Annotated in this window: 67 protein-coding genes (2 of these 67 running past the window's edge); 8 read left to right on the top strand and 59 right to left on the bottom strand. The window is 48.1% G+C overall.

Features of this window, described 5'->3' with window-relative positions:
• Positions 1–773, top strand: partial view of an NAD(P)H-dependent flavin oxidoreductase gene (locus tag ACJJI4_RS04485; protein ID WP_444927227.1) — the 3' portion only. 280 nt of this gene lie to the left of the window's left edge; 773 of the gene's 1,053 nt are visible here — the last part of the coding sequence; its start codon lies beyond the left edge, outside the window; the stop codon is at positions 771–773.
• A gap of 38 nt (positions 774–811) precedes the next feature.
• Here the strand turns inward: ACJJI4_RS04485 and ACJJI4_RS04480 are convergent, their stop codons facing one another.
• Entirely contained in the window at positions 812–1,552 is a 741-nt protein-coding gene (locus ACJJI4_RS04480; RefSeq protein WP_444927226.1) for a carbon-nitrogen hydrolase family protein, read from the bottom strand.
• Positions 1,553–1,874: 322 nt separating this feature from the next.
• On the bottom strand, positions 1,875–3,224 hold the full coding sequence (pcaB, locus tag ACJJI4_RS04475) for a 3-carboxy-cis,cis-muconate cycloisomerase (RefSeq protein WP_444927225.1): 1,350 nt from the start codon (positions 3,222–3,224) through the stop codon (positions 1,875–1,877).
• Between the two features lie 671 nt (positions 3,225–3,895).
• On the opposite strand from pcaB, the gene ACJJI4_RS04470 reads away from it, so the two are divergent.
• Both ACJJI4_RS04470 and ACJJI4_RS04465 read left to right on the top strand, forming a co-directional pair.
• Complete coding sequence (locus tag ACJJI4_RS04470) at positions 3,896–4,666, top strand: class I SAM-dependent methyltransferase (RefSeq protein WP_444927224.1); 771 nt, start codon at positions 3,896–3,898, stop codon at positions 4,664–4,666.
• On the top strand, positions 4,659–5,594 hold the full coding sequence (locus tag ACJJI4_RS04465; protein WP_444927223.1) for a TauD/TfdA family dioxygenase: 936 nt from the start codon (positions 4,659–4,661) through the stop codon (positions 5,592–5,594). The genes ACJJI4_RS04470 and ACJJI4_RS04465 overlap by 8 nt, the downstream gene beginning before the upstream one ends.
• 389 nt (positions 5,595–5,983) lie before the next feature.
• Here ACJJI4_RS04465 and ACJJI4_RS04460 read toward each other — a convergent pair whose 3' ends face one another.
• From ACJJI4_RS04460 to ACJJI4_RS04375, 18 genes are all read right to left on the bottom strand, one after another.
• Positions 5,984–6,331 carry a hypothetical protein gene (locus ACJJI4_RS04460; RefSeq protein WP_444898083.1) on the bottom strand — a complete coding sequence of 116 codons (348 nt, stop codon included), beginning with the start codon at positions 6,329–6,331 and terminating at the stop codon, positions 5,984–5,986.
• Between the two features lie 266 nt (positions 6,332–6,597).
• Complete coding sequence (locus ACJJI4_RS04455) at positions 6,598–7,092, bottom strand: DoxX family protein (protein ID WP_444927222.1); 495 nt, start codon at positions 7,090–7,092, stop codon at positions 6,598–6,600.
• Positions 7,093–7,129: 37 nt separating this feature from the next.
• Complete coding sequence (locus ACJJI4_RS04450; protein ID WP_444895875.1) at positions 7,130–8,494, bottom strand: IS4 family transposase; 1,365 nt, start codon at positions 8,492–8,494, stop codon at positions 7,130–7,132.
• 675 nt (positions 8,495–9,169) lie between these two features.
• Positions 9,170–9,535, bottom strand: a complete 366-nt coding sequence (locus ACJJI4_RS04445) for a hypothetical protein (protein ID WP_444927221.1) — start codon at positions 9,533–9,535, stop codon at positions 9,170–9,172.
• A 204-nt stretch (positions 9,536–9,739) separates the two neighbouring features.
• Positions 9,740–10,024: a hypothetical protein gene (locus tag ACJJI4_RS04440; RefSeq protein ID WP_444927220.1), complete on the bottom strand. Its 285-nt coding sequence runs from the start codon at positions 10,022–10,024 to the stop codon at positions 9,740–9,742.
• A 71-nt stretch (positions 10,025–10,095) separates the two neighbouring features.
• Positions 10,096–10,611, bottom strand: a complete 516-nt coding sequence (locus tag ACJJI4_RS04435; RefSeq protein WP_444927219.1) for a ClbS/DfsB family four-helix bundle protein — start codon at positions 10,609–10,611, stop codon at positions 10,096–10,098.
• 120 nt (positions 10,612–10,731) lie between these two features.
• The gene (locus ACJJI4_RS04430) at positions 10,732–10,980 is read right to left on the bottom strand and encodes a hypothetical protein (protein ID WP_444927218.1); all 249 of its coding nucleotides are present in this window, start codon (positions 10,978–10,980) and stop codon (positions 10,732–10,734) included.
• Positions 10,981–11,048: 68 nt separating this feature from the next.
• On the bottom strand, positions 11,049–11,387 hold the full coding sequence (locus ACJJI4_RS04425) for an energy transducer TonB (RefSeq protein ID WP_444927217.1): 339 nt from the start codon (positions 11,385–11,387) through the stop codon (positions 11,049–11,051).
• A gap of 121 nt (positions 11,388–11,508) precedes the next feature.
• Positions 11,509–11,853, bottom strand: a complete 345-nt coding sequence (locus ACJJI4_RS04420; RefSeq protein WP_444927216.1) for a lipocalin-like domain-containing protein — start codon at positions 11,851–11,853, stop codon at positions 11,509–11,511.
• Between the two features lie 61 nt (positions 11,854–11,914).
• Positions 11,915–12,265 (bottom strand): hypothetical protein, encoded by a 351-nt coding sequence (locus tag ACJJI4_RS04415; RefSeq protein WP_444927215.1) that lies wholly within the window; start codon positions 12,263–12,265, stop codon positions 11,915–11,917.
• Between the two features lie 35 nt (positions 12,266–12,300).
• Positions 12,301–12,435 (bottom strand): hypothetical protein, encoded by a 135-nt coding sequence (locus ACJJI4_RS04410; protein ID WP_444898087.1) that lies wholly within the window; start codon positions 12,433–12,435, stop codon positions 12,301–12,303.
• A gap of 94 nt (positions 12,436–12,529) precedes the next feature.
• On the bottom strand, positions 12,530–12,952 hold the full coding sequence (locus ACJJI4_RS04405) for a hypothetical protein (RefSeq protein ID WP_444927214.1): 423 nt from the start codon (positions 12,950–12,952) through the stop codon (positions 12,530–12,532).
• Between the two features lie 104 nt (positions 12,953–13,056).
• Positions 13,057–13,449: a hypothetical protein gene (locus ACJJI4_RS04400; protein WP_444927213.1), complete on the bottom strand. Its 393-nt coding sequence runs from the start codon at positions 13,447–13,449 to the stop codon at positions 13,057–13,059.
• 99 nt (positions 13,450–13,548) lie between these two features.
• Entirely contained in the window at positions 13,549–13,815 is a 267-nt protein-coding gene (locus ACJJI4_RS04395; protein WP_444927212.1) for a hypothetical protein, read from the bottom strand.
• 97 nt (positions 13,816–13,912) lie between these two features.
• Positions 13,913–14,161 (bottom strand): hypothetical protein, encoded by a 249-nt coding sequence (locus tag ACJJI4_RS04390; protein ID WP_444927211.1) that lies wholly within the window; start codon positions 14,159–14,161, stop codon positions 13,913–13,915.
• An 82-nt stretch (positions 14,162–14,243) separates the two neighbouring features.
• Positions 14,244–14,876, bottom strand: coding sequence for a hypothetical protein (locus ACJJI4_RS04385; RefSeq protein WP_444927210.1), 633 nt, complete (start codon positions 14,874–14,876; stop codon positions 14,244–14,246).
• Positions 14,864–15,247, bottom strand: a complete 384-nt coding sequence (locus tag ACJJI4_RS04380) for a hypothetical protein (RefSeq protein ID WP_444927209.1) — start codon at positions 15,245–15,247, stop codon at positions 14,864–14,866. Before ACJJI4_RS04380 ends, ACJJI4_RS04385 begins: the two co-directional genes overlap by 13 nt.
• Positions 15,248–15,409: 162 nt before the next feature.
• Positions 15,410–15,841, bottom strand: coding sequence for a hypothetical protein (locus ACJJI4_RS04375; RefSeq protein WP_444927208.1), 432 nt, complete (start codon positions 15,839–15,841; stop codon positions 15,410–15,412).
• 332 nt (positions 15,842–16,173) lie between these two features.
• Between ACJJI4_RS04375 and ACJJI4_RS04370 the strand changes: the two genes are divergently transcribed.
• Complete coding sequence (locus ACJJI4_RS04370) at positions 16,174–17,115, top strand: IS110 family RNA-guided transposase (protein WP_444927207.1); 942 nt, start codon at positions 16,174–16,176, stop codon at positions 17,113–17,115.
• A 28-nt stretch (positions 17,116–17,143) separates the two neighbouring features.
• Here the strand turns inward: ACJJI4_RS04370 and ACJJI4_RS04365 are convergent, their stop codons facing one another.
• The 6 genes from ACJJI4_RS04365 to ACJJI4_RS04340 all read right to left on the bottom strand — a co-directional run bounded on the left by ACJJI4_RS04365 (position 17,144) and on the right by ACJJI4_RS04340 (position 21,704).
• Positions 17,144–17,638, bottom strand: coding sequence for a hypothetical protein (locus tag ACJJI4_RS04365; RefSeq protein WP_444927206.1), 495 nt, complete (start codon positions 17,636–17,638; stop codon positions 17,144–17,146).
• Between the two features lie 38 nt (positions 17,639–17,676).
• The gene (locus tag ACJJI4_RS04360) at positions 17,677–18,075 is read right to left on the bottom strand and encodes a hypothetical protein (RefSeq protein WP_444927205.1); all 399 of its coding nucleotides are present in this window, start codon (positions 18,073–18,075) and stop codon (positions 17,677–17,679) included.
• Between the two features lie 98 nt (positions 18,076–18,173).
• Entirely contained in the window at positions 18,174–18,644 is a 471-nt protein-coding gene (locus ACJJI4_RS04355; RefSeq protein WP_444927204.1) for a GFA family protein, read from the bottom strand.
• Positions 18,645–18,729: 85 nt separating this feature from the next.
• Entirely contained in the window at positions 18,730–19,095 is a 366-nt protein-coding gene (locus ACJJI4_RS04350; protein WP_444927203.1) for a hypothetical protein, read from the bottom strand.
• 136 nt (positions 19,096–19,231) lie between these two features.
• Complete coding sequence (ltrA, locus tag ACJJI4_RS04345; protein ID WP_444925282.1) at positions 19,232–20,521, bottom strand: group II intron reverse transcriptase/maturase; 1,290 nt, start codon at positions 20,519–20,521, stop codon at positions 19,232–19,234.
• A gap of 634 nt (positions 20,522–21,155) precedes the next feature.
• Positions 21,156–21,704 carry a hypothetical protein gene (locus ACJJI4_RS04340; protein ID WP_444927202.1) on the bottom strand — a complete coding sequence of 183 codons (549 nt, stop codon included), beginning with the start codon at positions 21,702–21,704 and terminating at the stop codon, positions 21,156–21,158.
• A 579-nt stretch (positions 21,705–22,283) separates the two neighbouring features.
• Here ACJJI4_RS04340 and ACJJI4_RS04335 point away from each other — a divergent pair.
• Positions 22,284–22,469, top strand: coding sequence for a hypothetical protein (locus ACJJI4_RS04335; protein ID WP_444908039.1), 186 nt, complete (start codon positions 22,284–22,286; stop codon positions 22,467–22,469).
• Positions 22,470–22,519: 50 nt separating this feature from the next.
• On the opposite strand, the gene ACJJI4_RS04330 is transcribed toward ACJJI4_RS04335, so the two are convergent.
• From ACJJI4_RS04330 to ACJJI4_RS04290, 9 genes are all read right to left on the bottom strand, one after another.
• On the bottom strand, positions 22,520–23,884 hold the full coding sequence (locus ACJJI4_RS04330) for an IS4 family transposase (protein ID WP_444895875.1): 1,365 nt from the start codon (positions 23,882–23,884) through the stop codon (positions 22,520–22,522).
• 192 nt (positions 23,885–24,076) lie between these two features.
• On the bottom strand, positions 24,077–24,466 hold the full coding sequence (locus tag ACJJI4_RS04325) for a DUF6678 family protein (protein ID WP_444927201.1): 390 nt from the start codon (positions 24,464–24,466) through the stop codon (positions 24,077–24,079).
• A 105-nt stretch (positions 24,467–24,571) separates the two neighbouring features.
• Entirely contained in the window at positions 24,572–24,805 is a 234-nt protein-coding gene (locus ACJJI4_RS04320; RefSeq protein ID WP_444926767.1) for a hypothetical protein, read from the bottom strand.
• Positions 24,806–24,909: 104 nt separating this feature from the next.
• Positions 24,910–25,164 (bottom strand): hypothetical protein, encoded by a 255-nt coding sequence (locus tag ACJJI4_RS04315; protein ID WP_444927200.1) that lies wholly within the window; start codon positions 25,162–25,164, stop codon positions 24,910–24,912.
• Between the two features lie 178 nt (positions 25,165–25,342).
• A complete protein-coding gene (ltrA, locus tag ACJJI4_RS04310; RefSeq protein WP_444925282.1) occupies positions 25,343–26,632 on the bottom strand; it encodes a group II intron reverse transcriptase/maturase in 1,290 nt (429 codons plus the stop codon).
• Entirely contained in the window at positions 26,629–26,766 is a 138-nt protein-coding gene (locus ACJJI4_RS04305) for a hypothetical protein (RefSeq protein ID WP_444927199.1), read from the bottom strand. The genes ltrA (ACJJI4_RS04310) and ACJJI4_RS04305 overlap by 4 nt, the downstream gene beginning before the upstream one ends.
• 551 nt (positions 26,767–27,317) lie before the next feature.
• Positions 27,318–27,806 (bottom strand): hypothetical protein, encoded by a 489-nt coding sequence (locus ACJJI4_RS04300; RefSeq protein ID WP_444927198.1) that lies wholly within the window; start codon positions 27,804–27,806, stop codon positions 27,318–27,320.
• 1,055 nt (positions 27,807–28,861) lie between these two features.
• A complete protein-coding gene (locus ACJJI4_RS04295; protein ID WP_444927197.1) occupies positions 28,862–30,115 on the bottom strand; it encodes a Y-family DNA polymerase in 1,254 nt (417 codons plus the stop codon).
• Complete coding sequence (locus ACJJI4_RS04290; RefSeq protein ID WP_444927196.1) at positions 30,115–30,504, bottom strand: LexA family protein; 390 nt, start codon at positions 30,502–30,504, stop codon at positions 30,115–30,117. The genes ACJJI4_RS04295 and ACJJI4_RS04290 overlap by 1 nt, the downstream gene beginning before the upstream one ends.
• A gap of 288 nt (positions 30,505–30,792) precedes the next feature.
• On the opposite strand from ACJJI4_RS04290, the gene ACJJI4_RS04285 reads away from it, so the two are divergent.
• Positions 30,793–31,407: an AHH domain-containing protein gene (locus ACJJI4_RS04285; protein ID WP_444927195.1), complete on the top strand. Its 615-nt coding sequence runs from the start codon at positions 30,793–30,795 to the stop codon at positions 31,405–31,407.
• A complete protein-coding gene (locus tag ACJJI4_RS04280; RefSeq protein WP_444927194.1) occupies positions 31,404–31,946 on the top strand; it encodes a hypothetical protein in 543 nt (180 codons plus the stop codon). The genes ACJJI4_RS04285 and ACJJI4_RS04280 overlap by 4 nt, the downstream gene beginning before the upstream one ends.
• Before the next feature lie 110 nt (positions 31,947–32,056).
• On the opposite strand, the gene ACJJI4_RS04275 is transcribed toward ACJJI4_RS04280, so the two are convergent.
• Positions 32,057–32,353 carry a hypothetical protein gene (locus ACJJI4_RS04275; RefSeq protein ID WP_444927193.1) on the bottom strand — a complete coding sequence of 99 codons (297 nt, stop codon included), beginning with the start codon at positions 32,351–32,353 and terminating at the stop codon, positions 32,057–32,059.
• Positions 32,354–32,414: 61 nt separating this feature from the next.
• On the opposite strand from ACJJI4_RS04275, the gene ACJJI4_RS04270 reads away from it, so the two are divergent.
• Positions 32,415–32,732, top strand: coding sequence for a helix-turn-helix domain-containing protein (locus ACJJI4_RS04270; protein ID WP_444927192.1), 318 nt, complete (start codon positions 32,415–32,417; stop codon positions 32,730–32,732).
• A 43-nt stretch (positions 32,733–32,775) separates the two neighbouring features.
• Here the strand turns inward: ACJJI4_RS04270 and ACJJI4_RS04265 are convergent, their stop codons facing one another.
• The 23 genes from ACJJI4_RS04265 to ACJJI4_RS04155 form a co-directional block, all read right to left on the bottom strand.
• Positions 32,776–33,165: a hypothetical protein gene (locus tag ACJJI4_RS04265; RefSeq protein ID WP_444927191.1), complete on the bottom strand. Its 390-nt coding sequence runs from the start codon at positions 33,163–33,165 to the stop codon at positions 32,776–32,778.
• A gap of 302 nt (positions 33,166–33,467) precedes the next feature.
• Entirely contained in the window at positions 33,468–33,674 is a 207-nt protein-coding gene (locus ACJJI4_RS04260; RefSeq protein WP_444927190.1) for a hypothetical protein, read from the bottom strand.
• Between the two features lie 2 nt (positions 33,675–33,676).
• Positions 33,677–36,130, bottom strand: a complete 2,454-nt coding sequence (locus tag ACJJI4_RS04255; RefSeq protein ID WP_444927189.1) for a host specificity factor TipJ family phage tail protein — start codon at positions 36,128–36,130, stop codon at positions 33,677–33,679.
• Positions 36,084–36,515, bottom strand: coding sequence for an NlpC/P60 family protein (locus ACJJI4_RS04250; protein WP_444927188.1), 432 nt, complete (start codon positions 36,513–36,515; stop codon positions 36,084–36,086). Before ACJJI4_RS04250 ends, ACJJI4_RS04255 begins: the two co-directional genes overlap by 47 nt.
• Positions 36,516–36,519: 4 nt before the next feature.
• Complete coding sequence (locus tag ACJJI4_RS04245) at positions 36,520–37,017, bottom strand: DUF1833 family protein (RefSeq protein ID WP_444927187.1); 498 nt, start codon at positions 37,015–37,017, stop codon at positions 36,520–36,522.
• Positions 37,014–40,571, bottom strand: coding sequence for an SGNH/GDSL hydrolase family protein (locus ACJJI4_RS04240; protein WP_444927186.1), 3,558 nt, complete (start codon positions 40,569–40,571; stop codon positions 37,014–37,016). The genes ACJJI4_RS04245 and ACJJI4_RS04240 overlap by 4 nt, the downstream gene beginning before the upstream one ends.
• A 2-nt stretch (positions 40,572–40,573) precedes the next feature.
• Positions 40,574–41,044: a hypothetical protein gene (locus ACJJI4_RS04235; protein WP_444927185.1), complete on the bottom strand. Its 471-nt coding sequence runs from the start codon at positions 41,042–41,044 to the stop codon at positions 40,574–40,576.
• A gap of 2 nt (positions 41,045–41,046) precedes the next feature.
• Positions 41,047–43,692, bottom strand: a complete 2,646-nt coding sequence (locus ACJJI4_RS04230; protein WP_444927184.1) for a hypothetical protein — start codon at positions 43,690–43,692, stop codon at positions 41,047–41,049.
• A gap of 3 nt (positions 43,693–43,695) precedes the next feature.
• The gene (locus ACJJI4_RS04225; protein WP_444907878.1) at positions 43,696–43,962 is read right to left on the bottom strand and encodes a hypothetical protein; all 267 of its coding nucleotides are present in this window, start codon (positions 43,960–43,962) and stop codon (positions 43,696–43,698) included.
• Entirely contained in the window at positions 43,962–44,387 is a 426-nt protein-coding gene (locus ACJJI4_RS04220) for a phage minor tail protein domain-containing protein (protein ID WP_444927183.1), read from the bottom strand. Before ACJJI4_RS04220 ends, ACJJI4_RS04225 begins: the two co-directional genes overlap by 1 nt.
• A gap of 2 nt (positions 44,388–44,389) precedes the next feature.
• Positions 44,390–44,803, bottom strand: a complete 414-nt coding sequence (locus ACJJI4_RS04215) for a phage tail tube protein (RefSeq protein ID WP_444927182.1) — start codon at positions 44,801–44,803, stop codon at positions 44,390–44,392.
• Positions 44,804–44,829: 26 nt separating this feature from the next.
• The gene (gene gpU, locus ACJJI4_RS04210; protein WP_444927181.1) at positions 44,830–45,237 is read right to left on the bottom strand and encodes a phage tail terminator protein; all 408 of its coding nucleotides are present in this window, start codon (positions 45,235–45,237) and stop codon (positions 44,830–44,832) included.
• Between the two features lie 127 nt (positions 45,238–45,364).
• The gene (locus ACJJI4_RS04205; RefSeq protein WP_444927180.1) at positions 45,365–45,787 is read right to left on the bottom strand and encodes a hypothetical protein; all 423 of its coding nucleotides are present in this window, start codon (positions 45,785–45,787) and stop codon (positions 45,365–45,367) included.
• Between the two features lie 238 nt (positions 45,788–46,025).
• A complete protein-coding gene (locus ACJJI4_RS04200) occupies positions 46,026–46,817 on the bottom strand; it encodes a KilA-N domain-containing protein (RefSeq protein ID WP_444927179.1) in 792 nt (263 codons plus the stop codon).
• Between the two features lie 16 nt (positions 46,818–46,833).
• Entirely contained in the window at positions 46,834–47,076 is a 243-nt protein-coding gene (locus ACJJI4_RS04195) for a hypothetical protein (RefSeq protein ID WP_444927178.1), read from the bottom strand.
• A 470-nt stretch (positions 47,077–47,546) separates the two neighbouring features.
• A complete protein-coding gene (locus ACJJI4_RS04190; RefSeq protein WP_444927177.1) occupies positions 47,547–48,086 on the bottom strand; it encodes an SLATT domain-containing protein in 540 nt (179 codons plus the stop codon).
• 114 nt (positions 48,087–48,200) lie between these two features.
• Complete coding sequence (locus ACJJI4_RS04185; RefSeq protein WP_444927176.1) at positions 48,201–49,376, bottom strand: ComEA family DNA-binding protein; 1,176 nt, start codon at positions 49,374–49,376, stop codon at positions 48,201–48,203.
• Between the two features lie 181 nt (positions 49,377–49,557).
• Entirely contained in the window at positions 49,558–49,854 is a 297-nt protein-coding gene (locus ACJJI4_RS04180; protein ID WP_444927175.1) for a head-tail joining protein, read from the bottom strand.
• Positions 49,855–49,861: 7 nt separating this feature from the next.
• Complete coding sequence (locus ACJJI4_RS04175; protein ID WP_444927174.1) at positions 49,862–50,233, bottom strand: capsid cement protein; 372 nt, start codon at positions 50,231–50,233, stop codon at positions 49,862–49,864.
• Positions 50,234–50,320: 87 nt separating this feature from the next.
• Positions 50,321–52,369, bottom strand: coding sequence for a ClpP-like prohead protease/major capsid protein fusion protein (locus tag ACJJI4_RS04170; protein ID WP_444927173.1), 2,049 nt, complete (start codon positions 52,367–52,369; stop codon positions 50,321–50,323).
• 9 nt (positions 52,370–52,378) lie between these two features.
• Positions 52,379–53,863 carry a phage portal protein gene (locus ACJJI4_RS04165; protein ID WP_444927172.1) on the bottom strand — a complete coding sequence of 495 codons (1,485 nt, stop codon included), beginning with the start codon at positions 53,861–53,863 and terminating at the stop codon, positions 52,379–52,381.
• Positions 53,863–54,078 carry a DUF6148 family protein gene (locus ACJJI4_RS04160; protein WP_444927171.1) on the bottom strand — a complete coding sequence of 72 codons (216 nt, stop codon included), beginning with the start codon at positions 54,076–54,078 and terminating at the stop codon, positions 53,863–53,865. The genes ACJJI4_RS04165 and ACJJI4_RS04160 overlap by 1 nt, the downstream gene beginning before the upstream one ends.
• A protein-coding gene (locus ACJJI4_RS04155) for a terminase gpA endonuclease subunit (protein WP_444927170.1) crosses the window boundary here: on the bottom strand, positions 54,079–55,541 show its 3' portion. Its footprint extends 550 nt past the window's final position; 1,463 of the gene's 2,013 nt are visible here — the last part of the coding sequence; its start codon lies beyond the right edge, outside the window — the gene reads right to left on this strand; it ends in the stop codon at positions 54,079–54,081.

Below are 55,541 nucleotides of genomic sequence, written 5' to 3'. Positions count from 1 at the left end.
CCGCCTTCGATGCACCGGTTCCCAAGTTGATCAATGAACCCTACTCAACATTTATCGACAATAAGGCCATGCTGGAAGTTTTGCTCGAGCAAAAGCCACCGGTTGTCAGCTTCCACTTTGGCCTACCGTCAGAGGAGTTTATCGCCGCACTAAAAGGTGCAGGGATTATCTTGATGGCCACGGCAACCTCTCCTCAAGAAGCCAAACTGGCTGAGGATGCTGGTATCGATGTTTTAATTGCCCAAGGTATTGAGGCTGGTGGGCATAGGGGGGTCTTCCACCCAGAGGGCGACCAGGAAATTGGAACTCTGGCGCTGGTGCGATTGCTGTGTTGCCACAGCAGCCTACCAATCGTTGCTGCGGGTGGCATTATGGATGGCGCAGGCATTCGCGCTGCACTCTCTCTCGGAGCCAGTGCCGTGCAAATGGGAACTGCATTTGTCCTTTGTCCGGAGTCTGCGGCCTCCGACAGCTACCGCAACGCCTTACAAAGTGAGCGCGCACAGCACACAGAGATCACCGCCAATATTTCCGGGCGCCCCGCTCGCGGTATCAGCAACCAATTCTATAAAGCACTAAGTAAGGGCGCTCCCCCTCTGCCGGATTACCCGATCGCTTACTCCGCGGGCAAAGCCCTGGCTCAAGCAGCTGCAAAAGCAGGCAATGACGAATATGCCGTTCAATGGGCCGGACAAGGAGCCCCTCTCGCACGAGCCCTGCCCGCAGCCGGATTGGTGACAGCTTTAGTAGCAGAGCTGGAAGCGAGTCAATGAAGGGAGCTATTGGCCACGACATTTATAGAGCTGCACAATTAAAGAGACACAATCTCCGAACACCACCCTTCATCGTCACGCTCAACGCAAACTAGTTGGCTGGCTGTATCACTCGCGCTGACAATCTCACCTTCGGGACCCCAAGCTGCACTACAGCCGGCTGTGGAATAACCACCTGTCGGCTGATTAAAGTTCGCAATAGCCACCAGTAAATTGTGCTCCAAAGCATAATTTGCTAACTGTTGACTATCCTCCGGGTATCCCATCGGAGTAATCAATACCCCTGCCACATAAACTGAAGCCCCCTGCTTTTCATAGGTGGCAACATGACCTGGATTACACACATCTGCACAAATAGCTAGAGCTACGGTCTCACCTTCAATGTTCAGTGATAGATATTCAGTTCCGGGAACAAACCAATTTTCCTCTCCTGTGTGCAAATGTATTTTCAAATAAACAGAAATCTCACCCTGAGGAGAAAATACGAGCGAACCGATCGCAATACCATTCTTCTGCCGAATAGGCGCACCCACAACTAGCCAAACACCACAGTTAGCTGCCAAGTCAGCTAGAGGGCTTAACTGTGGATCGTCGATCTTAAGCGCTAATTGTTCAGCCAGATCCGGCTCATAACCAGTTAATGAAAGCTCGGGAAACACCACAATAGAGGCCTTTTTCCTTACTGCGACTTTTACAGTGTGGATATGTGACTCAATATTGCGTTCAATATTTCCTTTCACTGACGGCAACTGTGCCAATGCCAATTTAAACCTGCCCATCACCCCACCCTTCAGATCACCACTTAAATACAACATGAATCGACTAAATTACTGTATATGTTACACCACAAGTAATAAGCACCGATTCTTGATTGTGTTAATTTTTAAGTTACGTCCGCCTCTAGAATCCTTACCCTTAAATAAATATCCTACATTTTCTTCAGGTATCTATTTAAAAATAAAATAGTTGACTGAAAAAATAAAAACCAGCCAAGATAAAGAATTAGACTCTAAACTTAGAGAGTTTGCATTAAGAGCAGCGGGCACAAGAATCGAACCACAGCACCTAGCAGTGACAATTGGGAAACGGCAGGTTACTGAGTCAGCGCTCTTTTCCAGCAAGCGTTGCATCAACCATCTCCCCGCATGATCCAAGATAGTTATGAGGGTCAAGAAGTTGATCTAACTCCGCATCAGAGAGAGCTCCCGACACCTGTTTATTTTCCTTTAACAAGTCAGAAAAAGGACGACCCGTCTCCATTGCCTGGCAGCAAATTTGGTAAACCAAATCGTGGGCATTTTCACGCCCCAGTTTCGGTCCCAGCCCCATCATTACAGCCTCAGAGAGTACTAAACCTCCAGTCATTTCCAAATTTCGCATCATTTTTTCTGGAAATACCTGAAGTCCTTCTAGCGCAAAACGTGCCTGGGATAATACCGATGCGGTAAGACAGAATATTTCCGGCAAAACAATCCACTCTATCTCCCACGGGCCCGTAGCCCGCTCATGGTCTTCAACCATCGCTTCCAACAAAGAGGCAACCTGCTGTCTAACCACTGGGACAGTACCGCTGATAAGAACTGCTGATAGAGGATTGTGCTTTTGGGGCATTGTACTAGACGCTCCCCGGCCAGATATAAGAGGCTCCGCCACCTCCCCGACTTCTGTCTGCGCCATTAGTTTTATATCGAGGGCTATTTTTCCCAAGGTGCCAGTAATCAGCCCCAATAGACAAGCCACTTCGGTAACGCGATCTCTCATCGTATGCCAGGCGATACAAGGGACTCCGAGATCGAGTTCCTGCATAATTCCTCTTTGAACTTCTAGCCCCTGATGCCCCAGGGAAGAAAGATTACCCGCCGCACCACCAAATTCCCCTACAAACGCCCGAGACTTTATCTCTTTTAAGCGCGCTTGATGGCGATGAATACCAGCCAACCAAACAGCCGCCTTGTAGCCGAACGTTATAGGTACCGCCTGTTGAAGATTACTGCGCCCAACCATAGGCGTATCCCTGAAACGCTTGGCCAGGCTCGCTAAAGCATCTGCTATCCCATTGACCTCCGTCTCAACAATTTCAAGCGCCGCCCTAATCTGTAAGACGGTTGCCGTATCCGTAATATCTTGAGTAGTAGCCCCCCAATGACACCACTGACCTAAATCTCGACTACACAGTGACACTAGCTGCTCTACAACACCCAGCACCGGATAACCAATCAGCTCCGTTTGCTCCTTAAGCTTTACAAAATCTATCTGTTTGGCATCACAGTGCTGAGTGATGTCCTCTGCAGCCTCTGCAGGGATTATTTTTAACCGGGCCTGTACTTTGGCCAGTGCCGCCTCAACATCGAGATAGTACTGAACGCGTTGTTCATCCGAGAAAATCTCACGCATTGCTGAAGTACTAAAAATATCGCAAAAAACGACCGAATCAATCGCGGTTGCTCTCATATCAAATCACGCTCAACAAGATGCCTAGACGCCAGCAGGATCAAAATCACAATAACATCAGATTAGCCAAGGAAGAGATATTCCAAAAAATTAACCTAAGCATCGAGGCGCCAAGAATATGGGGAACTAGAGGCGCCGCTAATCAAGCACTGCAATCCAACCTAAGAGAATTGAATACAACAAGCTAAAACATATCCCTGATTACATTACCCCCTACCCAAACAGCATCTTAAAGCGAATTTAATCCATTAAATTCAACCCCAAAAAATTAGTTTTATTTGACATATATCAATCCCAAAAACAAAAGTACTGCTAGCCTGAGCGGCATGAATAATATAAATAAAATGTGAGCTATGAATATTCTATCTGAACAAAAAGACTTTGAGGCTCCTCCTCCAGCTTTGCACACTTAACCAAGCAACAAAATCAAACAATAAAAAACTGCCAGCATGCCCACGCAAAACAAGCTGCAGAATACAAAAAAACACCAAGTGGATTTCCTGGTAACGACTAACTTTATATATTTAAAATGCTAGCCTTATCAAAACAGCAGTTAAACTTAAATAATTAAAGCCGCAAATACCTAAAATTTCACCAGCCATGTAGTAAACACCAATACACACATCACTGCATAGCATACTTTATCCCAAAAATTGAAGGAGCAGTTCGGGATGAACTTACCACTATCAACTGAAACCATCTATAACAAACAAGCTCACAGCTGGAACCGCTCTGAGAAAATCCTACTCAGTGATTTCACCGCTCGCCCCAAGGTTTTGGAAGCAATCGGAGATATCTCCGGGAAAAACATATTGGATATGGGCTGCGGTGAAGGCTATGTATCCAGGATGCTGCTCGACAAGGGAGCAGGTTCAATCTTTGGTGTTGACTCTTCCTCAGAGATGATTTCCCAGGCAAAGGAAACAGCTTCTGCCGGAAATTTGACGAAAGCAGAATATGCAGTTGGAAATGCCGTTACATTTACAGAATTTCCTAGAGATAAGTTTGACCATGCTATTGCTGTATTTCTTTTCAACTATCTAACCATAGAAGAAATGAAAAAGGTCATTAGTAAAGTCAAGAGTCTATTAAATAAAGGGGGCACCTTTATTTTTACAGTGCCTCACCCTTGCCTTCCATTCATGAGGGAAGAAATTCCTCCATTCTACTTTCAACACGGCAACTTGACTTATTTAGATGGCATAGATCAAACATTTGAAGGAAAAATATGGCGCAGAGATGGAAAACCAGTTTCAGTGCGATGTGTGCATAAAAATTTTTCACACTATTTTGATGCTCTGGCACAAGCTGGTTTTAAATCCCTACCAACTGTTCAAGAACTCTCAGTGACTCAAGAGCACCTCGACCTAGATCCAGATTTTTTCTCACCGCTAGCCGGCTATCCACTACACGTATTATTTAAGGTGCAAGTAAATGACTAACTTAGCCCCAAGTGAAGTAGTTCAAGCTCAAGCCTGGACTGCTAATGATATGACCGCAACTTCCAACTGGAAGTTTCTGTGGCCTTCAAACTGGAAATCTGAAGTCGAGGCTCTGGAGAGCTGGGCCAAACAACAAAACAATCCGATTGATAATCTGACCCAAGAATCAGTTGCCACACCTGAGTTCGACCAACTTGCCAACCAGATAAAATATGAAATAAAACATGGTAGCGGGGTGGCATGGATACAGGGCGAGGAATCATTAAGCAAGCCAACGCTTAACCTACTATTTCTAAAGCTTAGCCTGGCAATGGGCAATACTATAGATACTTATGGCCGGCTTTATGGGATTCTCGACACAGGAAAAGACTATACTAGCGAAGCTATTCCTGTGTCTCAGACAAATGCACCCACTGGCGTCCATACTGATAGCTCACAACGTACCGTACAACCAAAGATACTTGGATTATGCTGCCTTACTCCGGCAGTTGAAGGTGGAAAATCGAAAATCGTCTCTGCGGCTCAAGTTCATGAAAACTTACGAAAAACTGCCCCACAAAAACTAGAGATCCTGTACAACAACTATATTAGGGATTTAGTTACTCCAGGCAGTGACAAAAACATAAAAAGCATACTTGAGAACTGTTTTCCTATTTTCGAATATTCAAACGAAAAGCTCAGTATTCGTTATATGCGGTACTGGATTGAGAAAGGCCATCAGCGTGTAAACCAGCCTTTATCAAAAGAAGTACTTAAGGCTCTGGATATGCTAGATAAGGAATTAAATAGTGTGGAGAATACATTAAGCTTCTACATGAATTCTGGAGATATGGTCTTCGTTGACAACACCAAAGTCCTACATGATCGGGATGGATTTATTGATACTCCGGATCAGAAGCGGGTTTATACCAGGGTATGGATTGATTAGTCTCCATCTAATCAACCCATAAACCATATATTCTTTAGCAGAACACCATCACTTTGTGAGCTAATAATTTGCGAAATGCTGATTGGCAGCCTAAGAAAAACTGGAGAAGTACTTTAAACACTTCTCCAGCTTTAACGGGTGAAAGACTTCCCCGCAGAAATTTCTATTAACTCCCAATTAAACCTAATGATACCGGATACCTACTAAAAGCAAGCTAGTCTTTTTATTAACACCTCAAACACAGGACTTATGAAGTTGGAGGCTTTTTTGTGGGCAAAACGAGACCAGCTTTTCAAAGCTTCATGCTTTAACTTACATGGTTTCACTTGCCTGATCTTGACCCATGCATGCAGCGAAAGATAGGTTGCATGACATGGGATTATAAGGTATCACAGACGCTGTATTTGAACGTGCTGAATTTTACCACCATATACAACCACATCTTCCAAACCGGAATACTCTACTTTCTCTCCAGCATGTGTTTCACCTGTAAAGTTAAAGTTGAAATGAACTATCCCGGGTTTGGTTTCTGTAACACTGCATACTTCCCACTCAAGCTTTGAAAACATACCATGATGAAGTCTCTGCATAGACATGATGTCATTCACACCTAAGAATAGATCTCCTTTTCCTGACCTGAATGTGGAGCTTTCACAAAATAGTTTTGTGATTTCATCAAAATTACTTTCGTTTGAGAGTTTGAAATAATACTCTGCTACTTCCAAAGAACTCATCATCTTTTATTCCTCTCGATTACACATATCTGAGTTGTAGCATAGACCTACTCATATGCGCAACGCTTTACTCAGGCCATCACCGGGATAAAGCTGCTTTGGTCTACAGCACAAAGCGAGCAGAACATAGAATTCAGCAATTTGTTATGCTTTACTCCAAATAATTGAAAAAAAACCCACATGAATATAGGAGTATTGATTCCTAGTGATAAAACACCAAAATATTGAATACGTTTAAGCTTGGGCAGGCCTTACACACAACACCTCAATCAGCCGACTGCATTAGTGGTCGACAGCTTTAAAATGTTATGACCTTTCACACACAGAAAATATGCCCATGCAATTAGTATGATTTGCAGTGGCGCACGTAATAACAAATAAGCGGGCCCCCATTGATGCCCGCCAAGACCAATACCGTTTAATGCCGCATATATATTTGCAGGAAAGAAAATAACGAAAACTACAATAGCAAGCCATACAGCATGGAGCTGATATCTTGGCACAAAAAGAGCAATACCTATCAATAGCTCAATCAATCCAGTGAGATAGATTATTGCTAGGCGAAAAGGGATCCAAGACGGTAACATTTCCACCATGCCCTCCGTTTTAACAAAGTGCCCAACGCAGAAGAATATGAAGGTTATTCCCAATCCCCAATAGGCGTACTTTTTAACATTCAGAGGCATGCCGCTAAACTTTGAATAAATAAAAGAGATACCTAAGGGACTAGACAACAGTAAAAGAATAATTATTGGAGTTACCATAGTTTCCTCATAACGCTAAGCCTGTGTTTTATACACATCATTTAAGCCCATTTAAAGCCTCTGCTGCTTCAATATAATGGAGCAGTTTGGTATATCCCTGCCAAACAGTTTTAACCCCTGGTTCGCCATCACCTTTACGTCCTAGAAATCCCCCTAGGCCTGCCAACATACGCGTTATATCTCTCATGCTTGGAGGTATATTCGGTGGGGAACTTTTATCTCGCATCATCCATACCATGCGCCATTCTTTTTCAGAGTAAGCACTCGTACATGGTTCATCAGGAAGACTTCTTGCTTGTGTAGTTATCGAATGTAGTCGCCATCCAATAATCATATAGATCGCAATACAGTTCAACATTCGCTGCTCTGTTCTAAAACGATTACTTTCTATCTGGCATCCGCCTTTTACCACCCGAAAATAGGTTTCAATTTCCCACCGGCTTCGATACCACTCAATGATAACTCTCGCCTGCTTAAAGTCTTCAACTGGAAGATCAGTTAACAGCATCCACTCAATGCCTTTTTCACCCTCTGGTGGGGTTAATTCTTTAGCCAATACAGCATAGAGAGAAAGTGGTCGTTTAGATCTTCCTTTTCCTAGCAACCGTATCTCAGTAGTGGATACGTTGACCTTGGCTTTTCTTCCAGGCTCTCCATTCCGTTTGGGAATATCTACCGTGTATAGACCGACAGATTTCTGCTCATTCATATGATCCCAAAGCAAAACCGTTTCTTCTCCATCGAGCTCTAAAGTGCGATTGGCCTTAGCTCGAACGATATAGCTCGCCCGCCGCTGTTCACTTTGCTCTTCAGCCAGCTGAAACCACTCATGAATATCACCCTCTCTATCAGCAATACTCACAATTGTGCTTTCAGGGCAGTGCTCTTGTATCTGACAAGCCGTTTCGTAATGGTCTAGCCAGCGTCGACTCTCCTTATCCTTTATCGACTTGGTATAGCGGGAATTAGAACTTGATTCCTTATCTCTCTGCCACATACTACCTTCAACAACACCCAAATTAACTCTGGATGGTGTTATCGCGATGGAGGTGTGCAAGAGTTGTTGGTTGGTCTCTTTACGCCTAAGTGTTCCCATCTCTTTACTTTCTAGGTCAGTGGCAAAATTTAGAAAGGTAGTATCTTGTGGGATAAGAACAACAGGCTGCACTTTGATTCTCTCAAGAGTTGCCGATTTATGACCGCTCATAATAGAGTCAAAGTTGACTTTATCATTTTCTATAAAGCGATAAGCTGCAAACGTTTCTGCCCAAGTTTTGTTTGCACAAGGAATGCTATTGTTTGGGTCTGAACTTAAATTACTGAGAATATTAGACAAGCGCTTATTCAAGCGTGTATCACCCATAACCTGATTTTTTACTTCGTCCATGACCCAGTCCTGCATAATTATCCAGCCAAATCTGTAGTTCTTACTGGGCTAAACTGTAACTTATTGATTTACATAATAAAACTTAAAAAACTTGTGTATAAAACTTAGCGCTAAGCTCACCCACGGAGACGCATTCGCGCTGGAGCCGGTGACAGCGCCTCGTGTGGCTGTTCTTGCCCGATTCTGATATTGAAAGTACTTTTCGCTAACGGGTAAATTGGGAGCCATCTTCGGTGGCCACCGAAGACCTTGTTAGTCACAGTTCATTGCTAAACCGATTAGTTTATATAGACCATTAAAGAGTACGAACGTGACAGATATCCGCAAGGCACAACTCAGATAGTTATATGTATCTCAAGCCCGAATAGCAAGGTAGAGATAGCTTATCGCATGGAACCTCAACTGATCAATATCGGAATTGATACCGGCAATAAATAACTCGATATTCATGTGAGATCTACAGGCCAATTCTTTAGTGTCACCAATATAAATTTCATTAAGTCATTAAGGACGCCTCTCAATCTCAAAGAATATTAGCAGAGTCTACAGAAAGACTCGAATTAGAGTTTGTTTGTGCACGGAGAAAGCAGACTACCCCCTAAATACGAACATGAAAAATAACACCTACTGGGATGAAAGTATGGATTAAAAAATTGACGAGCAACCATAGTCACTTGCTATGAGAGCCTCTCATTGCGACGTAATCCCAATGACCGAACTGATTGAGAGTGACTGTTTACAGCTGGGGGATACTCCCTCTGAGCAGCAATACTGGATAGTTATCGCCATATCATAACCCGATGCGGGTATATGAAGTAAAACACTGGGTTGCTCACTGCCGACTTTATAATCCATAGAAGAGCTTGAAATTTCCTTTTTATCAAAAAATAGGAAGGTTTGAACTCGTCCCGCTAAGCAATTTTCGAGTTTGTTAGCAAACTCAAGCTGATATAGAAAAGTATCAACACTTCCAGAATCTATTTTTTCCAACTTAATAGACAGCGAGTCAGCATTTGCTCGTGTTACTTCAGTATTTTTAGGTAGGCCATAGGCCATAGGCCATAGGCCATAGCTTCGCCACAAAGCGCTAAAAATAAAAATTTTATAACATGCTTAAACATAGCTCGTTTAGCTCATAATGTCGGATTCAGGCGCGCCAGGAGCGAAGCGCCACTTGTGTATTAAGGGGAGCGCAGCAACCTTACACTCAAAAGTGCGTAGCTTTGGGTGTCGACTGGAACCCCTTGTTGTGTAGGAGAATTACCATATGATACTTGTAATTACTATTACTGCTACAATATACAAAACACCATTAATCGCAGTACGAATAGTTAACGGTGGGTCAGATTCTCTAGCGCTCAATTTCTTATATAGATAAATACTACTTAAGCTAACAAATACACATATCGTAGCAATTACATAATCTTGAACGCTAGGCACTGTCTTGCCTGTAAGAATATATGTAAAAAAAAGCAAAATACCTGATATAGGAAGCCCTATAGCTGTATATGCACTTAGCAGTACGTTTTTTGTTTCATTATTCACTCTTCACCTCGAACAAAACACTTAAATTAGGTGCTTCTTAGGCGTCATCTGGGTTTACAGGTTGTATGAATTTACTTGATATTATTCTGCCTCTTAAACCTGCGCACCTTTGTGCGGATATTTTTCATTGGAGATGAGGTATTAAACTGGATCATCCTCCCAAGGGTGTAACTTTTATACCAATTGTCTCCATAAAGTTCATCATTGCTCAATGAGCCTATAAGCTTCAGTATTTTTTGTATTGTAAACTGGAATTCTGTTAGCAACTGTTTATAAGACCAATCCTTATAGGATGCATGAAAGTGCTGCGCTAGCCTCCCAAGCTCATTCCAGCTGTAACCTTTTTCTGGAAAATCTACTTCAAGATTATTTGCCCTAAGCTCATGCCATTTTAGGACAAGATTTCCCCAACCGATCAGGTATGAAATAGTATCAGAAACACTTATTTCTGTATTTTTTACATTACCCTCGACACCAATCTCTCTCGAAAGCTCCCTGGGAACCCCCATATAATCAGCAAATAAATTTTCATAAGAATTTTCAATTGAGGAGATTAATTCTTCTTTATTTTTTGAAATTGAAGACATAGCTATCAATGGTTACTCGACTACAAAGTACTTATAGAACGTTCACATTTGCGGCGGGTGAAGCGTAGCGTAAGCCATTCGACCACGATAGCGGCGAATAATATGTGCTTGCTCAGTGATTTAACACCCACCATCACCGCCGCCTCCATCTCCACCACCAAAACCCCCTGAATCACCACCGCCAAAGTTAGTATCAGAGCCAGCCCCCTGAGTTAATCCAAACTTTACAATAAACCACAGCACACTGGAAATTAGGAAGCCAGTGAATACTAACGGGGCAAAAACTGAGTTAAGCAAATTTTCGGAAGTAAGATCGATCATATACCAAGATCCGACTAGGCCGAAAAAATTAATTATGAGTGATTTCATTTGCTCTCCTTGTACCATTTAACACCTTGCGGAGACCCATAGGGCCGTAGACTCGCTGCCTGTGATTGTTATTTCTGTATACACTTGCCGTCCAGATTGTAGCTTATTTTGAGCTTCATGCCATGAACTGGGGTAGTTACACCTATTAATTCCTTAGGCACTAACTTATACCTGATAAGAGCTTTTCTAGCTGCCTCATCAAATGCGCCTTCAGGATAAGAATCTATGATTTTAACATTTTCAAAAAAACCACCAGGCATTACCGTCAGTTCGAACCCTACCCAACCCTCTATGCAATTTTTAAGTGCCTCTAAAGGATAATTTGGCGTTACATAAATTATTGTTGCCGACGCAAATCCGGACACGAGAGAAATAGTGAGAATAAAAGTTATTGGAATGCTCTTCATGTTCTTATTCTCATAGAACTAAGATCAACGGCGGCTTACTTCGTGAACATTTAACATGCATATTGGAGTGCAGCAACGGTATAAAAAGCGCACAAAGTAAAACGTCAGCTACATTGCCCTGTTAAGGCTTTTGCCTGCTAAACGTAAATTTATTGCCATTTTCTACCAGCCCTCTAAAGAAATCCTTATCAATCTCGGCAATATGAGCCTTTACCATATGAGAACCATCCAAGCGAAGAATGAGAGTGTTACCTATTAACTCCCAAGCTCCTTCAAAAGGTAGAACCAAACTGCCTAGTTTTGGATAGTTTGTACACTTAAAAGTGTTGTCATATCGAAACTCACACTCGTCCCAGCCTGAATCACCACCAAATATGCCCCCACTCCTATCCTCCCAGGTGCCTACTAGATCCTGAGCTAAGCAAGTATTGCTACTTAGTAACAATAGAGTGATGAGCTTATTCATGGAGAACCTAAGCGCCTTTAGTATGTGCGGCCGCGTAACAAACGTCACATGCCTAATTTTATTATGTGCATTTACCTACTGCCTTAATTGAAAAATGTACTGTACCTGCATGACTTGTCTTTTTATATAGGCACAGCTCTGAGCCTATTTTAACTTGGCCAGGAGAGCTTACCCCCACATGAGCCAAGTTGCCGTTAGCTAATTTGACCAAGAGCTTAGGCTCATTTCCAGTTTGGCTGCCATCATAAACCTGAGCATGCGCGACACCTGAAACAAACTCAGTGCTTTTAGGAAAACCGACATATAGGAAGAGCACTCCAATTCCTAGCGTAACCAAGATTGCGAACAGAATGCCTTTGTGTTCGCAATACCAGAGTTCAACTGTCGCAAATATGGCTCGTTTATCTCTCATAGTCTAGACAATGCTGCCATTGCTTGTTAGCTTTTTTACTGAAAGTCCCCACGAGCTTTTAAAATACCATTTTTCTTCAAAAGAAACAGCTTATCGATATAGTTGCCGTAAACTACTACAGCAGAACTTCCCTCTATTTTGTAGTAAGGCTCAGGGAACTCGATCTTCACTGGCTTGATCTTCGTGTTCTTATTATATGAGTGGGCATAGTCATAAGCGGCATATGGAAGCCACGCAGAGACTGGAACGAACATCACCTACTTGTTAGCCTTTGCCACCAAGCTCGAACTTCTGATGCAACTCATAGATTTGCTCCGTAAGGATATTATTACAATTCTGAACCGCAATCCGAGCGCCTGACTTATCTCCGATAACCACATATCTTACCCCGACTTGAAAGTCGTATTTGCACGTACAGGCTGTATCAAGCTTTAGATAGATTTTTTCAATTCTATTTCCATTAAGATCTTCGACCTTATCAAATAGAACTTCAATAGACTCTATTCTTTCTTCATGCCCCTTTTCTTGCGATACGATAGTCTTTCGATATTGAACCTCTCCACGAAAGGTAAAATTCGACTCTTCTATTCTTTCAGATAATGTTTTCTTCGTATATTCAATCCAGCAGCTTGCCAGCCCACTTGGCGAGCATATCAATAGAGCTAAGACTACTAAGAATTTATTCATGGCTTAGAGGCTAACTTTGGGCGCTTTATGTGCAAAAATGGGAGCGTAGCGACCGCGCATAAAGTGCACAAAGTTAGACGTCAGCCTGCAGCGCATTGTTAAATTTATTCTCCGCCGGCGTCTGAATCGGAGGCATCTGCACCGGCGGCCAGTATGCGCCCAGGAACCTTACCTACCAGCCACAAAGTATTACAACAATAACAATACTGGTAAATCGGATCTCCAGGGACTTTTCCATGTGGCTCTATCTTCCCTATAGGCAATCGGCAATTTGGACACTTAAATACTTTAAATCTGAAATTGTTGATTGCGACCAGTATTGAGAAGAAAGATATTAACAGAAGTACCACCCCTCCAATAAATTTTCCTGCTTCTTGTGGGCCTACATGTGTATAAAGTTGACCCAACAAGAAAAAATGCAAAGCGCCAACAATTGCTTTCGCCAGGAATATGGACCCATTACTTTTATTTGCCGTTTTTATTCGTGGTTCGTTCATGGTAAAATTTAACGCTTTACTAAGGGACAGACAAACCAAAGGTTTGGCTGTCCCGCGTGAGCCACGCCTTTTGCGGCTGGAGTGCACTTCAGCAACTTGTTAAGTGTTGCTCTCAAGCCAATAAACTCCGTCATGTTGCCCAACTAAAATTTTATCGATTGATGGAATAAATATTTCAATATCACCACCAGGTTGATACTCCTCTTCAATAGCCCCAGCGATAAACTCTTTAAGCTCTCTTCTATCCATTGAGGCTGATTTTCTAATTTCACCTTTATTATGTGGACGCACTCTATCAAAGCTAACAACATCACTACTCAAGGAATCTATTAGTTCGAAAATATCATCCTTATTCAAGTATTCCATAAGAATTAACACTTAACGTTCGCATTTGCGACGGCTGGAGCATAGCGTAAGCCGTCCGGCCGCGATGTTAGCGAACAACATGCGCTTGTTGAGTGATCTAACACCCACCATCACTACCCCCTCCATCTCCACCACCAAAACCACCAGAATCACCACTGTCAAAGTAACCACCAATGCTAGAGCCCTGAGTTATCCCGAACTTCACAATAAACCACAGCACACTGGAAATTAGAAAGGCTGTAAATAATAATGGAGCAAATACTGAATTAAGCGAGTTTTCGGAGGTAAGATCAATCATATACCAAGATCCAACTAAGCCGACAAGATTAATGATGAACGATTTCATTGGCTATCCTTGTATCACTTAACGCCTGCCGCAGAGGCGAGCGTAAGCGAGTCCTGCCCGCAGGGCGTACTGCCGCCACTTGTTAGCTTTCATCGCACTTTTCCGCGATGTTACCAATCTCATAGGCTGCATCGACCCATGGTGCAGCAAATTGACTGTTACCACTACCTTGCAAAGTAATGGAGCCCATAATATCAGTAGAGTTGTACTCAAGTTCGAATACGTCCCCATCAAGTACAATTATCTCGGGATCTTTTCTCTCTCTTACACCCGAGAATATTTCAGCAGTCTCTAGCACTGACCTTTTTAATTTATCAACACCGGCGAACAACTCTTGGCAATGTCTGAGATCGATAACATGCGTTTCTACGTCATCTCCCTCGGTATGAGCAATAACCAGATATTCGTCACCTATGTGGTAGCCATATTCTGTCCCAGGCGCAAACCATGGGCCTACAATAAAGGTGATTCCGTCACGTTCCACGTTCTCTCCGAATCCACGGTCGAGGATATCCATATAAGGACTTTGAGCTGTACAGCTCAAAATCCCGATAGTAAATATTAGTAGATATTTCTTCATTTCTTCCTGAAAGCTAACGCCGCGGCCAAAGCAGCGCACCGTTTTGTGCAAAATGTGAGCGAAGCGAACTACACAGAAAGGTGCATAGTTTTGGGAATCCCACTGCAACGCCTTATTAAGTTTTACTGGTACCACTTCACCCCCTTGGTTTTATCCTTGTGTTCAACTGAATACAGATGCTCAATGGTTCCCTTGTATTCACCATGTTGAAACACGAGACGAACGTAACTACGATCATCTGGTGATACCGGTAGTTGCAAATAAAGAATATCATTTGCGCTACCCAATACGAATACTTGGCCAAGATCAATATATGTTACCGGCTTAAAATCTATTTTTGGTATTTGGATTTCTTTGCCGCCTAGTTCAAAATTCACTCCCTCAAGTTTATAGTGAGCTCTGTGCGGGTAAGTCGATAACTCTACACTTGAAACCTCAAAGCTCACCTTATAACTCTGACCTCTAAATTCGCCAGACATACCAATATGTGTAATGGGGCGAGCCACATCCTCTACTGCATTAGCGAAAAAAAACCCAGAATATTAAAACTAAAAATTTACGCATAATCTGATTAAAACTTAACGGTTCAAGCAGGGGCGCCAAACTGCGTAGCGGTTTGTGCGCCCCGGCGCGCGAAGCAGCCCTTGCTGCCTTGACTAGTTATGTTTTCATTGAACTCGTTCAAGGTGCTTTCCAGATAGTTTTTGATCAAAATCTAACTGTTTTGGGAGATTAATAGATGGGACTCCTTTAATTTCAACTTGTGCACGCCTGAGTGGAGCGCCAAAAGTTAAACAGTTAGTGCATTCCTCTACTTTTGATATTGTGACAATAGAGCCAGTAGGCAGCGTTTCTCTTGTTACCACCTTTGGACCACTCCAGCCAGGATCTCGTGATGAAATAATATAAACATGAATTTCATCGCTATAGCCTGGTGGCAAGTTAACCCTGGAATAGTCCATATCGGATATTAGTTTATATTGCTTGCCAATATATTGAGAATACTCTGGCTCGCTGCTGATATCTTTGTACTCTGCACGGCAAGCTGAAAGCAACAATGCCAAAGCTACTACAATAATCGCCCCTAATCTATTATTCATGTTTGCTCACACATAACGCCGCGCACAGCCGCCGGAGGCTATTGGCGGCTTTTGTGCTGCGAAGCGCACAAAAGGTGACAATGGCCGGAGGTCGGTTGCTGCGCCTTGTATCGTTGTTCTTGCCTAATTCTGATGTTGAAAATCCTTTTCGCTAACGGGTAAATTGAGACCCACCTTCGGCGGCCACCGAAGGCCTTGTTTGTCACAGTTCGTTGCTGCGCCGGTTTATAAAGACCGTTAACAAGTAGGAACGTGACAGACACTCACTAGGCATAACTCGGATAGTCATGTGGGCCTCGAGCCCGAATAGCAAGGCGGAGATAGCTTATCTTATGGAACCTCAAGAGATCAATGTCGGTATCGATACCAGCAGTAAACAACTCGATATTTATGTGAGACCTACTGGCCAATTCTTTAGTGTTGCCAATGATAAAAATGGCATTAAGGATGCCATTAAACAATTACAACCTCTTAAACCTCAAAGAGTATTAATAGAGTCTACAGGAAGACTCGAATTAGAGTTTGTTTGCGCCGCTGACAAAGCAGGATTACCTGTTGTTGTTTGCAACCCTTCACAGATAAGAAGCTTCGCTAAATCCGCAGGGCGCCTCGCCAAAACTGACAAGCTAGATGCAATGGATATTGCACATTTTGGTGAGGCCATGAAGCCAAGACTATCGGAGCTAAAGCCAGAAAAACTTAGGGAGATCAGTGGCTTACTGGCGGTAAGAAGTCAGTGTTTAGAGATGAGCACAATGCAAAAGAATCGGCTTCAGAGGATGCCTAAATCAGTGCACAAACCTATACAGGCCATTCTAAACACCATCAAGAAAGAGTTAAAAGGTATCGACAAGCAACTGGATAAACTGGTTAACAGTGTGTCTGAGTGGCGGCAAAGGCGGGACCTATTGTTGAGCGCTAAAGGGGTTGGAAATGTATTGGCTTATACATTGATGAGTGAACTTCCCGAGCTAGGAAAATTGAACCGTAAAGAAATCGCTGCACTTGTCGGTATCGCCCCGATGAACCGTGATAGCGGCAGCTTCCAGGGAAAGAGATATATTCGGGGTGGAAGGCATCGTGTACGAACGGTTTTGTTTGTTTCCATCATGTCGGCCATACAGCATCATCCCAAACTAAAGCCGATGTACAAGCGATTAGTCGACGCTGGCAAACCTAAAAAGGTCGCTCTGATTGCCTGCATGAGAAAGCAGATTACGATCCTGAATACGATGGTGAAAAATAACACCTACTGGGATGAAAGTATGGCTTAATAACTTGACGAACAACCATAGTCACTTGTTATACGCCTTTTTGATACTTTTCATTTTCCAATCTGTAGCGTTCACGATGTTTAACGCAAACTGCCTCTAGCCAATCATATTGATCTTGAATGTTATCAAAGGAATCATCTCGAATAAATTTTACAAAGTTAAATCTCGACTTCCCTTCTAATTTATTCATTGGTGTTTCTATAGCTTGATTTAGCAAAGTATCATATTGTTTTTGGTCTATCGTGAATGGACTCCATGATGCCCCCGGACTCATTCCTCCATCGCCTCCACCGCTAGAAAATGTCTGATTAGCAACATGTAAAGGCGGAAATACTCCACAGGCTCCAAAATATGGAATGTCATAGACTAAGGTAAGAAGGTCTCCATTCACATCTTCAGGTGGATGATGGAATTCATGCCTAGTGTAATCAATAGACGTCGTGTCTTTGAGTATTGGTGCATCCATTTTAGAATCACTACATCCTGCGATGATCATTAATAGTACGATGGTGAATTTTTTCATAGCGTTGGACGTCCCGCGGAGGCCCGCAGGGCCGTAGCTTACTGATTGCGCTTGTTAGCCATTTCTTGGAGCTGCGCCAGTCCCTCTTTACCGATATCCCCGAGCGAGCGAGTATTTGAACAGGAACTAATTTCTGGAATCGAACCAGTTTTCCCAAAAACTACATACTTGTATCCTACCACCATGTGAGACGCACACATATCTTCGGGAAACAATGTATTTTTTACAGTTTTGGTATCTGTTACGCCTTCAATTCTTTCTAATTCAACTAATTCGTTTGTGACTACACCATTGTCACCAAGCGTTGAAGACTGAACCTGGCCGAGATAAACATAGTCAGACTCCAAATATCTCTTCTCAAGAGGAGCATCTACGCAGTAGCAACCGAACACCAATTGAGCTTTAAACAGCAATAAAAATATTATGAATATCTTCATTCTAAGACGACCTTATGGCTAACGCCGCGCTCAGCCGCTGGCGTAGCCGGTCGGCTGCAGCTGATGGTTATGTGGCACCACTCTGTACCGCCATCGAGTTATTCTTGCTGCTCACCTACAATTGCGAGTGCTGCTGCAAGACTCGGATCTTCGTCACACCGTGTACGAGGAAGCTCATCGTCAAAGTGTACCCATAGCAACTGCGTCTCTACGCCGTAGTGAAAATTAAGTGTTATAACTTCTGGATGATCGAGTGTCCCGAGTTGAATCCAATATGTATCCGGCCCACTTGCACCGCTAACAGGTACGAGATAGCGGTCTGTTAGGGAGCTACCGCAGTCTGGGCAGAACCCTCGTTCCTTAAATGACCCTCTTACATAGAATTTCGGCTTCCCTTTGGTAAAGCAGAGTGCGGATTTAGGGATGCCGACAAACGCCGAGAATGCGCTGCCAGTGTATCTTTGGCACGCTCGACAGTGACATGTACCGGCCTCGCTTACAGGCCCCGATGATTCATACCGGATGGCCCCGCATAGGCAACCTCCCGTGATTGTGGTTTTATCACTCATAGACTCTGATCAATCCCGACTGGTCTTAGCCACATACGCCTCAAGCTGCGGCGCGAAGCGTCCGACAGCCTTGACTTGTTAAGCACTAGTGGTCTCGGTTAAAAGAAACTTTACCACGCTCTTTAAGTTCACCATGCACATATATTTCCCAAAAGTAGTCACTCGATCCATGACATACAACGGATGCATCCTTACCGCTCTTGTCATCCTTGAAATCTCTAGGAAAGTTTACCTTTGAGGAATTATGTCCACTTGCTTTCAATTTCGCTGAGAACTCGTGCCCATCTCCAGACCTTACTTTATAAAGCACGTCGTAGCCCTTTGTTCCAAATTTATCCCATACTGCAAAATTCATATTAAAGCACGCAGCTGTTAACCACGCTGGTTCAATTGAGTAGGTGGGCAAACTTGTGAAGATAGTTAGAAGGAGGATACAAAATATTTTCTTCATTGACGCAATCTATATTTGTAGGATGCTGTAGTGGTAGGACAGCCGGTTACCCTAACTGCCCCCACGCAGATCCGGACGTGCGGAACTACCGCATCCGGCTCTTCAGTAATATATTCGCTCGTGTAAAGCACGAACCCTAATACCAGTCCACAAGTATACTGCGTTTGTATACTCGCGGTGGCTTTAGCCCAAAATATCCCAGCATTTCCTTTAGACCATTCCAGTTGTAACTCTTGCGCTGACTCCGCCGGTTGAGCCATTTGTGTATGCTGTGTAAAACATAGCTGTACAAACGGGACAAGCTTCGACTGTTGTCTGGTAGACCGAAGTAGTTCTGGAACCCCTGTAGCTTGCGCTTCAGTGTGGGCAGCCATTCTCTCAGACGCTCACTGCGCTTGGCTTTGATCCAGTGGTAGAGCGCTTCCATTGCGCCCTTCTGTTTCTGTGCGGCAGTCCGGCGCCTGAGCCTGGGGCGTTTGTTGACGTCCAAGCTCCAGTAGAACTCAAAACCCAGAAACTGGAACTGCCGTTTTCGGCCCGGATGGAAGCGGCTAAAGCGCTTCAGGTGCGTTTTCTCGGGGGCTAACTGCAGGCCAAACTTGTTCAGCCGTTGCGGTAGTACCCGGTAAAAGCGCTCTGCATCCGTTTTCAATTGGAAAGCCACTACATAATCATCGGCGTACCGGATTAGCATGGCTCTGCCACGCATACGCGGCTTAACTTTCTTCTCGAACCACAAATCCAGGACGTAGTGCAGATAGATGTTCGCCAGTACCGGACTGACCACACCTCCTTGCGGGGTGCCTGCTGCCGCTTTACTGAACTTACCATCTGGAGTTTGCACGCGTACTTTCAGCCACTGCTTAATCAGTGTCAGCAGGGCTTTGTCGTCGATACGAAGGGCTAGCATCCGCAGTAACCAGTCGTGATCCAGCTGATCAAAGAAGCCTTTAATATCGGCTTCAACGATGTAGCCGTAGCCTTTGAATTGCAGATTTAAGCCAAGACTGTGTACGGCTTGGTGGGCGCTTTTCCTGGGACGGTAACCGTAGCTGAAGGGCAGAAAATCCTGCTCCCAGATACTTTGCAGTAGCTGCGCTACGCTCTGCTGCACCAGTTTGTCTTCCACCGTAGGCAGCCCCAGTGGGCGCTGCTTGCCGTTGCCTTTGGGAATCAATACCCGCTTAATCGCCTGGGTGCGGTAGCGTTTGTCACACAGCCGTTGATGTAGGCATTGAATATTTTGCGGCAGTCTTTGCCGGTAAACTTCGGTAGTTACTCCGTCGATACCGGGGCGGGCCTGCTTATTGAGCTGGCCCCAGCTTTGATACAGCAGGTTGGAATTTAGCAGTCCGTATAAATTCTGAAACCTGTGTCTGGGGTGGCTCTGTGCTTTAAATGCGATGGCGTGCAAGGCGGTTGTCATAGTGTCTCCAGCCCTACTTTGTCCGGACTATGTTTCTGTTGCACACCGATATTACTGTCAGCCCCTTCGCCATGTAAGCGGCTTTCCCGCTCTCGGACTACTATGAGCTGATCCGACTTCCGAGTGGTCTTCGTTGGTTTCGCCATTAGGCTTAACGTCTCTACCTGCTCCTTCAGGAACCTGCTCGGATCTCTCAAGTTCTCAATACTTCTCTTTCTACATGCCACGGCTTAATAACCCCGCCGATCCGCAACAACCTTACCATTACGGTTGCATTGCCTGGACTTCGATGGCGTTACACATCTCGTCAATCGGAGCTCACTTTATTATCGGAGCGATACCAGCACTTCAGGATCACGATAATCCCTATGGCCTATAGAATTCTCTGTGTACGCTTCACATAGTTTGTTCACAGTTGAAAAAAAAGATAATTATATTTTCTTTCCCTTCTGTTCCGCCCTACGCGCAACACTCGATACAGGTGGCTGGTTAGGCCTTACCCGACAGGGACTTCCACCCTGCAAGAAGCATCAAGCTTAGCTTGACGCACTAACGCCCGCATAATCGGCAAGCGGCGCATAGCGCCGATTGTCCGGTGGAAGCCCTTAGGGCTGGAACGAAATTCATGCGCTTGTTATGGATTGCAGACCTCGCTGAACTGTTTGCTAAATGCTGATTGCACATTAGGGAAGTAGCTACTTTTTGACACAAACCTATTTAGAACATCTCTAGCAGAGAAAAACTGCTTTTTTTCTTCACTGGACATGCCTTTATGAAATAGATAGTAATCTTCATCAGCGCTCATCGCCGTCTTTTCCGATGTATAGAAGGAATCATTGGCCATAGCTAAATCCACTCTATTTTCCAGTGAACCACTTGAAGTTACTTTTAACGAGAAGCTAGGCACCAATTTCGCGATCGTACTACCAGTATTAAGTAGACTCGGATCGATAATATTCAATTTTTCTGCTACATAGATATTTAATTTGTTGTGGCGTACCTGATATTTTACAAATGGCTTTATGATTTTGAAAGCTACCTTATCCTCTTCAAAAAGATTTTTTGTGGCTTCTAGCATCGATACACTTTGAGAATTTAAATATTTTTTGTATTGCTCGATTTCACATGATGCATTTGCAAGACTGCAATACATAAGGGACATCAGAAAAACTACATTCTTCACTTAGATCTCCATGATCCATAACGTTGCCAGCAAGGGCAGCCGAAGCAAAGCGTAGGCTGTCCAGCCCAGCCACCGGCTGGGCGATCTTGCCTGGCCTGGTTATAGCTGGCGCGCTCTGAACGACCTACTTGCTCTCTGCCAGCCAACTTTGGCTGGCCACTGCCCGATAAATTTACAGGGAAAAATACCATACTTTCCCCACCAGTTAACTAGCTGATTGGCACTCCACAATGGTGCAGCTGGCTTGCAGAACTTGTTGGCTTTAAACGAAGGCACTTGAACGAAACTGCGGTACCAGTTTGAAGGAGAACTCTCTGGCGAAGCGTGTTCAGGTAGAGATTGTTACTTGCAGCAACTACAAACCATCTAAAAAATGACCGCCACAATAACGTTGCCAACAGGGGCAGCCGGAGCGTTTGCGTGCGAAGCGCGCCGCGTAGGCTGTCCAGCCTAGCCCCATAGGGGCTGGGCGAGCCTGCTTGGCCTAGTTATGGGGCCCCATTGTATAATAAATAACCCTGAATTATCCCATAAAATAACGCGCCCACCACAACACTACTTGGAACATAGTAACGAGCGTTGTTTACCGGTAAAGCCGCCGTCAATAATGCTGAACAAACTGCTGAAACCATAGCAACACCAAACCAGTTTCCCTTTAACCCTGGTGAAACTGCCCAAAGTACATATGCCATGGGAATCAAGCTTGAAGCAAAAAGACAAACCATGAATTTCCAAAGATATACACTTAATTTTTGGTCTTTGTGAATTTGGCTCAATTTCTAGCCCTATAACGCCGCCGCTGTGTTTTATACACATCATTTAAGCCCATTTAAAGCCTCTGCTGCTTCAATATAATGGAGCAGTTTGGTATATCCCTGCCAAACAGTTTTAACCCCTGGTTCGCCATCACCTTTACGTCCTAGAAATCCCCCTAGGCCTGCCAACATACGCGTTATATCTCTCATGCTTGGAGGTATATTCGGTGGGGAACTTTTATCTCGCATCATCCATACCATGCGCCATTCTTTTTCAGAGTAAGCACTCGTACATGGTTCATCAGGAAGACTTCTTGCTTGTGTAGTTATCGAATGTAGTCGCCATCCAATAATCATATAGATCGCAATACAGTTCAACATTCGCTGCTCTGTTCTAAAACGATTACTTTCTATCTGGCATCCGCCTTTTACCACCCGAAAATAGGTTTCAATTTCCCACCGGCTTCGATACCACTCAATGATAACTCTCGCCTGCTTAAAGTCTTCAACTGGAAGATCAGTTAACAGCATCCACTCAATGCCTTTTTCACCCTCTGGTGGGGTTAATTCTTTAGCCAATACAGCATAGAGAGAAAGTGGTCGTTTAGATCTTCCTTTTCCTAGCAACCGTATCTCAGTAGTGGATACGTTGACCTTGGCTTTTCTTCCAGGCTCTCCATTCCGTTTGGGAATATCTACCGTGTATAGACCGACAGATTTCTGCTCATTCATATGATCCCAAAGCAAAACCGTTTCTTCTCCATCGAGCTCTAAAGTGCGATTGGCCTTAGCTCGAACGATATAGCTCGCCCGCCGCTGTTCACTTTGCTCTTCAGCCAGCTGAAACCACTCATGAATATCACCCTCTCTATCAGCAATACTCACAATTGTGCTTTCAGGGCAGTGCTCTTGTATCTGACAAGCCGTTTCGTAATGGTCTAGCCAGCGTCGACTCTCCTTATCCTTTATCGACTTGGTATAGCGGGAATTAGAACTTGATTCCTTATCTCTCTGCCACATACTACCTTCAACAACACCCAAATTAACTCTGGATGGTGTTATCGCGATGGAGGTGTGCAAGAGTTGTTGGTTGGTCTCTTTACGCCTAAGTGTTCCCATCTCTTTACTTTCTAGGTCAGTGGCAAAATTTAGAAAGGTAGTATCTTGTGGGATAAGAACAACAGGCTGCACTTTGATTCTCTCAAGAGTTGCCGATTTATGACCGCTCATAATAGAGTCAAAGTTGACTTTATCATTTTCTATAAAGCGATAAGCTGCAAACGTTTCTGCCCAAGTTTTGTTTGCACAAGGAATGCTATTGTTTGGGTCTGAACTTAAATTACTGAGAATATTAGACAAGCGCTTATTCAAGCGTGTATCACCCATAACCTGATTTTTTACTTCGTCCATGACCCAGTCCTGCATAATTATCCAGCCAAATCTGTAGTTCTTACTGGGCTAAACTGTAGCTTATTGATTTACATAATAAAACTTAAAAAACTTGTGTATAAAACTTAGCGCCGCCGTCACGCGGCAATTGTGAAGTTGAATTTTTGTGGCAGCGTAGCGACCGCCACAAAAAAGCGACAGAAAAATTGCTCGCCGTGCACGGCTTTGTTATACGAATTCAGGGCAAGCCCCCGGTATTAAGTACCCCCATACCCGAAAGTATGACTCCTGATTGGAATATCTAATTCCGCGACTCTTTAGGACACTTAGAATCTCAGCTGACCTATTTGTCTCTTTATCTGATACGAGACGACCCCGATATTCACTCACAATGGGATTGAAATCTAGCCACTCTATTGCCGAAGTATCTTCGAACAATTGATCCCACCAAACTGGGCTAAAGCCAAAAATCTCATCTGACGTAATTAGCTTATATCTGATACAGATATTCAGAGAATGAAGTTCTTCAAAATCCCCGCATAACTCACGCCACTTTGTTTTGTTCATCGCAGAGACCAACTGACGCTCATTGATGATCTTAAGGAGATTCTCGTTCATACTTCAGTCGTATAACGCCTACCGCAGCGGCGGACGAACCGCGTAGCGGTTTGGCCGTCCGGCCCCGTAGGGGCGAACTGCCGGTACTTGTTAATGGTACGGGTTTTACTCAGCATCTGAATTGAACACCACAATACTAGGACCAGTTTTATTGATGCTTTCCTGGCTTGAAATAAAGTGCTCGTGGTTCCAGTCCTTGCCTGATTTTTCGATTGCGGCTGCACAAGACTCAAAGAAGCTTGCCAACTCACGTAATTGCTGAGGGTCAGCTGAAACCGTACATTCGTACAGTTCAAGCAATTCATCTTTCGTTTTATGTGAGTATCCGAATACTTTCACGATGCGAGTACCATTAACGCTTTGCTAAGGGGCAGCCGAAGCGTAGCGTAGGCTGTCCCGCGAAGGCCGCGCACTTTGCGACCGAAGTGTACTTCAGCAACTTGTTATAAGTTGTTGCCACCATCATGCCCTGTGGTTAATGGTGTGATATACACCATAAAAATGGCACTTGCTATCGCAATCAATGGGATACTCACTGTCGCAGCCATAAACCCAAAATACGCAAATACTGGCGCAAATAAGAAGAAAGCTAATGCTGTTGAAATAATGCCGATTACAGACGATGCATAACTTACAGTGAGAATCTGTACACCACACCCCTCGCAATGAAGAACGTCGCCATCAAAAATCAACTTCAACTTCGAAATCAATCGGAGTTTACTTACTATACATTTAGGGCATGAGAGCATATTTGTTCTTACGATTTAGTAGTGGTAGGACAGCCGGTTACCCTAACTGCCCCCACGCAGATCCGGACGTGCGGAACTACCGCATCCGGCTCTTCAGTAATATATTCGCTCGTGTAAAGCACGAACCCTAATACCAGTCCACAAGTATACTGCGTTTGTATACTCGCGGTGGCTTTAGCCCAAAATATCCCAGCATTTCCTTTAGACCATTCCAGTTGTAACTCTTGCGCTGACTCCGCCGGTTGAGCCATTTGTGTATGCTGTGTAAAACATAGCTGTACAAACGGGACAAGCTTCGACTGTTGTCTGGTAGACCGAAGTAGTTCTGGAACCCCTGTAGCTTGCGCTTCAGTGTGGGCAGCCATTCTCTCAGACGCTCACTGCGCTTGGCTTTGATCCAGTGGTAGAGCGCTTCCATTGCGCCCTTCTGTTTCTGTGCGGCAGTCCGGCGCCTGAGCCTGGGGCGTTTGTTGACGTCCAAGCTCCAGTAGAACTCAAAACCCAGAAACTGGAACTGCCGTTTTCGGCCCGGATGGAAGCGGCTAAAGCGCTTCAGGTGCGTTTTCTCGGGGGCTAACTGCAGGCCAAACTTGTTCAGCCGTTGCGGTAGTACCCGGTAAAAGCGCTCTGCATCCGTTTTCAATTGGAAAGCCACTACATAATCATCGGCGTACCGGATTAGCATGGCTCTGCCACGCATACGCGGCTTAACTTTCTTCTCGAACCACAAATCCAGGACGTAGTGCAGATAGATGTTCGCCAGTACCGGACTGACCACACCTCCTTGCGGGGTGCCTGCTGCCGCTTTACTGAACTTACCATCTGGAGTTTGCACGCGTACTTTCAGCCACTGCTTAATCAGTGTCAGCAGGGCTTTGTCGTCGATACGAAGGGCTAGCATCCGCAGTAACCAGTCGTGATCCAGCTGATCAAAGAAGCCTTTAATATCGGCTTCAACGATGTAGCCGTAGCCTTTGAATTGCAGATTTAAGCCAAGACTGTGTACGGCTTGGTGGGCGCTTTTCCTGGGACGGTAACCGTAGCTGAAGGGCAGAAAATCCTGCTCCCAGATACTTTGCAGTAGCTGCGCTACGCTCTGCTGCACCAGTTTGTCTTCCACCGTAGGCAGCCCCAGTGGGCGCTGCTTGCCGTTGCCTTTGGGAATCAATACCCGCTTAATCGCCTGGGTGCGGTAGCGTTTGTCACACAGCCGTTGATGTAGGCATTGAATATTTTGCGGCAGTCTTTGCCGGTAAACTTCGGTAGTTACTCCGTCGATACCGGGGCGGGCCTGCTTATTGAGCTGGCCCCAGCTTTGATACAGCAGGTTGGAATTTAGCAGTCCGTATAAATTCTGAAACCTGTGTCTGGGGTGGCTCTGTGCTTTAAATGCGATGGCGTGCAAGGCGGTTGTCATAGTGTCTCCAGCCCTACTTTGTCCGGACTATGTTTCTGTTGCACACCGATATTACTGTCAACCCCTTCGCCATGTAAGCGGCTTTCCCGCTCTCGGACTACTATGAGCTGATCCGACTTCCGAGTGGTCTTCATTGGTTTCGCCATTAGGCTTAACGTCTCTACCTGCTCCTTCAGGAACCTGCTCGGATCTCTCAAGTTCTCAATACTTCTCTTTCTACATGCCACGGCTTAATAACCCCGCCGATCCGCAACAACCTTACCATTACGGTTGCATTGCCTGGACTTCGATGGCGTTACACATCTCGTCAATCGGAGCTCACTTTATTATCGGAGCGATACCAGCACTTCAGGATCACGATAATCCCTATGGCCTATAGAATTCTCTGTGTACGCTTCACATAGTTTGTTCACAGTTGAAAAAAAAGATAATTATATTTTCTTTCCCTTCTGTTCCGCCCTACGCGCAACACTCGATACAGGTGGCTGGTTAGGCCTTACCCGACAGGGACTTCCACCCTGCAAGAAGCATCAAGCTTAGCTTGACGCACTAACGCCCGCAGCAGGGGCGACCAATGCTAAGCACATTTTGTGCGAAATTGGGAGCGCAGCGACCCGCACAAAATATGCTTAGCGTTGGGCGTCCCGCGGAGGCCCGAAGGGCCGTAGCAACCTGCCTGCGTTTGTTAACTGTTAGTGGCACCGAGCTTCTCATTTACTTTATTAATTTGCTTGGTAAGTACGTCTTTAGTTTCGGAGAAGAAAACAGCCTTTTGTGCCATTGCCATAATGACTAGAAAGGAAACAAAATAGCGAGTGCAAAGACCGACCACACCATAAAGACCACCCCTGGCTATTGCTTCCGGAATTTCCCAGAAACCAGATGCAACTTCCATAAAATATGGCAAAAGAAGTAGTAGCCATAAAAAAACGATTTGCTCGAAGACTTTAGGAAGAAGCCATTTCAAAAGTTCTCGCAAATCACTTTTTGACTCGTACCAAGTCAAACTCGATTCAAGCTGCCGAAGCCTTGTGTTGAGGATTCTTACACCAGTAGCGCCGGCCTTAACTTTAAATTGTGTAAACCAAGATACGAGCCACCGACGAATCAATGGTGTAGCCAGATTTACGATCAGGGCAATTAAAATTGAAATAAGAATGTCTGATGTGGTCATAATCTTACTGAACAGTTAACAGTTAATTCAAAAGCAGCGTCTATATATCACCCTTCTATATAATTCTACCGCCCTCAACCAAAGCCCGCTTAAAAACCCAATAAAATCAAAAAAATACATTGAGTGTCACGAAACGAAACAAGTAGATATAAAGCAGCGTCTTTATAATTCCGCGCTCTCCCTGCTTTATATCACTTTTCACATCCTTTAAAAATCAACAAGTTATAGAATTTTTCCCAGAAATAGGAGCAGCGTCTTTTGAATTCTGATATACGAAGCAGGACTTAATTATCAGTACTGTATTTCATCAGCCTACTATGCACATATGTCCCAGCTGGAGGGATGCGCTACCGCGTAAAGAATTGGCTTGCTTAGTACTCGACCTTACTGAGTCAGGAATCTTTTTTGTTGAGATCAGCAGCAGACTCTTTAGAGCAAAGAAAAGTGAAGGCCCTTACCTCAAAGACGAAAATATCCCCCTTCCCTACAAGGCTCTCATAAAATCACAGGGTCGCTTCTGGCCATTCCACTTGCAGTTGAAAAGCCATCCATAGTGGTTTGCCCCCCACTCTGCTATTCTGCGCCCCCTATAAAGAAGCCCTTCGAACTTTAGCCTGGACCTTTCTGTTCAGATCTATCCCGATTGCATGCTTCAAGAACATCAGGTTTGGGCTTGCCGTTCATTATTTGATCGAACGCTTCTGCTTATTAAGCCCCCGAGGAAACCTGCCCCCTACCCCAATCTGAGCCGGCCGCCACTCCTGCGGGGCTCTTGGGGTTTGCGAACACTTTTGTAACTTACTGATTTTCTTAGAGAAAAATGCCAAAAACCGCAAACAAGACCAAGGCCGCGAAACCCGAACACACCCCCATGATGCAACAGTAGCTAGGCAACCTACCCGCTAGCCCCCGCAATTACTTGCTTTACGGGGAATCGCTGTCTAAGAAAATGACGCCTCTAAACTCTTTTTCGCTCTATACAAATCAATGGGTTATACACATTTCTTAGACACATTTTGGCGTGAAATATCACCACTGGATATTTAAACAATTACTCAAGTCACCACCTGAGGTAATTCAGCCCACTGCGTTGTATAAGCTGGAGACCGATGCTCTTGCCGCATCTTCCACTTCTTGTTGATACCTTCAGCCCCCAGAAACAAGGTACCCCGGCCAAACCGCTGATTGATCTGGTCGATGGCCTGCATGGTCTCACCTGATCGTATTGGCTGGCCCGTGGTGAACATGTCGCCTTGCCCCAGTGATCGGGGGATAAGCTCTACCAGCCCTACCCCGGCTTTCAGGAATCGGTGCCCCTGCAGGAATAGTCCTGTAATCGCGCGCTTTACTAGCTGCACTATCAGCCGAGTGTCATCCGTGGGGTATGGGGTTTGCACTACCGTGCTGCGGCTATAGTAGTGCGGCTCATGGGGTGAGGTATGAAGGAAGACATGGACAGACTTCACCAGGGAATCCTGGGCGCGAAGCTTCTCTGCTGCCCTGCTCGCATACAGGGTGACGGCCTGCAGTATCGGCTGAATGTCGGTGAGCTTTTCGCCGAATGAGCGTGTGCAATAGATCTGCTTCTTGGCCGGTGGTTGCTCCTCCAGGCTTAAGCAACTAATGCCATTCAGCTCCTCTATCGTGCGCTCAATGTTTACGTTCGTGTGGCTGCGCAGAATTTTCGGATTGGCTTGTGCCAGGTCATAGGCGGTCTTGATTCCCAGGTGCCCGAGTCGCTTTGATAAGCGCCTGCCTACACCCCACACATCGCCCACCTCAGTGCGCCGTTGCAGCCATTGCCATTTTTCGGGGGAGTCTAACACGCACACGCCCTCACACTTGGGGATCTTCTTGGCGGCTCTATTTGCCAGCTTGGCCAGGGTTTTACTGGGAGCGATACCAACGCCCACCGGCATACGTATATCTCGCCAGAGAGTTTGCCTTATCTCCTGACCGTAATCCGACAAGCTCTCTTGCAACCCATGCAGATCCAGAAACATCTCGTCAATGCTGTAGACCTCAACCTCTGGGCTGTATTGCTTTAGGGTTGTCATTACCCGGTGAGAGATATCGCCGTACAGGGCGTAATTACTCGAGAAGATCTTTACTCCATGCTTTCGCAACAAGTGTTCGATCTTAAAGAACGGCTGTAAGTCGGGGATACCTAAAACCTTGGCCTCTTTCGAGCGCGCCACTACACAGCCGTCATTATTGGAAAGGACTACCACCGGAAGCCCGCGCAGATCCGGCCTGAATATTTGTTCACAGCTGGCATAGCAGCTGTTGCAATCAACCAGCGCCAACATCAGCAGGACCGGTGATACCGTACGGAAGCCTTGACCACTCCCTCGACAATCAATTCCTGCCCTTCCCAAATGGGGATCGGTGCGTATTTATCATTCGCGGACAGTAGCTGCCCTTTTTGCCGATCAAGCACTTTGCAGGTTAGCTGCCCATCCAGGGCAACCACCACTACATCACCGTGAACCGGGGTTAAGGATCGATCAACTACCAGCAAATCCCGGTCAAAAATGCCGAGATCCCGCATGGAATCACCATTGGCCCTAGCCAGGAAGGTGGCAGCCGGGCTGGTAATCAGGTGTTGATCCAGGCTGAGCGCTGCTTCTTTGTGGTCATCCGCTGGCGAGGGAAAGCCGCAGCTGACGCCACTGCCGTATAGAGGGGATAGTTTCATGTGCTCTAACAATATACTGTATTTATATACAGTGTATTAGCCAGCCCCCATGAAAGACAAGTAGCCTGTGTGACTCTGAAGCCGCCCAGAGACCGAGAACGGCTGCGGGACAATCGGTATCAAATTGAGGGGAGATGCATTGCGATCGACCCTCCAGTTGAGTTAGGCCTAATCAAATTTATATGGCAATAATAGTGAACCACCCCCCATTTCATTGACTTACACGAGCCGTTGCAGGCGAGCAGTCTTCATATAATCCAACTCAACTTCAGAGGAGGAGCATTGAACATGGGGCACTATGAACAACCAAAGCCGTTCTACCTGAAAGATCGCCGAGAAGTGGCTATTGATATGTTTGTCTCAAAGGACAATATCACCAAAGCAGACTACATCGCGCTAAAGGTTGTCGAACAGGTTGAGGCAGGGCTCGATAAATACCGCAAGTCCGCTGAGGACCTAGATGAAGAGGCTCTCCTAAATGAAGCCCATGACTCTGCCAAATTAGGGCGCTATATGGAGAGGAATGGCAAGCCACACCCTGGCGGCAATTGTGATGCCCACGCTATAGTCTCTGGCTCACACCCAATGGCTGTACAGCAAAGAGCTATTTTGGCCTATGTAAAAATCCGGATAGACGATATACGGAATGGCACCTGGCTCCCCAGCAGAACAGCAGACACGCCCCACCCCAAGATGCCGCTCGCAGTACCGCACTCACGCATCCATAGAAACGGGTATTACGAATGGCTACAGAGGGAATTTGATTCTCTTGATCTAGAAAGTTTATCTGCAGATTCAGTAGAAAAACTGCTTAAGGGAATAGAGTATGACCTTAAATTCTCTACGTTCCCAAACTATGTTATGTTGCCGGCAGATGAGCTAAAGCGTGTGTTAAAAGTATGAAAATCTATCAATTAAACGCAAATAGCAGCGGCTATATGACCCCCTATTTCGAACCAAATAATGTGCTCAAAAAGCGGGTAGGCATTAAGTTCCTTTTCAACACAACGCCTAAATCCTACAGTGAAGATTGGGAACCGCTGGAGCTAAGCATCAAAGCGTGCGATTCGGCACCGGTTATTCCAACGCTTTCTCGATGGCAAAATTACTTAGTGCTTCATGAATCGGCTTACAAGGCCCTCGAAAGTACGCTCAATCCTTTTGGGGAGTTTCTCCCCTGCACATATCAAGGCACAGCATTTTACCTGTTTAACCCCCTGACAATTGCTGAAGACCTTGATGCGGTAGTGCCTGGCTCCGTTACCAGAAACGGGAACTTGCTCTCTGGTATTGAATTCAACCAGGAAAAGCTGGAAGGGATACCAGTGTTCAGAACAAAAGAGTCCAATATCAGTAACTATTGCACTGAAGCTTTCAAGGAAATTGTTGAATCCGAAAAGCTTGAAGGTTTGATTTTCAGTAGCAACCTGACACACGATTAACAATCAAAGAAAAGCCATCTTCACAGCAAAACGCAGCTACTGAGTGGCTTTTCTATTGTCATCCCGCCATTGATTGAGCACTCAATGTGTTACAAGTGCTGGATAGGCCACTAGAAAATCATGGGTGGGCTAGCTGGCTTGTCAGCGGATTTCTGCGCATCCTTTACCGGCTGGGTAACAATCAAGAAAACCGCATACACCAACCAGGAAAAGAAAAAGACGCCGAGGAACCAGCCCACTTTTGCCCCGCCGTGGGAACGGCTGGAAACCAACACATGTACCACAGGTACCACAAAGAAGAGCACAATCATCAATAAGATGATCAACTGCCAAATACTAATCCCACCGAATCCCATAACGGCCTCCTTGCCAAGCATAATTGTTTTTTGACGAACAACCGGCAGCATACCGCAGCTTGCTACATCCGCCTATATTTCTCGGCAATCGCTTCAAACTGGCGGAGATAGATTGCTTCGATGCAACGCACGGAAACGGGAGAGGATGACGATTGCACAGCTGGCAAGGCAGCTGGGGCTTGTGTCATCTCAAATTTCGAAAATGGAAACGGGCGTACAAAGAATACCGGCTGACCTGCTGCCGGTGTGGTGTGAGGCGGTGGGGATTACTTTGGCGGAAGTGTACGGGGTGGAGAACCTGCACCACTTTGCGCAGATTCCCTTTCCCCCTTTTCTTGCTCGACTTTATTCGCAATTACCGGAGGAGTTTCGCCGGCATATCCATCGGGTTATTGAGAGTAGCTACCAACTTTGGAAGAGCTTGCGATAATGCCCAAATCAGGTGCGCCGTAGGCGTCACCTGGATTCGCTTGTTAGTTTTTGTTTTGTAGTACCTTGAACAATGAACTATTTTTCCAGTTCAATTCATCGCCGTTGGCACAAATAATTTCTTGAATAGCAATGGACAAATCAGAACCTGACCCATAAGTTAGGCAACTTTGGCATTCACAAAGAACATGATCAGGTTTCAATTTATAAACATTAAGCTGTTTTTCACCACATTGAGGGCAATTTTCAACTTTTTCAAGATACTGTTTTTTCTCTTTCTCTTGTGTTTTTTCTATCAGTGCAAAAGCATCTGAATTCATCTTTCGAATTTCAGTTTTAAGCTTTCTTTTTGCTTCTTGCTCCAGCTCCTCTGCACTTGGAGGTCCGGGAGCATATTCAGGAAAATCTTCGAAAAACTCTGACCATTCACCCATATTAAACTTCCAATTTGAAAATGCTGGTGAAAAACTAACAGTGTATCCAAAAACAGTTGCAATATATCACCCACCAATATATCTACAAACTTCCTTCGGCCACGATATAAAAAGTCTTTGAGTAACGTTAACTTATCGGCAGTTGGCACACGTGTACACAAGTGGATATATTTCAGCTGCATTATATCCAGACATTTTGGGCGCTATATATCTTTTTGGAAACCCCTTAAAGGTCAGAAAGGTTGCATCTTCTTTCCTGCACATAGATGAAGATGCTTTTGACCCCAGATGTATAAAGCAGGCTAGGTGACCTGATTATTCCAATAAATATTGTTTAACGCCCCCAACATCTGCCCCACCACCCCGGCTAAATCCGTCGATGTATCCCCAGTAATCTGCGGCAATGTCGCCGGGCGGTTGGCTACCTGCCAGCCGCTGCTGCCGTTGATATATAACAGGCCATCCGCCTGATTCAGTGCGACCTTGGCGGGGTGGCAGATCACCACCACAACTACTCCGGTTCCCCATCATCATCCAGATAAACCCGCTCATCGTAATTCACTGCGGTCATGCTCACCCGTTCTGTACCCGAGGGTTTAATGTCGGTAATTAATGCGGGATAACTCCAGCGATTCGCCTCGCCAAACATAAAGAGCGGCGGTTCCATGCTGCCATCTAAAACCGGCGCAAAGTCCAGGTCGGTATCGATGGCTATCACGTTGGCGCTGTCGGTTACCGTCGCGGTATAGAGCCCGGATAGCTTGCCGTCTGGCTTGCGCAGCGCAAGAAAGTGCGTGCCGCTGCCCCACTCCAGATCTGCATCCAGGGTGATTTCTCGCCCGCTCACCGCCAGCACCCTGCCCGTCTGCGAGTAGCCGGGGATATCGTCGGCCAAGGCGCAATAGCTCAGGTAGCGGCTGTTGAGGCCGTCCATCTCCGTTTTGAATGAGTAGCGGGTGCGGCGGTAGCGCTGGATGCGGCGCTGCCGCATGCCGAAACGCCAGGCTTTGGTCTCGTCGGTAATACCAAAAGCCCTGACTTTCTTGGGGGTCAATCCCTGATCCTCCGGCAGGGCGCACAGCACGGTGGCCGGTTTCCAGGTCTGTGGGTCGAAGTATTCCACCTCCACCCCGTCCGGTTCGTCGGGATCAAATAGGCTGATATCCTGCTCCAGCTCACCCACCCGGTTGTCTGGCTGATACATGTGTTCAAACGCGGTGCGGGGGCCATCGCGTACGGGGATTATTTGCCCGTAATCCAAGGTGGGTTCTGCGTAGCCGACGGCCAGGACTTTCTTTAGCGCTTCAAACAGGGTGGTTTTGTTGTCGAACACTGCCGAGAAAGTATCGCCGCGCGCGCTCCACAGCTCGTGCAGCGCTTCCAGTTCCTCTAGCCCGATCTGGTGATCGGTATGGCCCACGCTCTTGATGATATAGGCAAAAAACGGGGCAATGTCCTCGGTGGCTTTGGCCGCGGACCAGCTGCCATTTTCATACACCGGCAGCTTGCGCGTGGGAATTAAATTGAATTTATTTTCGGCACTGCCGGCCAGGGCGTTGGTGCCGCGAATCTTCACCGCAATAGTGGTTACGCCCTCGTAACTGCTGGCACTGTCTAGCTCGGCCCTGAGTGCCGTCCACTGCACCATGTCATAAATGCGGGTATCGTCGCTGGCTTCGGTGACGCGCCTGACACGCACCTCCGGGCGTATGGCCGAGCCGATATTAATTTTTTCGGTGTGCCCTAGCTGGTCATTGGTGGCATTGCTAAAGGTATGGGTAACGGTGGTCCAGCTCGACGCGCCTTCTGCACGATAGTCGATATCAATGGCAACTTCCTGGCTATCAAAATTGCCATTGTCTTTGATGCGCCCCAACCCCTGCGGCAGGAAGAAATCCAGCTCTATATAACGGGTAGTTTCATTTTCCGGGCAGGCGAAGATCGGCCCCAAATAATTGCCAGCGCCACCGCCATTGCTGGCGATAGTGATGGCCTCATGCTGAGAGGCGGCGAATCCAGTCCAACTGGTATCCGGGTTGCCGTTCGCATCCACCTTCTCCATCTGGGCACTATACGTATCTCGCAATTGCACACGAAAATCACCATCGTTACTGCTGTTAGAAATAGTCACTATTTCCCCGACCACATAGGGAAAGTGAGCGGCAATGTACCCTGAGAACTCCGGGTCATAGATATAGCGGCGCAGCGATTTACTACTAAACGTCCAACGGGATAGGCCGTCATTTCCCCCAACCGAAGTGGATGACCCCTCCAGCTCTAAACCCGTTTGGCCCGAGCTGCTGCCCACCTCGGGAGAGAGGTAAAAATTGCGGTGGGCGTCGTGGTCGGTGACATCCTCACCGGGACCAAATACCCGATACTCAATATCGCCGGCGTAACCGCTCACCGGGGTATTGCCGATATAAATATTGTCCGCACTGATTTCGTAATCCCCGACACCCACGCATAACATTAAATACAGATATTGTTCGTTGTTGTCGTACTGGCGTCGAGGCTGGCACAGCAAATCCGGATACACTTTATGGCGGCCGGCAATTTCCGGTACCACACCCATCAGCCGGGCCTGATTGCCCTGGGCGTTGGGGTCGTAAATGGTCGAACCATCCGGGGTGGTTTGGTTGTAGTTATCGGGGATTTGCTGGGAAAAATAGATTGCGGCCGCCGCCGCCGCAACAGCCACTACCGCCATCACAATCACTGCCAGGCCTTTGGCCTCCACCACTAACTCAAACTGATCGCCAGACTGAATCCTATAGCCTGCCCATTCGCTAGGCGGCAATGGCTCATTATTTACTGACGCCGAAAATAGTGGCACCGCTCGGGGCTCATAGCTGGGTACATTATTTTTTAACCAGTGTTCGAAGGTTTGCCCGGGCTTCGCTGTGCAGGTTTCGAAGTTACCTCGCTCGAGCTTGCTGGGGTAGATTTTGAGAATTGCATTCATGGTGAAAAAATTCGCAGCGTTGGAACAATCGGCGGAAGGCGCGCGGGCTGGTGAGTAGCGGCTTGCCATATTGCCGACCGGTGTGCAGGACTTGGGTTTGGCCGTTGTTCACGACAATGCCCACATGAATCAGGCAATCGCCGCTAAAGCCGCAGGCGACAGCGCCGGGTTTACAGGGGCCCGATAAAAAATCCGGCACCACCTGCAAATAGCTGGCGGTCAGCAGCGTTTTATTGTCGGGGCACACATGGCCAAAGGATTCCAGCAACGGCGTTTTGAATTGCCGGTACAAGACATCGCGCACCAGTCCCCAACAGTCAAAGCCATGCATATCCCGGCCGCCGTCCACATAGGGGACGGTGAGATAGTCGTTAATCCAGTGCATAGGGCTAGCCGTAGTATTTAAGGCCGGGGGCAAAATCGGGGGTATAGAACAAGTTCGGCCAGGCTTTATTGACCAGATCGTGAAAGCTGGCAATCACCGAAACGCTAGCCGGGTTGGCTTTTACCGAAACTGCGGTCATGACCGTGGCCGGCTGCGCGGGGGCGCTTAGGTTCGACACCAAATACTGGCGGTAAATCACCTGTATTGCCCCGCCCGCCTCCAGCGCGGCCTGAATATTTTGCAGCGCTTCGCCGGTGACATTATCCAGTTGGAACTGTAAATCCTGACGGCCACGTATGGAACGCTGCGGCAGGGAAACACCGAAGCCGCTCGCGGTAAAGGTTGCGGTTTCCCCGTCCTCCAGAACCGCTTCGATATCGTCAAAACCCTGGCACAGACGAATCGCACCGCCCTCAAAGGCGGCGTGCTTCAGCTCCAGGGTATGGATGATAATTTCATCAATCGGGGCGCTGGCGTAGACGGTTTCTAATACCGCGCTCACAGGAAGAGCTCGGCTAGAGCCTGGCCGTATTTCCGCAACTCGTAGGGGCCGGGGTGATTAAACCGATTGGCGTTACACATAGACAATGGACTGAGTGCAATGCCGCCGAGGCGCTCGTTATCCGCCAGGTAAGTGGTGGAGACGAAGGCGCTATCGGTTTCCTGAGCAGCGAGCCACAGGCGATCATTGGTGGTGCGCCAGCTGTCCAGACTGGATTGGCCTCCGATAGAACTGATGCGCGGGCATCCCATAATAATTACATCGGCTCCGGCCGCCTTACATTGGCGGGCAATTGCAGCCACGTTAGTGGAAGTGCTGCTTTGCCCTATTTCATTCATTCCAAAACCTATCACCACCAAGTCTGGAGAAGTTGCCAGCATGGTACTGAGGCGATCCGGGTGCAGGCCGCCATGACGCACGCCATCTGGGTCGGTATAGTTCGCACTGGTTGTGCCACCGATGCCCCAGTTGTCATAGGTAACCGTGGAACCGAAAGCCTCTTCCAGATGCGCCTTGAGATACCAGTTCCAACCCAGATGCAGATGCACCTGGCCCGCGCCATCATCGTGATCATAGCGGAGCCATAGATCCTTAGTATCTTGCGGATAATCGCCGTAATAGGAATCTATATCGCGGGCAGTTCCATTCGGAGTTTGCCAACTGCCACCGCCCTGTGCCGTGATCGAGTCACCATACCCTGCGATGGCTAGCGGGTTGCCCTTGCGCAGCTTGCCCAAAGTTCGCTGTAACGCGCGGCGATTGAAGGCGGAGCGCCGGAGTAATTCCCGTTCGCTACCCTCAAGAAGCCCATATTCCCAGGGGTACAGGGGAATCAATTCACAGTTATTGCCATACACATAGGCCAAGTAAAGCGGCCGCTTATCGTGGCTTGGGGTAGGAATATACTCCTCTGGATCATAGCTGCGACTAGCCCCCTCCTTAACGCTGACGGCCCCGGTGAAAGGGTCGTATTCAATCAAGTCGTAACGCGAGTCGTAACCGTCATAGGTGATCTCCACATCGAAGGCCGGTATATCCTGCAGCCCTTGCACCTTGCCACCGTCATACCACACACTGTAATCCACACCCTCTACCAGAGGCTGGCTATCAGAGGTGCGCATCATCGAGACATTGCGAATAAAACGATACGGCAGATAGGCACCTGGGTGGTAAAACAACCGCTCATCGTTATCGTAGAGCAGAGAGTAGGTTTCTGTTTTTGCCAAGGTTTTTGCGGGGTGACTGAGTTCCAACTCTTCGGTGGTCAATTTGATCGGCAGATTAAGTCGCTGTAACTCCAAGCAAGAGAGCGTTATCGTAACGCCAGACACCTTTGACTGACCGACCCGCACCTCAGTATGCGTCGGGACAATCGACTCTTGCCCCGCCACTTGGTAGCGGTTCACCATCACGCGAAAACCTATGCTTGAGGTACCCGCTATTGGGCTCCAGGTTGCGTTGGTGCTGACACCATACCAACCCCGCTGCCAAATATCGTCATTGGAATATTCATCGGTCGAGCGTCCCATACCGATGCCATAACCCGGGTAGGCCTCAGTATCAAAAACAAAAATGTACAGATAGCCCTCCTCCAGCTCCCCCACTTCATCGGTATTGATCGATAGCTCAAACCAACCATTATCTGGGGCGGCAATATCGGCATTTTTAAAATCTTTTTCGAAAAATACTTCGTCCTCTTCCAGAGAGCCAGGGGTGCTATTTAAATCCAAGCTGTCCGGCCGCCGGTAAATCCGGAAATTAAATCCCGGTAAAGACGCCATGCCACTGGTGAGGAATTCCAGCTCATCCACCTTCGTGGTTGTCAGTGGCTGATAGCCCACGGCCCAGCGGTCGAAAAAGCGGCCATCGTTGGTTTCATGCTGCCAGCCCAATCCGGCGCGCGGGCGCTCATAAACTGGCACGCCGACTAACACCATCCCCGAGGTTATCTGGTCCAGCTTTTCCTTGGTGACATAGGGCGTTAACGCAACCGTTTCGATCTGCGGCATAAAGTTGCTACTCGGAAGGGCAAAGGTCATTTCCGAGTAATCTTCCAATTGGTAACCGCCCAAACGGCGATCACCACTCGAAATATCGGGATGCATGGCACCAGCAATTCCCAACCCTGAGCGCTGCCGATGAACATCCAGCCCGGTTAAGGTGATGGCATACTCTCGCCCTTCCTTAAAGGTAATACCCAGGGGCAACTCTAAATCGACACCTGCCGGAGAAAGTGCCACCGGATGCTCGCGCTTGTAGTAACGCGGGCGTTGGTAAAAATTACTGAGGGACATCACCCCAGGCGCATCCTCAAAGATTTCTATACACACATAGCGGGTATCTAAATTGGCCCCTGGAGAATTGGCCGAATAGGCATTATTGAGGGTGCAGCGAAGCGCATCGACATAAGCGGTTTTTTCTAATGCCCGAAAAGTTAACCAACCGGTAAAGTCGCCCCCCTTCCAACTGTTAATATTGGCCCGACTCGCCTCATTGAGAGGGTCCACACTAATGGCAGCACCATCCCCTAGGCCGAGGGCCGTGCGGATCTTTTGTGCCGCCACCCCATTGCGCCCAGCATCCGCCAGGACATTGGCCTCAGCGCCGCTAGTCAGCACAACCAGGCCAAGACACTTATTACTGCCGGGGTTGTACGCTATCCAGTCGCCATCCACTTTCTGGTAAAAGCCCGCCAGCTGCGAATCTGTATTCGAGTCGAACGGCGCACGAGTCCAGCCTGATTGCGCCCCAATCGGTGCATTCAGTGCCGCCGCGGTGTCACAGGTATATTCGACGAAATAGTAATAACCCGGAATAGCCGTAAATTGGAGCCCCAGAGAAAACTCCTCCCATTCCCCCGCCGCCACTCCGTCATAGCTGCTGAGATCGTAACTGGTATTTACCAGCACTGAGTCACTGCTGTAATTGTTTGCCGGAGGCCCTGTATTGGGACTATCCACGGCGCGGCGAATGACTCGCACATGTAGCGTCACCATGTCATTGGTACCGGTGAGGCGCAATTTAATATCGCTGATATTCCGCGCTACCAATACGCGGAATACCGGTGCCCATCCCTTGAGCCCTACAGAGGGCAGCCAGGCAGAAACCATAGGGCGAAAGTCAGCCTCAGCCACCTCGGTTACCGGGTATTCCAGCTCGGCAGCGCTCAGGCCGACCGCTTGTGCAGAAGCATTTTCCTCGGTGGCCAAGTGCTGCTTAGCGTTGACATAGGCTTTGATGTCATAGGGAGATTTAATCCAGGTTCCGCCGTCCCAGCCATAGAGGCCATTGTTATCTTCTGAATCGTTCCACACTTCGGCCAAAGTGTCGACGGGCTGCGCTATATCCGCCGTCATTAGTGCCTTGGTAGCATAGGCGCGTCTGCCTTGCACCTGCGCCTGCAGTTGCTCGAAACGCGATTTAATCGCTTTGGAAATGGTGTCTTTGGTCTGCCCGTTGACTAAAACCGTTTCTTCCTCGCCGCCGGCCAGAATTGCATCTAGTGCATCAATATCATTCTGTAAGCGAGTCACCTCCAAGAAATAATTGCTCATCATCACTCCTGATAACTATCGACAGCGCGGTCCACGCCCCCGCTAAATTGTTGAATGGTGTTCGGGGCCAGCAGGCCCGCAACGGTTTGCTCCTCGCTCATCACTGCGCGGTTTTCAATTTCTATCCGCGCGCGGTACTCCCAAGTGCGCGGCCCCAGCGGTTTGCAGTCGCCGAGGGGGTGGGTAATAAAGCGCAGGGTGTGGGGGATTAACCCCTGCGGGGTGAGTACGTCGGCGGTAAACCAGGCAATCGCATCGCCAAGGGCGTGTACGACAAACCCCTCAAACAATGCAGCCTGATCGCTGTGGCAGCGCCAGCTTGCCGACAACTCCGTGGGCACGCGGGGAAAGCGGCGACGCTGACGGGCGCGACCGCTGGCCATGGTGGTGCGGATGCGGTTTTCCACCCTTTTTTGCGCATACCCGTCCAGCAGCGGGGCCGGCAGATCCGCTGGGTATTGAATTAACGCCATAATTAAAATCCGCTGCGGGAAAGGTTGTAGGTGGACTCGACAGCCGTGGCGGCATCCCCGCCATCACGGATATTGGCCACAAAAATACTGATGACTTCACTCTCGTTTACGCCTTGCGAGCGCTCTACCTGGCCGGCTTTGGCGGCGTCTTCGTAGAGGTTGACGGTGATGCTGCTCTGTAAACCGCCCCCCTTCAGCGCTGCGGTTAAATCGGCATTTTGATTGGGAGATAAAACCCGCTCCCCCCTATCCAATAGATAGGTGGATTCTTTCGGTACATAGTCGAGACCGCCGTGGGCGATGCCGGCAGGCTCTTTGATACTGTTTAGCTGGTTCTTAATCTGCAACCCTTGAGTGGTAGCGCCGATAATAAAGGGGATATTCTGCGGAAAGCCGACTTTCGATGCTTTGGCAATATTTTCAACCATGGCGGTGCCGGCGGTATAAATGGCCATGCCCATTTGCAAGGCGGCCATTTTTTTATTGTGGGTGCCGACTGCCGACAGCAGTTGCTTGGCGCCATCCACATAAGTGCCTAGCCGCGCTTTTTCGGTTGTTTCCTCTAGGGCTTGCCGCTGCGCCTGATGTTTTTTTTCCAGCTGCGTGAGGCTGCGCTCATACTCGTCACGGGCAATTATCTTTTGGGTATAAGCCTTGTCCAGCAGGGCCATTTCTTCATCTTGCTGCACCTGCAATTGTTCCATCTCGGTGAGCCAGGAAAGCTGTAAAACCTCCAGGCGGGCAATCATGCGTTGGCGTTCCGCATCACCTTCGCCGCCAGCAGACCGCGCCTGCTCTTCAGCCAGAGCCATTTGGTAGCGCTCTTTCTCACGTTCGGAATACTCAGATTGCAGCGCCTCAATAGAATCAAAACCGCGCTTGGTGAGCTCTTCCTCTGCAATCTGCAACGTGGCTATTTGTTGCAGTCGCTGTTCATGGTCGAGTTGAATCTTGCCGCGCCGGTCGGCCAGAAACTCATCAAGCTGGGAAAGCTGCTGGGCTCCAGACTCTTGCTCGGCCTGAAGTCTTGCCATCGCAGCCGCACGCTCACTTGCTTCCCGCTCCAATGCTGCCTTGAACTCTGCTTCAGTCTCCTCCCGAAGCCGCGCTTTATTCGGCTTTCCAAGATTTGCCAAGCCGGCATCAGCCTCTTTCAAGGCTTGATTGAGGGTATCAATCTGGTCGTTCAGTTCACGCACTCGAGAATCGTCGTTTCCGAGTGCGACCTGATAACCAAATCGCGAGCCCTCTTTGGTGCCGCCATCCCGCAGCAGGTCCCGTTGTTTAATGAGCTTATTAATTTCTTTTTGCAGACCATCTCGCTCAACCAAGACTTTTTGCTCGCGGTTGATACGTTGTGCATCAGTCAGCTTTTTCCAGCTACTAGTAAGCTCATTGATCTTGCCTGTCAGCGTTTCAGCATGCGCTTCTGCGGTGGGTTGAGACGCATTCCAGGCAACCAGAGAGGCCACCGCCACTGTGATCACTCCAACCGGCCCGCCGAGAAAAGCAAATGCAGACTTAAGTCCCGCAGCGGCCATCGTCGCTGTGCGCGTCGCAATAGTCGTGCGGCCGACCACCTGCCCAAACGCATTGGTCTGGACGGTGGCCTTGTACGTTTCCGCATTCAGCAGCGCCAGCTGTGCTACGCGGGGGCCAATTGCGCCCGCAAAGCGGCCGGCCATTAATACCGTCAGCGCTGTGAACGCAGTTCCCAATCCCTCGGCTAATTCATGGGAATTATCGAGCACCCCCGTGAGGCCTTGTATAGCGCGCGTAGCTACACCGGTGGAGCCTGAAGTTCGGCTGAACTCCTCAAGAAATTCCTGCCAAGACTGAGCGAGTGAATCCACTGCGCCCGTCAACCCACCGGCCTCAGCGGAGCCGGCACCGCCCACCTGCTGGGCCAACTTGGCGAGAATATAACGTTGCGCCTCAGCTACGCGGCCGCTTTCCTGCATGGTTCTAATCTGTTCTTTTTCCACCTCAGTGAACGAAACACCAGAACGCTTGAGCGCAGTTAATCCTGTTGCGGGATCTTCCAACGCCTTACCCAATTGCAGTGCCGCACTCTTGGCATCGCCCCCCATCACCGCGGCAAGGTCTTGCGACAGCACAATGGCATTATCAAAGACATCGGCCTGCACTGACTTGAATGTCAGCAGCACGCCCTGCGCATCGCGAATGCCGGAAATACTAGCCAAGGTTGCGCGGGCAACAGACCTCGCCTGCTCATCCAACTGCTGTGCTGTGCGGCCACTGGCATTACCCGTAGCCCTGAGCAAGCCCTCAATCTTAAGCTGGCCCCGCTCCATTTCTTCGCCGGCGCGGATACTCTGATAAAACGTAGCGACAACACCGGCCACACCCGCCCCAAAAAGGGCCCAACTCGTGGCACCACTGGCCAGCAAACCATTGAGAGCACCGACTCGACCGGAAATACCGCCCAGAGGCCCGTCAATGGCAGCGACACCCTGTGCAGCCCCTCGCATGGAGCGGCCGAACATATCACCCGCTGCACTGGTGGACTTCAGTTCTCGGGTTAGCTTTTTATTGCGTGCAGTAGCTTGGTCCATCTCCCGCTTATATTGAGTGGAGCGCAGCTCCAAGTTGGCCACCATCGTGGCCATGGATGTTTGTTTAGCCATTGCTCAACTCATGGAGTTCCAGATTGCGATTTGCTGCTGCACGGTTTTAGGTTTGTGCGTCTGAGGTAGGTATTGAGAGACTTTGCCTCCCAAGGTGCCAGCGGCGATATGGGCGAGTTGCCATTGCTGGACTTCGGTCTGTAAGGGCCGCTCGGAGTGGAATTCATACCAATGATCAAACTCGGTAGAACTCATCGAGCGCAACATGTTGAAATAGTCAGGGCGATTAAAATCCCGCGCGAGCTGCCGGGCAAAGTAGAAACCCGGCACTAGCCTTTTTTTTCGGTTTCCTCGCTTTCTGTTTCGCTATCCGCCTCTTCAGTTTGGACATCGACAAACAGCCCGGATAGCTTAGCCGCAGGGACATAGAGCACATCGATCAATTTAGGCGTAACACCGCGAATCAACCGCTGATGAATATCTTCCAGTGAATCCTGACAGTCCGGCTTCATCCAGATAGCATAGGCAACCAGCAGCAGTTTCTTACTCACCTCCCCCATACGAAAAGCCCAAAGCTGGCCAAAGGTCTCCAGCTGAGTTTCCGGCAACTCTTCATCTTGGGGCAGTGGAATATCTTCCGTGGTTTTTTGCAGATACTCACAGCGGTGGTAGGCACTCAGCTCAAAAAGCTCGACTTCTTGCTGACCGAAAGACACGGTTTCGGATTCTAAAATAGGCGCAGGTACAAAACTCATGGTTAGCTACCTGCGGTTACTGAGGGTTTACCGGAAATCTTAAACTTCACTGTGCGGGTGATCTTGTCATCCTTAGGCACTGCCTTACCCCAGCCGGTAATATGGCCGGTGAATTCCACGGTAGTGCCCTCTGGGTATTCAACCTTGTAATGCTTATTGGTATCGGAGTCGTAATCTGCCCGCAGTGCCTGCTGGCCGCTGTCGGTCTCTTTCCAGATCAAAGTAATGGAAACCTCACCGGCATCGCGCAAGCCCGAAGGGTCATAGTCCATATAGCCACTGGTGCCATCAATGGCTGTCATCTCAACAGAACCGCGAGACTCTTCACCGGGTTCAATATCCAACATGCCCGCCACTTGAGAATAGGAGCTGCCATCATCACTGCGATAAAACTTGGTTTTGTAACCTTGTGCCATAGTTATGATCTCATTAGGTTGAGTAATTAAAAGTCTGTGGGCTCACTGGAATACTGGGCGCTGTAAGTAAGACGCACTTCGCCCAGAGGGTGATCTTGATCCAGGGCAAACTGCGTTTGGCTAAGCAGGAATAAGTCACAGGTGCCCTCAAGAGAGTCATCTTGCAGTACGCTCTCAATATCGGCCGCGGCCTGATCCAGCTCGACATAAATATCGCCGCTGCTCTTCACTACCGCCGCAATAGTGAGATCCAATTGCCGACTGGTGCCGCCGTCCATTTGGTGGTCGACCGGTTCATTCGCAAAGCCCACAATAATCGCCGGCAGCTTTTCCGGGCAGATGCTCTCTGTGGTACCGGCCGGAGGAAAAGTGTAGCCGGATAGGGTTTTTAGATTGCTTAAAACGGCATCGCGGATGGTGATGCGTTGGGTCATTGGGATTGCTCCAGGAATTTCGGGCATAAAAAAACCCGCTGGTGCGGGTTTGGAAAACTACTGTGGTTTTAACTAGCTATCTTTTTGATATCGACGATTCAAATAGCCATGTAAAGAAAATTAAAATTTACTCTTTCACACAACCGTTAAGCCTCTCAGTCTCTACCCTTTCGCCTTTTTTACCATCAGTAATATCGTAGATTAAGGCGACGCAAAAAAGTGGAAACGCTTCATAGTGTTTATTGCTCTCTAGGCTCACAGCATAAGTGCCTCTACAAATTTCTCTACCTGATTTTTTCACGCGAAGCACAATATTTTTGTTAGCTTGAACATATACATTTTCGCTATCCAAATAGCTTTCAGCCCTTACAGCTCTAAAGTTGACAGCACAACCCTTCTCGTTTAGCTCACCTAGCATGTATAAAATGTTGTCATCTTTTGGCAATTTCAATTTAGTCAAATTACTATTTTGAGGTGGCTTATACGTTACAAGGGCAGAATTACAACCCAAAATGGAAAGTGAAATTATAATAAGAAAAAATCTTTTCATATCTACTACAAGTTACCACGCTTAAAACTTAAACACACATAACGCCCGCCAAGCCACCCCATTATCCGCCAATTTATGTTCATAACGGTTTCAATAGGTCTGATTGGACAAGGCGGCAGCCACTGAACACCCAAAGGAGAATGAAAAGTGGGCGAGCGCTATTTCCTTGCGGTATTGTATTCACGCTCATGGCCGCCGTAAAACCATAGACCTACTTATCGGAATAGACTGTCATCACTCAAGCGGCGCTTTTCCACGCATTGATCTGGTCCAGCAATTCCGGGAAGGTCTCGACGTAGTACAAAGGCTGAGTCTCTTTGGGGCTCCTGGGGCTGGTTTCATTTTTACCAAAGCGCAATCCAGCCTCAGTGAGTGATTTGAACTTCTTGATGCTCCCCTTGCTGGAGCGGCGCCCCAACTCCTCCAGATACCCCATCTCCATAAGAATGGGATTGACGGCGCGGGCCGAAAGCGATACTTCGTAGTCCTTTAGTAGGTCGCTAAGGGCCTTCACTCGCGCTTCCTCTACATAGTCCGGCAGGAAGCGGTCACTGACACCTCTCTCAGTACAGATCGTGCTGAGCATACGGACCTTACTGCTATCACTCATACGCAACATCCGGGCAGCGCACTCTGCAATTTGCAACTCTGGCAAGGATGGGGATAAAGGCGATACTTCTGGAGCGACCCCAAGGTTGCCCTTTCTGAAGTCAATGAAGGTTTGGTTAACCTTGAGACGGAAGGCAGGACTGATCCAACCGGCATACTCCACCGCTAGTAATTCATGGGCAAAGGTTCCCGGTGCTATACCACCGTGGATTTTACTAATTGGAGCAAGATGTAAATTTACATCTTGGTCTTCTAGCTCTGCGATTAAAGCCTTGGTTTCACTTCGCCTCAGCCACTGAGCGGGACTCTTATGCCTACCCTCTCCACTTGCCTGATGCAAAGCATTCAAGTTAAAACGCCCTTCAGCGTCAGTTGTAATTTCCACACCGGCAATTACCGGCAAGCTATTAACGTTACTCATAATCACTTTCCTGTGGTTAATGTTCAGTACTTTGCTTCGCAGCCATACGTTCGGCGGCGTAGGTCAATCCATCCAGGACCGCGCCCTCTTCGCCACAGAGGGCATTGAGTGCGGCGGTTTTTACTGGGGAGTCGGGCCATTCCAGAATGTGCTGGCGGGCCAGGTTTAAATACTGTAATTCGCGCAACTGCTGGACATGAGCCGGCTGTAGCGCTGGTTCGGAGTGATTAACTGTGGAGATTGCGTGGGCACTGGCCATGGGAGGGCCTCCTGAGAAGTTTTAGTTCCTAGCGGCTGCCAGTTAGTAGCTGGCAGCCGGGTCTCAACTAGAGCCTTCTCAGAAGCTCCGGGCCTATTCCCCCAGAAGGGGTCTTGTATTACGCCTCTCGACCCGGCTATAAAAGCTAGGCGTGCCAAATTGCAGGCACAAAAAAACCGCGAGGCTGTCGGGTGCGGTAACCGCTGAGAATGTTCTAGTTCTCTCAGTGTCCACCAACCCGCAAGGAGCTGTCAAGCCCTCAGCCTGCGGTTAGGCTACCCCTGTCCCAATCTCCGTTTAATCACTCCAAATATATGGTTTTCTATACAGCCCGCTTCCGCAGGCAATAAAAAACCCCACCAGCGGTGACTGGTAGGGTTTTTTATTGCTACTCAGGAGTTAGTAGCGGTTAATGCCCGCGTAATAGGTGCGAGCTTGTGAGGGTCCGAATTGTCACGCTTATTAGCATCTTACGTTTTTAATTCATCGCCATTCGGCATAAATGGAGTAATCTCTTGAGCCTCACGCGCACGTTTTAAGTCTCCATCATTGGTAGGGAAAGCCTCAGCTTCAATATTAATTTCGAGATACTCGCTTTGAATTGCTTCTACCTCATGCCATAAATTCTCGGGGGGAAAAGGAATATCTTGATGCTTTCTAAGTAGCTTTTTACAGTTTCTCGATATTTTTAAATATCTATTCCCAACAGAACTGTGACCTTCAGCGGCCTTATGGAAATTAAAAAATGTCTGCATCGCACTTAACGATGCAGCAATGAAGGCAAGGATAGCAGATGCAATTGCTAACCTTTTATCTCCATCCCCATCCGATAGCAGGGCTACTATTACCGTACCAACAAATACATTAATCACAATGACGGGGATTCCAATCCAATTATGCCAACAAATTTTTCTCCTACTGGCATTAAAGTGCTTGCTTTTTCCTAGCTTCGCATCGGTACGAAGCTCATCAATGAGATTAATAGCCCCATCTGTTGACCTATCTTTCATTTGGATTTAATTCCTGCAACCTGTATTGAATACAAACGCCGCGATAACCGGCGCAAGGTACGTGCATCCGGCTCCGTAACCGCGTGGTTAATTGCCTTGTTATACACTGATGTATTAATCAAACTCAAAGGCCTCCTTGGCTCTTTCTACAGTTTTAGCCCCGACACCTTTAATACCAGCTAGTAACTCAAGATCAATTCCGCCCTCATTGACTCTTGTTTTCACAATTTCTTTAGCTGTATTCCTACTGATATTTAGCAGCGCCTCAAGCTCATCCAGAGAGGCTGAAGTAATGCTCGGCTTAGAGCTTCCTGTTCCCGATCCCTCTAAATAATTAAGAATGTCTGCCACTACAAGATACGTATGAAATACTGACTTAACGGCTTCAAGCTGCTCCAGTTCAGCGTGAACCCCTTTATTTGCTAACTTATTCACTTTTTCAAGCCATGACCCTAGAAAATCAATATGAGACTTCGCTAGATTTTTGTTGCTGTCGGACTGAATAGAATTGTCCATAAATGCCCAAAGTCGATTCACGTACTGTGCTTGACCAACCGGCCTTCCGTTAAATTTTTCTTTCGAAGGAGGGTATAGCTCATCAGCAAGCCCCTCCAGCAACCTTCTACAAGTGGTTAGGGATTGAGACCACTCTTCTTCTTTGTCAGAAGATACTGATTTAAATGCAAGCATTAGCTGCTCTGCAATCATGGGATTAAGATCAAGCAGTCGATCATCTACTGCGTTTTTCAGAAGATCAAAGCTATTACTTACTGTTCCTGAAAATTTTAACTGGCTAAACAGCTGAGAAGCGAGTTCATGTGCTTTCTTTTTAACATAATTTATGTGTTCATTAAGATTGATTTTGTAATACGTGCCGTCGTTACCACGCTTGGTCCTAACAAGATCTGCATACCTTTCTTCTATAAATCCAATGTTAAGGTAGCCACCACCACTATTAGTTGCTTTTACATTTAACTCTTCGGAAGAATAATGAATATTATGATTTAGCCCTATTTCACTCAGAGCCTTTTCATATTTTTTTAGCCCTTCTTGATATTCTCTTTCTTCAGGATCGGTGTGCTCTATTAGAAAATCCAATAGCTTTTTAAGCGGTTCTGTGTATTGAGGATCTCCGAGCTGGATTGAGCACCAAATATTTTTATCGACATCGTCAACTATGTCTGATGCTCTTTGTAATTTTTGTATTGCCGATAGCACAGAGCCTTTTGCAGATTCAAGTTCTTTTAATGACTCATCAACTAACTGCAAGGCAATTTTCTTTTGTGGCATATTACTCTCGATGATGTTTTGTATAACATTTATATAGTAGCCATCATGACCACTATTATCTTAACTACTATTTCTGATACAAATTTACGCCAACACGCCATCTTCTTCTACTAAATCACTTGAATACGCTCACTTGGCACTACCGAACCACCTGGATAAATGATCAACCTACCCACACAGGCTACCCATCCACCAACCCCCGCCAAACCACCCCATCATCCGCCAACCGCTTGCGCACCGTGTACTCCACACCACCCAGCGTAATCACCGCATCAGGGTTATAAGCCCCCACCTCACTCACCAGCAAACTCAACTCTACACGCGGCACCCGCACACGCTCCTCATCCTCGAACTCATCAATCTCCTGATCAAGGATCACCTTGCAATCAATAGGCTCAGCGCCGCTACCATCGGTATAGGTAGCGGCCTTGCCCCATTTGCGGAACGCGCGCTCTGCGGCTCTTTGGTCCAAGTCCATGGATCACCTAGGCCTTAACAGTGCCCGGTACGCCGGTAAACTTGACGGCAAAACTGGTTACGCCATTCCCGGCGGCCTCTGCGGCGAAGGCGGTGGAGCCGGTGATATCGCCAGTGGCTGCGGTGGCGGCGTTATCATCGAATGAGCTGGAGGCGGTTACCCAGGTGAGGGTTTCGCCCTGATTGATCTCTGCGGCGGATACCTTGGACACGGTGAATACCCCATCAATGGCAATCACCCCGGAGGCGCCCACGGCGATATCGTCCATCGCGACACCCAGGACCGCACCTGCGATTACCACCTGGCCGGAAGTAATCGCTGCGCTGGTGTTGTTGGTGAAATCGAGCATGCGCCCGTCTTGTACAAAATTCGTAGCCATATTCTTTCTCTCAGTGGATAAAGCAGTAGAAATAGAAAAGGCCGCGTAGTGCGGCCCTTTCCGGTTTAGTTTCAGTTGGGATTGAGGTTAGGTTTTGGGTGTTTTCACCATGCCTTTTGCATCCCAGGCTTTGGCGGCGGCATCCAGGCGGACTTTAAATTCCACCCCGTCTACGCTCCAGCCATTTTGCTCTTCTAACACCGGGGCCTGCTGACCATCCAGATAGAGCACTTCGATGGTGTCATGCGCTACCGGGTCGGCATTGAGGTACCAGCCGTTATGTCCGCTAAGGCGCGCATCAGAGAGCACTTCGGCAATATTGCGCACGCTGTTTGGAGTGGTGTTGTTTTTAGTGGATTCGCCCACTTCGAATTCGGATTCCAGAGCAACCTTTGCGCTGCCCTCGTCGGCAATATCACAGAGCAGGAACTTGGGCCGGATGTTGAGTACTGCGCTGCCATCCTTTTGCTTGCCCATCTTCACCCGTGCAGCATCAATGCTGGCCGTATTGATTAGAGCGGCGCTGGCTAGGTTGCCATGATCCGCATGGAACAGGGCTTTTCCATCTGCCATTTTGGGATTGTTGAGCAAGATGCTGAATACCAGATCCCCCACGGTGCGCACGGCGGCGAGGCCCATCTTTTGCGGGATTCGGGTGAATGCGCCCAGGTCGTCATTAATAATGGCTTGGCGGTTAATGGAGAAGAGTTCCCCGTATGTCGCCAGTGCGGCGGTCTCGGCCCGTTCGCCGATACTCACATATTTAAATTCTGCCCCCGGTGCGACTTGGCGCAGTGAGGGGAAGCTGCCCAGGTCCGTGCGGGTGGTGAGTTTAAAGTCACTGAGGTTGCCGACACTGGTAAAGCGCGGGAAGATTTCCTGTGCTTCTTCATAGCCTTTGAGCATGGATTTATTGGCGATATTGCCGAGCACCGTTGCGAAGTCACCCGAGCTATGGGTAAACGCTGCAGCGACCACACCCATTCTGTCGAGTCCGGACAAGCTTTGGCCGTGGGCCTGCATGAGGATGCGGGCAATCTCCATCATGGTGTAGCCGCTGAGTTCATTGCCCTCTGTGCGCTTTTCACCGAGGGCACGTACAGCAATCGCATTTTCCGCATCGGCTTTCATGCGCTTAATGCCTTCACCTTCCTGCACTACTACGCTGTAGCTTTGCACGGGGGTTGGGGTTTGGCTGCCGAGGGCTGTGAGCAGTTTGTCTTTGGCTTTTTCGGCGGTGCAGTCCATATCATTAAGACATTCCTGCATCACAACACTGTGCGCTTCGAAGCCTTTAAATACGGCCGTGATGTCGTCTTTGCGCTTTTTCTCATCGGCGGCAAATTGCGCTTTGGCATCGGCGGCAATCTGCGCTTTCATTTCTGGGGTAACCTCGGGCGCAGCAGTTGCAGCTGGCATGGTGGAGGTGGTTTTAGGCATGGCTTGCGCTTCCTTGGTTTGGGTTTGGGTTGGATTGCCTGCAACCGCAGACGGGAATCTAAATTCAGTGGGCCCCTGCATGACCAATGCGTTAATGGCTTGCGGGGTGTTTTTAAATTGATTTAAGTGATCGGCACTGAAGCTGGCAGCCATCTCGATGGCTGCGGTGGTGTCGGTGGCGAAGCCGGCCTCTACCGCTTCGGTGCCGGTATACCAGGTCTCGTCGTCCATCACTTGGCTGATTTCCTCATCCGACATTCCGGTGCGTGAGGAATACAGGCTTTTCATGGTGGCTTTAACTTTGGCCAGCAGGCTCTTGGTTTTTTCCAGAGCGCGCTCATCACCGCGAACACCGGCACTGGGGTTGTGCACCATGTAATAGGCGTTCTCAGCGATATGGACAGTATCCCCGGCGAGGGCGATCACGCTGCCCATACTGGCTGCGATGCCTTCAATCCAGGTTTCCACTTCGGCTTTATGGTCTTTAAGCAGGTTATAAATAGCCGTGCCGTCGAACACATCGCCGCCGGGGCAATTGATATGCAGATTGATCTTGCTGACATCCCCGAGCGCTTTCAGGTCTCGGGCAAAGTCTTTTGCCGTCATATCCCAGTAGCCGATGTAGTCATACAAATAAATATCGGCTTCACTGGTATTGGCGGCAGCGGTGATGCTGTACCAGGATTTATTCGGCATGGCTGCCTCCTATTCAGATTCAGTTTCTTGCGCGGGTACGGCTTCGCGTTTGGTTGGGGTGGTAATGTCGTTTTGTTTGAGCTTTCGCTGCCAGGCAGCGGTTTGCTTAATCACATCGTCCGGCTTTTTGCCTCGGCGGCGGATGGTCTGCTGTGGGCTGGCCAGTACATTTTCCAGCAGGGTTTCATCGGCGCTGGCTTCATGAACCGGATTAATCCAGGGCATCACCGGTGTAATAAAATCGACATGCATTAATGTGGATGGATCGACATCACTCGGCACTTTGAAGGCATCCGCTAGCAAACCCATCTGCACCCAGCGGCGGGTGGCCGGCTCTACAATTTCCTCACAGAATTCCAGGCTAAGGGTTTCGTAATTTCCCCACTGCTCTACTAGCTCCTGGCGTTGCGCGCTATAAGTACCGTTGTAGTTTTTGCTGATGCTGCTAAAGCTGGCCATGGTGCCGGCGGCGGCCATGCGGTGCATGGTTTCTAAAAATGGCGTTAGCAGACCGCTGGGGCGATTGCTTTGAATGGTGCCGACAGATTCCCCAGGGCGGAGATCGTCATAGATGGCACCGGCACGGATATCCAGGGTGCGGTTTCCCTCATCATCCAAAGCATCATCATACTGATAACGATCAGGGCTGCCCTTTTGAATAAAGCCAACCATTGAAGCTGCGATTTTTGCCGCGACACGCTCATTCTCTTCATAGTCTTTAATATCGTTAAGGCGATTCATTACCGCGGCAAATATGGAAACCCCACGGGTTTGGTGCAGCCTGCGTACAAATTTCAGGTGCTCGATATTTTCAGCAGGATGGAGCCTACGCTTCATCCTCCAGTTAAATGAGGCCCCTGGATGTTCGTCGTACAACCAAAAGCCCGCAGGCTCACCCCAGGCGGATTTTTGAATACCTTGCACAATACGCTTGCTGGGATCGTTGTAATCCACCGGCAGGAAATCTGGTTCCAGGCATTCGATGGTGTAAGGCACGGGGGTGCGGTGCTTTAATCCAGGCACTGTGCCCTGCAGATGCCGCATTAAAGTTTCACCATCGCGCAGCCAGGTATTGCACAAAAGCCGCTGGGCTTTGCCCCAGCTAAATTGCCGGGTGCATTCCGGGCGCCGTGCCCATTCCTTGTGGGCATCATTCATTTGACTGGCGAGATCGTCGTGGATATCGCCATCCCAGGTTTTGGGCTGGAATTCCACATCGATACCGCGCGGGCCGACAATGTTGTTCACCAGGGTGGTGAGAATGCCAAAGGCAAAATCGTGGTTTTGCTCCAAATGCCGGGCTTGGCCGCGCAGGGTTTCCACACTGCCTTCCAGCACCAGGTCGCCGCTGCGGTTATCACCGGGGTTTTTGCGCAGGCGACTAGGGCGCGCGGCTTCATAGGCGGCGGCAATCTCTAGGGCGCGCCGGGCTTGTACGCGGCGCAGGGCAGCCTCGGGTGCAAAAAACCCGATTACAGAATCTAATTTATTCATCAATTAAAATTCGCGTAGGCGGGCCCACGGCGTTTGCCGGCGGCCTTTAAGGTTTCTGCGGTTGCGCGGCGCTCCCACTCCTGTCGGCCCGCGCGGATTTCCTGCAGGTTCTCTGCGGTAAATTGGCGGCCGTTAATGACCGTGGTTTTTCCGGCGAGCACGTCTATCTCGGCCTCGATATAGAGGTCGACCATTTCAGCGGCGGTTTTAGACATTTAACTATCCAGTAGAGAGCCAGCAGGTTGCGCTGGCCGCCGTGGTTTCTTAGTGGTTGGCTTGGGTTGTCTAGGTGTTTGAGGAGATTCTGATTCACTAAACAAGGTACGCTGGCTCAGGCGGGATTCGATAATGGACCATTTTTTTTCATTCCACTTGTGCATACCCATGACATGGGCTGCATGTAAGGCGTAGACCTCAGTATCTAGCCCTTCGTTACTTTTTCCTGGCCTTTTCTGCCATGCTTCCCTACCTGAATGTTTTTTGCTGGGCGCCTTTACTTCAGCAGTAACTTGCTCCCAGTAATCTTGCCGCACGTTTTTACAGCTGTGCATATAGGCACTCGTGCCAAGCAAACGTTTGGCAATCAGATCTTTAGCTTTGTGTGTGCCGACAAAATATAGTTTCACCTCAAAATAATCTGCTTTAGTACGTCGCCTGGAATCCGCATATTCGACTGGCCTCGGAGGTGTATATATCTCCTTACGCCCGTAGTCGTTACTATCCCCTTTTATGGCCATCACTAGAACACCGCGATATTTTTTATCGCGAGTTCGTGCCCAGTCATAAACCGCATTGCTGGTCCCACCATCACCGGAATCTATGCCTACGGCCGATGCACGGATCTTGCCAAAGCGCTCATGCTCGAAGCCTTGGAAAACCAATTTATCCAGAGCTGCCCAACAATCATCTTGTTTATCCGCAGTGTCACCATCAATCTCACCCCAGTACATCTGCCAGGATTCTTCATTGCGGCCAAAGGCGCGAATGGTGATTGCCAGGCGGTCGTGCTGAACGTCGATGCCGACCGTTACCAGTAGGCCACCAGCAGGGCAAAATAATTCCGGGTAATCCTCGGCGGCCTCTTGCAGCTTTTCATGGTCCAGCAAGCGGCTGGCGGCGTACTGGTAGGGCCGGCCCAGTTTGTTGTTCTGAAAAACAATGCGGGCGGATTCATCGCCGCTTTTCGCTTCGTGTTCGGCTTCAAGAAAATCACGCACCACATCGGCGAGGCCGGTGCCGGGGATACACACATAAAGCTCCGATAGCTCCATAAAGGTTTCTATCGGTTCAATTTCATCCTCAGAATAATCCTCGCCGCATTGAGTTTTTACCCAGCCGGCAAAGTCATCGCCATTTTCCAGGGCGGTTTTGCAGGTCTGCAAAATATTGGCCTGACGGCGATAGTCATCCCATTCGCTACCACAGTGCGGGCAGCCATACACTGCGCTTTCTGGCTGGTGCAGGCCGAATACCGGGTGCGGTGTGCCGCCCTCCTTTTCCAGCCAGCTGACGTTTTCCCAGTCCAATACATGGGACTCACCGCAGTCGTGACAGGTAATCGGTAACACTCGCATGGTGCCGAGCTTGGTGTAGTGCTCCACCTGGGAGAGATCCGCCACCGCCGGAGTGCCGCCAATAATTAATTTCTTATTGCGCATCCGCTTAAGACGTTCGCGCA

This window comes from Microbulbifer maximicatervae (SeqCode), assembly GCF_052467305.1.
Note: the sequence above shows the minus strand (reverse complement) of the source record. Positions and strands in the feature narration are given on the sequence as shown.

Coding starts and splice junctions, on each gene's coding strand:
- ACJJI4_RS04170 (WP_444927173.1), bottom strand. CDS start 52,369: ATGCCGAATAAATCCTGGTACAGCATCACCGCTGCCGCCAATACCAGT.
- ACJJI4_RS04215 (WP_444927182.1), bottom strand. CDS start 44,803: ATGGCACAAGGTTACAAAACCAAGTTTTATCGCAGTGATGATGGCAGC.
- ACJJI4_RS04460 (WP_444898083.1), bottom strand. CDS start 6,331: ATGATGAGTTCTTTGGAAGTAGCAGAGTATTATTTCAAACTCTCAAAC.
- ACJJI4_RS04415 (WP_444927215.1), bottom strand. CDS start 12,265: ATGAGAGATAAACGAGCCATATTTGCGACAGTTGAACTCTGGTATTGC.
- ACJJI4_RS04205 (WP_444927180.1), bottom strand. CDS start 45,787: ATGAAAAGATTTTTTCTTATTATAATTTCACTTTCCATTTTGGGTTGT.
- ACJJI4_RS04395 (WP_444927212.1), bottom strand. CDS start 13,815: ATGGAATACTTGAATAAGGATGATATTTTCGAACTAATAGATTCCTTG.
- ACJJI4_RS04325 (WP_444927201.1), bottom strand. CDS start 24,466: ATGAACGAGAATCTCCTTAAGATCATCAATGAGCGTCAGTTGGTCTCT.
- ACJJI4_RS04425 (WP_444927217.1), bottom strand. CDS start 11,387: ATGAAGAGCATTCCAATAACTTTTATTCTCACTATTTCTCTCGTGTCC.
- ACJJI4_RS04435 (WP_444927219.1), bottom strand. CDS start 10,611: ATGTCTTCAATTTCAAAAAATAAAGAAGAATTAATCTCCTCAATTGAA.
- ACJJI4_RS04330 (WP_444895875.1), bottom strand. CDS start 23,884: ATGCAGGACTGGGTCATGGACGAAGTAAAAAATCAGGTTATGGGTGAT.
- ACJJI4_RS04185 (WP_444927176.1), bottom strand. CDS start 49,376: ATGCCACAAAAGAAAATTGCCTTGCAGTTAGTTGATGAGTCATTAAAA.
- ACJJI4_RS04165 (WP_444927172.1), bottom strand. CDS start 53,863: ATGAATAAATTAGATTCTGTAATCGGGTTTTTTGCACCCGAGGCTGCC.
- ACJJI4_RS04175 (WP_444927174.1), bottom strand. CDS start 50,233: ATGGCTACGAATTTTGTACAAGACGGGCGCATGCTCGATTTCACCAAC.
- ACJJI4_RS04285 (WP_444927195.1), top strand. CDS start 30,793: ATGGGGCACTATGAACAACCAAAGCCGTTCTACCTGAAAGATCGCCGA.
- ACJJI4_RS04390 (WP_444927211.1), bottom strand. CDS start 14,161: ATGAAATCGTTCATCATTAATCTTGTCGGCTTAGTTGGATCTTGGTAT.
- ACJJI4_RS04465 (WP_444927223.1), top strand. CDS start 4,659: ATGACTAACTTAGCCCCAAGTGAAGTAGTTCAAGCTCAAGCCTGGACT.
- ACJJI4_RS04295 (WP_444927197.1), bottom strand. CDS start 30,115: ATGTTGGCGCTGGTTGATTGCAACAGCTGCTATGCCAGCTGTGAACAA.
- pcaB (WP_444927225.1), bottom strand. CDS start 3,224: ATGAGAGCAACCGCGATTGATTCGGTCGTTTTTTGCGATATTTTTAGT.
- ACJJI4_RS04275 (WP_444927193.1), bottom strand. CDS start 32,353: ATGCTGCCGGTTGTTCGTCAAAAAACAATTATGCTTGGCAAGGAGGCC.
- ACJJI4_RS04420 (WP_444927216.1), bottom strand. CDS start 11,853: ATGAATAAGCTCATCACTCTATTGTTACTAAGTAGCAATACTTGCTTA.
- ACJJI4_RS04265 (WP_444927191.1), bottom strand. CDS start 33,165: ATGGGTGAATGGTCAGAGTTTTTCGAAGATTTTCCTGAATATGCTCCC.
- ACJJI4_RS04220 (WP_444927183.1), bottom strand. CDS start 44,387: ATGAGTTTTGTACCTGCGCCTATTTTAGAATCCGAAACCGTGTCTTTC.
- ACJJI4_RS04190 (WP_444927177.1), bottom strand. CDS start 48,086: ATGAAAGATAGGTCAACAGATGGGGCTATTAATCTCATTGATGAGCTT.
- ACJJI4_RS04405 (WP_444927214.1), bottom strand. CDS start 12,952: ATGAATAAATTCTTAGTAGTCTTAGCTCTATTGATATGCTCGCCAAGT.
- ACJJI4_RS04375 (WP_444927208.1), bottom strand. CDS start 15,841: ATGAATAATAGATTAGGGGCGATTATTGTAGTAGCTTTGGCATTGTTG.
- ACJJI4_RS04305 (WP_444927199.1), bottom strand. CDS start 26,766: ATGAAGACCACTCGGAAGTCGGATCAGCTCATAGTAGTCCGAGAGCGG.
- ACJJI4_RS04235 (WP_444927185.1), bottom strand. CDS start 41,044: ATGGCGTTAATTCAATACCCAGCGGATCTGCCGGCCCCGCTGCTGGAC.
- ACJJI4_RS04470 (WP_444927224.1), top strand. CDS start 3,896: ATGAACTTACCACTATCAACTGAAACCATCTATAACAAACAAGCTCAC.
- ACJJI4_RS04160 (WP_444927171.1), bottom strand. CDS start 54,078: ATGTCTAAAACCGCCGCTGAAATGGTCGACCTCTATATCGAGGCCGAG.
- ACJJI4_RS04400 (WP_444927213.1), bottom strand. CDS start 13,449: ATGAACGAACCACGAATAAAAACGGCAAATAAAAGTAATGGGTCCATA.
- ACJJI4_RS04195 (WP_444927178.1), bottom strand. CDS start 47,076: ATGGCCAGTGCCCACGCAATCTCCACAGTTAATCACTCCGAACCAGCG.
- ACJJI4_RS04430 (WP_444927218.1), bottom strand. CDS start 10,980: ATGAAATCACTCATAATTAATTTTTTCGGCCTAGTCGGATCTTGGTAT.
- ACJJI4_RS04450 (WP_444895875.1), bottom strand. CDS start 8,494: ATGCAGGACTGGGTCATGGACGAAGTAAAAAATCAGGTTATGGGTGAT.
- ACJJI4_RS04360 (WP_444927205.1), bottom strand. CDS start 18,075: ATGAAGATATTCATAATATTTTTATTGCTGTTTAAAGCTCAATTGGTG.
- ACJJI4_RS04240 (WP_444927186.1), bottom strand. CDS start 40,571: ATGAGCAATTATTTCTTGGAGGTGACTCGCTTACAGAATGATATTGAT.
- ltrA (WP_444925282.1), bottom strand. CDS start 20,521: ATGACAACCGCCTTGCACGCCATCGCATTTAAAGCACAGAGCCACCCC.
- ACJJI4_RS04355 (WP_444927204.1), bottom strand. CDS start 18,644: ATGAGTGATAAAACCACAATCACGGGAGGTTGCCTATGCGGGGCCATC.
- ACJJI4_RS04365 (WP_444927206.1), bottom strand. CDS start 17,638: ATGAAAAAATTCACCATCGTACTATTAATGATCATCGCAGGATGTAGT.
- ACJJI4_RS04200 (WP_444927179.1), bottom strand. CDS start 46,817: ATGAGTAACGTTAATAGCTTGCCGGTAATTGCCGGTGTGGAAATTACA.
- ACJJI4_RS04230 (WP_444927184.1), bottom strand. CDS start 43,692: ATGGCTAAACAAACATCCATGGCCACGATGGTGGCCAACTTGGAGCTG.
- ACJJI4_RS04180 (WP_444927175.1), bottom strand. CDS start 49,854: ATGGACTTGGACCAAAGAGCCGCAGAGCGCGCGTTCCGCAAATGGGGC.
- ACJJI4_RS04455 (WP_444927222.1), bottom strand. CDS start 7,092: ATGGTAACTCCAATAATTATTCTTTTACTGTTGTCTAGTCCCTTAGGT.
- ACJJI4_RS04250 (WP_444927188.1), bottom strand. CDS start 36,515: ATGCACTGGATTAACGACTATCTCACCGTCCCCTATGTGGACGGCGGC.
- ACJJI4_RS04300 (WP_444927198.1), bottom strand. CDS start 27,806: ATGACCACATCAGACATTCTTATTTCAATTTTAATTGCCCTGATCGTA.
- ACJJI4_RS04280 (WP_444927194.1), top strand. CDS start 31,404: ATGAAAATCTATCAATTAAACGCAAATAGCAGCGGCTATATGACCCCC.
- gpU (WP_444927181.1), bottom strand. CDS start 45,237: ATGACCCAACGCATCACCATCCGCGATGCCGTTTTAAGCAATCTAAAA.
- ACJJI4_RS04480 (WP_444927226.1), bottom strand. CDS start 1,552: ATGGGCAGGTTTAAATTGGCATTGGCACAGTTGCCGTCAGTGAAAGGA.
- ACJJI4_RS04445 (WP_444927221.1), bottom strand. CDS start 9,535: ATGGCCTATGGCCTACCTAAAAATACTGAAGTAACACGAGCAAATGCT.
- ACJJI4_RS04370 (WP_444927207.1), top strand. CDS start 16,174: ATGGAACCTCAAGAGATCAATGTCGGTATCGATACCAGCAGTAAACAA.
- ACJJI4_RS04255 (WP_444927189.1), bottom strand. CDS start 36,130: ATGAATGCAATTCTCAAAATCTACCCCAGCAAGCTCGAGCGAGGTAAC.
- ltrA (WP_444925282.1), bottom strand. CDS start 26,632: ATGACAACCGCCTTGCACGCCATCGCATTTAAAGCACAGAGCCACCCC.
- ACJJI4_RS04350 (WP_444927203.1), bottom strand. CDS start 19,095: ATGAAGAAAATATTTTGTATCCTCCTTCTAACTATCTTCACAAGTTTG.
- ACJJI4_RS04290 (WP_444927196.1), bottom strand. CDS start 30,504: ATGAAACTATCCCCTCTATACGGCAGTGGCGTCAGCTGCGGCTTTCCC.